The sequence below is a fragment of the Curtobacterium sp. MCLR17_042 genome (assembly GCF_003234695.1).
GTDB classification, from domain to species: domain Bacteria; phylum Actinomycetota; class Actinomycetes; order Actinomycetales; family Microbacteriaceae; genus Curtobacterium; species Curtobacterium flaccumfaciens.
On record NZ_QKTD01000002.1, the window covers coordinates 1 to 57,278 of the forward strand.

Sequence of the window (57,278 nt, forward strand, 5' to 3'; positions counted from 1 at the left end):
TCAAACTCTCCGTAAAAAAATACAGACCCAACACCCGAAGGCATCAGACCGAGTTGATTCTGACTGTTGACTGTCTACTGACAATCTTCAATCCAAAAGGAATTGCTTCATAACCCAGTCAGCAAGCCGACCAGGCACGAGGTCAATCAATAAATTGGCATTGACAATGTGCACGCTGTTGAGTTCTCAAGGACCAGACGCACTCCCCGCTCGACCCATCACAGGTTCCGCCAGAGAGGCATTCGTCTTGTACAACATCCTGGGCGCACGACCAGAGGTCATGTTTCCGAGGAGTTGGTTGCCTGAGCGGGACCCCGTCCGGACTGCATCTCCAGGTGTTCAACCCGGTGATCGTCTCGGCCGTTCCGTTCTCCGCCTCAGCGGCAACGAGTGATTACTTTACGCAGAGGTGAACGGCAGCGCCAAGCCGGCCCACATCCCGGGCGTGTCGCCCTCTGCGCCGCGGTTGGGCACTCCCCAGGCAACGACGAACGGCCCGCTCCCCACCTGGGGGAACGGGCCGTTCGGGAGCGCTGTCAGTGCCGCGCGATGACCGGGTTCTTGAGCGAACCGATGCCGGAGATGGTGACCTCGACGATCTCGCCGTCGCGGATCTGCCCGACACCGGCCGGAGTCCCGGTCAGGATGACGTCACCGGGCAGGAGGGTCCAGATCGAGGACACGAACTCGACGAGCGACGGGATGTCGTGCACCATCTCGTTCGTCGAGGCCGCCTGCCGGAGGTCACCGTCGACGCGGGTCTCGATACGGATGTCCGACGGGTCGATCTCGGTCTCGATCACCGGGCCGAGCGGGCAGAAGGTGTCGAAGCCCTTTGCCCGGGTCCACTGACCGTCGCGAGCCTGCAGGTCGCGGGCGGTCACGTCGTTGGCGATCGTGTAGCCGAGGATCACGCTCGCGAAGTCCTCGCGCCGGACGTTCTTCGCGAGCGAGCCGATCACGATGGCGAGTTCGCCCTCGTGGTCGACGCGTCCGATGTCGGCCGGGAGGCGGATGGGTTCGTCCGGACCGATCACCGAGGTGTTCGGCTTGAGGAACACCACCGGGTCGTCGCCGGCACGCTCGTCCATCTCGGAGGCGTGCTCCGAGTAGTTGAGCCCGACGCCGATGACCTTCGACCGCGGGATGACGGGGGCGAGGAGCTTGGCGTCGGCGAGTGCCACGCGCTCCCCCGTGGTCTCGAACCCCTGGTACATCGGGTCTCCCGCGAGCACCACCAGAGCGCGCTCGTCGAGGATGCCGTACCGGGGGTCTTCACCCTTGCTGCTGAACCGTGCGATCTTCACCGTTCGACCCTACCCACGCCCGCCGGTCGATCAGGACGCGTCGGTCAGCTTGGTCATCCACCCGTGCGGGTCGGGACGACGGCCGTACTGGATGTCGGTGAGTTCATCGCGCAGGGACATCGTGAGTTCCCCGGCCCCCACGGTCGGCGAACCGATCGTGAAGCCGTCACCCCGGAGTTCGGCGATCGGGGTCACGACGGCGGCGGTCCCGCACGCGAACGCCTCGGTGATCGAACCGTCGGCGACGCCGTCGCGCCACTCGTCGAGTGTGACGCGGCGCTTCTCGACGGTCAGGCCGCGGTCCTCGGCCAACTGCAGGATCGAGTCACGCGTGATCCCCTCGAGGATGGACTCGGAGTCGGGCGTGACGAGGGTGCCGTCGGACTTGACCAGGACGACGTTCATCCCACCGAGCTCTTCGAGGTACTTGCCCTCCACCGAGTCGAGGAACATCACCTGCTGGCAGCCGTGCTCGTAGGCCTCTTGCTGGGGCAGCAGCGACGAGGCGTAGTTGCCGCCGGTCTTCGCCGCACCGGTCCCGCCCTTGCCGGCGCGCGCGTACTGCGTCGACAGCCAGATCGACACCGGCTTCGGGCCCGAGGTGAAGTACGCACCGGCCGGGCTCGCGATGCAGTGGTACGCGACGGCCTGTGCCGCGCGCACCCCGAGGAACGACTCCGTCGCGATCATGAACGGCCGCAGGTACAGGCTCGTCTCGGGCGCCGAGGGCACCCAGTCGACGTCGGTCTGCACGAGCTGCCGGATCGACTCGACGAAGGCCTCGACCGGGAGCTCCGGCAGCGCCAGGCGTCGGGCGGACCGCTGGAAGCGTCGGGCGTTGGCGTCCGGCCGGAACGACCACACCGAGCCGTCCGCGTGCCGGTAGGCCTTGAGCCCCTCGAAGATCTCCTGGGCGTAGTGCAGGACGCTCGCGCTCGGGTCGAGGGACAGCGGCCCGTACGGGTGGATCGACGCACTGTGCCAGCCGTCGTCGAGCGTCCACTCGACCGTCGCCATGTGGTCGGTGAAGTGCTTGCCGAAGCCCGGGTCGGCGAGGATCTGCTCACGCTCGGCGGCCGCGCGGCGGTCGGCGGACGGGATGCTGGCGAACTCGAGTCCGAAGGCGGTGTCGGTGCTCATTGGGAGGACTCCTTCTCAGGCGGTGGTGGTGCGTGCCGTGGCCGCGGCGGCGATCGCGTCGCCGATCTCGGCCGTGCGACGCGGCGTGGTGCCCCGGTCGGCGAGGTCGGACTCCACCGCAGCCGTCACCGCGGCCGCCAGGTCACCGCGACCGAGGTGGTCGAGCAACAGGGCGACGGAACGGATCGCGGCGGTGGGGTCGGCCAGCTGCTGACCTGCGATGTCCGGCGCGGAACCGTGGACCGGCTCGAACATGCTGGGGAAGGTGCCGTCCGGGTTGATGTTGCCCGAGGCCGCCAGACCGATGCCGCCGCTGATCGCGCCGGCCAGGTCGGTGATGATGTCGCCGAACAGGTTGTCGGTGACGATGACGTCGAACCGTGCGGGGTCGCGGACCATGTGGATGGTGACCGCGTCCACGTGCTGGTAGTCGACCGTGACGTCCGGGTACTCGGCGCCGACGGCCGCGACGGTGCGCTGCCAGAGGGCTCCGGCGTGCACCAGGACGTTGCTCTTGTGCACGAGGGTCAGGTGCCGACGCGGGCGTCGGTCCGCCAGCGCGAAGGCGTACCGCACGACCCGTTCGACACCGAAGGCGGTGTTCAACGAGACCTCGGTCGCGATCTCGTGCGGGGTACCGGTCCGGATGGCGCCGCCGTTGCCGACGTAGGGCCCCTCGGTCCCTTCGCGCACGACCACGAAGTCGACCTCGCCGGGGTCGGCGAGCGGCGTCGGGACGGCCGGGTGCACCGTCGTCGGCCGGAGGTTCACGTAGTGGTCGAACGCGAAGCGGAGCTTGAGGAGCAGCCCACGCTCGATGATGCCCCCGGCGAGCCGCGGGTCACGCGGGTCACCGCCGACCGCTCCGAGCAGGATCGCGTCGTGCTGCGCGATCGCTGCCATGTCGTCGTCGGTCAGGATGTCGCCGGTCTCCAGGTACCGTGCGGCGCCGAGGGAGAACGGGGTCTCCTGCACCACGAGGTCGTCCGGCAGGACCGCGTGCAGGACCTTCAGGGCCTCGTCGACGACCTCGGGGCCGATGCCGTCACCACGGATGACCGCGAGTCGGATCGTCTGCGCGCTGCTCATGTCCGCCACTCCCCTAGAGCGTGATGTCGATCTCGCGGAGCGAGGACGCGTCGATCGCCGAGCGGACGTGCTCGAGGATCTCGGCCGGCACGGGCGAGTCGACCGTCAGGACGCTCAGCGCCTGGCCACCGGCGGCTTCGCGCGAGATCTGCATCGCGGCGATGTTGATGCCGGCCTGGCCGAACTCCTTGCCGTAGACCGCGACGATGCCCGGACGGTCGGTGTACTCCATGACGACGTGGTGCCGGTCGAGCGGCACCTCGACGTCGTGCCCGTTGATCTCGACGAGCTTCTCGACCTGCTTCGGGCCGGTGAGCGTGCCGGAGACGCTGATCGCCGGGCCATCGGACTGGGCGCCGCGGATCGTCAGCACGTTGCGGTACTCGGGGCTGTCGGTCTCGGTGATGAGGCGGACGGTGACCCCGCGCTGCTCGGCGATGAGCGGAGCGTTGACGTAGGAGACCTGGTCGCTGACGACGTCGGTGAAGACGCCCTTGAGCGCCGCGAGCTTCAGCACGCTGACGTCGTACTCGGCGAGTTCGCCGTGCACCTCGACGTCGATGCTCGTGACCGGCGAGGTCGCGAGGGCGGTGAAGACCTGGCCGAGCTTCTCGACGAGCGGGATGCCGGGGCGCACGTACGGGTCGATGACCCCGCCGGCGACGTTGACCGCGTCGGGCACGAGCTCGCCGCCGAGGGCGAGACGGACCGACTTGGCGACCGAGACGCCTGCTTTCTCCTGCGCTTCGTCGGTGGAGGCGCCGAGGTGCGGCGTCACGACGACGTTCGGGAGCGCCAGGAGCGGCGAGTCCTTCGGGGGCTCGGCGACGAAGACGTCGAGGCCGGCGCCGGCGATGGTGTTCGACGTGAGGGCCCGGTGCAGGGCGTCCTCGTCGATCAGGCCTCCGCGGGCCACGTTCACGACGAACGCGGTCGGCTTCATCAGGGCGAACTGGGCGTCCGAGATCATGCCGAGGGTCTCCGGCGTCCTGGGCATGTGGATCGTGGTGAAGTCCGCCCGGCGCAGCAGGTCGTCGAGGGAGACGAGCTCGACCCCGAGCTGCTGCGCACGTGCCGTGGTGACGTACGGGTCGTACGCGATGACCGTCACGCCGAAGGCCTGCAGCCGCTGGGTGATGAGCGCGCCGATGCGGCCGAGGCCGATGATGCCGACGGTCTTCTCGTAGAGCTCGACACCGGTGTACGACGAGCGCTTCCACGCACCGGCGGCCAGCGAGGCGTGGGCGGCCGGGATGTGCCGCGCGAGCGACAGGATGTGCCCGACCGTGAGCTCCGCCGCCGAGATGATGTTCGAGGTCGGGGCGTTCACCACCATCACGCCGGCGGTCGTCGCGGCCTTGATGTCGACGTTGTCGAGGCCGACGCCGGCACGGGCGACGACCTTGAGGACCGGTGCCGCGGCGATCGCCTCGGCGTCGATCTTGGTGGCGGACCGCACGAGGACGGCGTGCGCGTCGGACAGCGCCGCCAGGAGCGCCGGACGGTCGGTGCCGTCCACGTTCCGGATCTCGAAGTCGGGCCCGAGGGCGTCGACCGTTGCGGGCGAGAGTTCTTCGGCGATCAGGACGACCGGCTTCGACACAGCAGCTGTTTCCTCACTCGAGACGGTTGGTATCCCACCATGCTATCGACGCGGGCCGGTGGTTACGACCGCGGGAGCGGTCCTGTGGAGAACCACACGACGACCAGGAGGGGCGGGGCGGGGCCGCACCGCGCCTCCTGGCCGTCGGCGGGTCGCGTCAGAAGTCCAGCAGCGTCGGGACGAACAGCTGGAGGTCGAGCCAGAGGGCGCCGGCACCCGCGAAGGCGACCACGAACACCGCGATCGTGACGGGCAGGCTCGAACGCCGGGTGATGACGATCGCCGCGACGAACGCGACCGGCGCGATGAGGATGTCGAGCACGAGCCACAGCCACGGGGTGCTGGTCTGCAGCGAGTCGCCGCCCGAGGTCGTCTGGAGGAACGCGTTGAAGGCGTCCACCCGCTGGTTGATCTGCGTCAGGTTGCCGACGGCCTGCACCGTCATGTACGCGAACAGCGCCGCGAACACGACCCAGACCACGATCTTCGCGACCACGGGGGCACTGTTCCGGCGGGTCGTCGCCGGCACTGCCCCGGTCACCCGAAGCTCCGCGTCAGGAGGAACGGCCAGGGGAAGAGCACGACGGCGCCGAGGAGCATCCAGAACAGGCGGGTCCGCGTGCGGCTGCTGCGCGCTGCCCAGAGCACCACCGTGAACCAGAGTGCCGGCGCGAGGATCGCGAGGAAGCGGAGCACCTCGACGAAGAGCGTGAGGACCGTGTCGACGCCGGAGACGTACGCGGTCGACGCGGTGAGGAGCCAGGCCACCGTGTAGAGGAGGTAGAGGCCCCCGAAGACGCCGAACCCGACGAGCGCGCCGGAGGTCTCGGGCGCCTCGGGGTCCCGCTCGCCGCGCTCGCGCACCGCCACCGGGTTGTGCGCCGCGTCGACGTGGGTGGCGTCGTCGGCGTCACCCCAGCTGAGGGCGGCGTCGTCGGTGTCGACGGCGTTCGGCACGTCCGGGTCGATCGACCCGTCTGGTGGGGATGCTGCCGTGGTCATGCCCCGATTCTACGAGGGACACGACACCGGGAGGACCAGCGACGGCCGGGAGGCCGACGTCAGACGTCGGCCGGCTGCGTCGCGAGGACCTCGGCGACGACGTCGCGGACGGCAGGGAAGAGCGGGTGGCTCTCCATCAGGCCCGTGAGGATCTCGGTCAGCGCGTGCGCGGTCGCCCCGGAACGCAGGAGTGCGTGCAGCTCGATCGACTCCGGGTCGTTCTCGTCGTCGAACGCGAGCGCCACGCGGACGGCACCCAGCAGGTGCTCGACGGGCAGGCCGCGCTCGGCGAGCTGCGACGCCGGGCCGACGAAGCGTTCACGACGGCCGAGCTTGCGGAGCGGGTTGCGGCCGACGCGCGCGGTGGAGTCCGGCAGGTGCGGGTTCGCGATGCGGGAGAGGTTCGCGGCGACGTAGCGCGCGTGGTCCTCGGGGTCGAAGCCGTGCTTCGCGATCAGCAGTGCGGTGGTCTCGGCGAGCACCCCGTCGACCTCGGCGCGGACGGCGTCGTCCTCGAGTGCTTCGCGGATGAGCCGGATGCCCCGCACGTAGCCGTGGTAGGCGGCGGTGGCGTGCGCCGTGTTGACCGTGTAGAGCTTGCGCTCGACGAACGGCTGCAGGTCGTCGACCCAGGTGACGCCCTCGATCGTCGGCGGTTCGGCGTCGGAGCCCAGGAACGGGGTGCGCTCGATGACCCACTCGTAGAACGGTTCGAGCACGACGTCGAGGCCGCCGGACTGACCGAGCACCCCGGACTGGTCCGGGACGATGCGGTCGATCGCGCAGTTCGCGAAGACGGCGGCGATGTCGCGGTCTTCGAGGATCGGGGCGCGGCGGATGCTGGCGTGCAGCGAGTCGGTCGCGTTGAACGCGTTCTCGCAGGCGACGATCGTGACGTCGCCGCGCTCGAGCGGGCGTGCCGCGAGGCCCTCGGCGATGAGCGGCGCGACGAGCGGGAGTGTGCGTGCGCCCACGGCGGTGGTCACCACGTCGGCCTCGGCGATGGCCTGCACCACACGCTCGCGGTCGGTCTTGCTGCTGAGCGCCCGGAACCCGTAGACGAGGTGCTCGACCGGCATCTCGCCGACCTCGTGCACCACGAACCGGCCGGCTTCGTTCAGGGCCGAGACCACGCGTTCGTCGACGTCGACGAAGGTGAGCTCGTAGCCGCTCGCCACGAGGAACTGGCCCACGAACCCGCGCCCGATCTTGCCGGCGCCGATGTGGACCGCTCGCTTCGTCACCGCCATCCGACGATCATCCCATGCTGGTCGGAGCGGTCCTGACCGCGGGTGCGCACCACGGCCGACGGGTGTCGGGAATCGTGCGCGCGCACGGCGGAGGGACGCCGGTCCGCGGCGTCGGGGCTGGAGAAGAGCTGCTGCATAACGTTCGGGTCACATCGCGAGGCGGCGGTGCAGGTGCACCGCCGCCTCGACGTCGAGTGGTTCTCGGAAGACTACCGCGCGGCCGAGCCGTCCACGTAGTCGCCGTCGTTCTGCTTCCACGCGAAGAGCGCGCGGAGCTCACGGCCGGTGGCCTCGATCGGGTGGCCCTCGCCCTTGGCACGGAGCGCCTTGAACTCCGGAGCGCCGGCGTCCTGGTCCTCGATGAAGCGCTTCGCGAAGGCACCGTTCTGGATGTCCGCGAGCACCGCCTTCATGTTCTCCTTGACGTCCGGCGAGATCACGCGCGGGCCGGAGACGTAGTCACCGAACTCGGCCGTGTCGGAGATCGACCAGCGCTGCTTGGTGAGGCCGCCCTCCCAGATCAGGTCGACGATGAGCTTGAGCTCGTGCAGGACCTCGAAGTAGGCGATCTGCGGCTGGTAGCCCGCCTCGACCAGGGTCTCGAAGCCGTACTGGATGAGCTGCGAGGTGCCACCGCAGAGGACGGCCTGCTCGCCGAACAGGTCGGTCTCGGTCTCCTCGGTGAAGGTCGTCTTGATGCCACCGGAGCGGAGGCCACCGATCGCCTTGGAGTACGACCACGCGAGGTCCCAGGCGGAACCGGACGCGTCGACCTCGACGGCGACGATCACGGGGACGCCACGGCCGGCCTCGTACTCGCGACGGACGGTGTGGCCCGGGCCCTTCGGCGCGACGAGCGACACGTCGACACCCTCGGGCGCCTCGATGTAGCCGAAGCGGATGTTGAAGCCGTGGCCGAAGACGAGCGTCGCGCCCGGCTTGAGGTTCGGGCGGATGTCCTCGGCGTAGACGATGCGCTGGACCTGGTCCGGCGCGAGGATGACGACGACGTCGGCCCAGGCGGTGGCGTCGCCCGGGGTGTGGACCTCGAAGCCCGCCTCTTCGGCCTTCTGCCGGCTCTTCGAGCCCTCCTGCAGGCCGATCTTCACCTCGACACCCGAGTCACGGAGGTTGAGGGCGTGGGCGTGGCCCTGCGAGCCGTAGCCGATGACGGCGACCTTCTTGCCCTGGATGAGCGTCAGGTCGGCGTCGGCGTCGTACACGATGTCAGTCACGAGGGTGTGTCTCCTTGGTTCTGTGGTCGGTGCCGGGCACCATCGGCGCCCGGGAAGGGTGTGACGGGCGCTCAGCGCACCCGGTCGGTGATGCTCTTCGGTCCGCGGCCCATGCCGAGGAGGCCCGCGCGGGCGAGCTCCTTGACGCCGTAGGGCTCGAGCACGCGGAGGATCGCCTGGATCTTGCCGGGGTCGCCGGTCACCTCGACGATCAGGGAGTCGGTCGCCACGTCGACGACCTGGGCACGGAACAGGTTCACTGCTTCGAGCACCGCCGAGCGCGTCTGGTTGTCGACGCGCACCTTCACGAGCATGTGCTCGCGCTGGACCGACTGCGAGAAGTCCAGTTCGACGATCTTGATGACGTTCACCAGCTTGTTGAGCTGCTTCGTCACCTGTTCCAGCGGGAGGTCCTCGACGTCGACGACGACCGTGATCCGGCTGAGGCCGTCCACCTCGGTGTTGCCGACGGCGAGCGACTCGATGTTGAAGCCGCGACGGGCGAAGAGTCCGGCGACACGGGTCAGCAGACCGGGCTTGTCCTCCACGAGGAGGGAGAGGACGTGGCTCATGCGGTTTCTCCCGTCATGTCGGCGTCCTCGTCGTCCCAGGTGGGCGCGAGTGCCTGGGCGTACTCGATGGACGAGTTGCTGACGCCCTGCGGGACCATCGGCCAGACCATCGAGTCACGGCTCACGACGAAGTCGATCACCACCGGGCGGTCGTTGGTCGCGAGGGCGAGCTCGATCGCGGCGTCGACCTCGTCGGCCTTCTCGACCCGGATGCCGAGGGCACCGTAGGCGTCGGCCAGCTTCACGAAGTCCGGGACGCGGCGCGAGGCGTGCCCCGTCTCGAGGTCGGTGAAGGAGTGCCGGCCGTCGTAGAACAGCGTCTGCCACTGCCGGACCATGCCTAGCGACGAGTTGTTGATGATCGCGACCTTGATCGGGATGTCGTTGATGACGCAGGTCGCGAGTTCCTGGTTCGTCATCTGGAAGCAGCCGTCGCCGTCGATCGCCCAGACCACACGGTCCGGCTGGGCGACCTTCGCGCCCATCGCCGCGGGGACCGAGTAGCCCATGGTGCCGGCGCCACCGGAGTTGAGCCAGGCGTTGGGCCGCTCGTACTTGATGAACTGCGCGGACCACATCTGGTGCTGCCCGACACCGGAGGCGTAGACGGCCTCGGGACCGGAGAGCTCACCGATGCGCTTGATGATGCCCTGCGGCGCGAGGAGCCCGTCGGTCGGCTCGGCGTACCCGAGCGGGAAGTCGGTCTTGAGCTGGTGGAGCTTCGCCCACCACTCGTCGGTCGACGCGCGGTCCTCGACGGCGATGCCGCCCCAGGCGTCGAGCAGGTCGACCAGGACCTCGCGGGCGTCACCGACGATCGGGACGTCGGCGAAGCGGATCTTCGAGATCTCTGCAGGGTCGATGTCGACGTGCACGACCTTGGCGTCCGGGGCGAACTCGTCCGCCTTGCCGGTCACGCGGTCGTCGAAGCGGGCACCGAGGGCGACGATGAGGTCGCTGTCCTGCAGGCCGAGCACCGCGGGCACCGTGCCGTGCATGCCGGGCATGCCGAGGTGCTGCGGGTGCGAGTCCGGGAACGCGCCGCGCGCCATCAGGGTCGTGACGACCGGCGCACCGGTCGCCTCGGCGAAGCGGAGCAGCTCGGCGGTCGCGCGGGAGCGGATGACGCCGCCGCCGACGTAGAGCACCGGACGCTTCGCCTCGGACAGCAGCTGCGCCGCCGCGGTGATCTGCTTGCCGTGCGCCTTGGTCACCGGGCGGTAGCCGGGCAGGTCGATCTTGGGCGGCCACATGTAGGGCGCCGACTTCTGCTGGGCGTCCTTCGTGATGTCGACCAGCACGGGGCCGGGCCGACCGGTCGTCGCGATGAGGTGCGCCGCGGCGAGGGTCGCCGGCACGTCGGCCGGGTCGGTGACCAGGAACGAGTGCTTCGTGATGGGCATCGTGATGCCGACGATGTCGGCTTCCTGGAACGCGTCGGTGCCCATCAGCGTCGAGAACACCTGGCCGGTGATCGCGATGAACGGCACCGAGTCCATGTAGGCGTCGGCGATGGCCGTGACGAGGTTCGTCGCGCCGGGGCCGGACGTCGCGATGGCGACGCCGACCTTGCCCGACGACGAGGCGTAGCCCTCGGCGGCGTGGCCGGCGCCCTGCTCGTGACGGACGAGGATGTGGCGGATCGTGGTCGACGCCATCAGCTCGTCGTAGAACGGGATGATCGCGCCGCCGGGCAGGCCGAAGACGTCGGTGATCCCGAGGTGCTCGAGCGTCCGGAGGACGGCTCCCGAGCCGGTCAGGATCTCCGGCGACCGGCGTGCACCGGCGGCCGCGGACAACGGAGTTGCTTCCGTGGGCATGAGTGGTCCTTGCCTGAGTGGTGGCGGTGGTGCGGGTGTCGGACGCTAGCCCGTGACCGCGCCCTGGGCGGCGGACTTCACGAGCTTGGCGTACTTCGCGAGGACTCCGCGGGTGTAGCGCGGGGGCAGCGGGGCCCAGCCGTCACGGCGGGCCTCCAGCTCGGCCGGGTCGACCAGTAGGTCGAGCGAGCGAGCCGCGATGTCGACACGGATGCGGTCGCCATCACGAACGAAAGCGACTGGACCTGCGTCCACTGCTTCCGGTGCGATGTGGCCGATGCACAGGCCGGTTGTGCCGCCTGAGAATCGACCGTCGGTCAAGAGTAGTACATCCTTGCCGAGGCCCGCGCCCTTGATGGCCGCGGTGATGGCGAGCATCTCGCGCATGCCCGGGCCGCCCTTGGGGCCCTCGTAGCGGATGACGACGACGTCGCCCTTCTCGATCCCGCCCTCGGTCAGGGCGTCCATCGCCGCGCGTTCGCGGTCGAACACGCGGGCGGGGCCCTCGAAGACGGAGGCGTCGAAGCCCGCGGTCTTCACCACGGCACCCTCGGGAGCGAAGGAGCCCTGCAGGACGGTGAGGCCACCGGTCTCGTGGATCGGGTTGTCGAGCGTGCGGAAGACCTCGCCGTCGAGTGCCGGCGGGTCGATCTCGGCCAGGTTCTCGGCGACGGTCTTGCCCGTCACCGTCATGCACTCGCCGTGCAGCAGGCCCGCGTCGAGCAGCGCCTTCATGATCACGGGGATGCCGCCGTTGCGGTCGACGTCGACCATGACGTACTTGCCGAACGGCTTCATGTCGGCCAGGTGCGGGACCTTCGAACCGATGCGGTTGAAGTCATCCAGCGACAGCTCGACCTCGGCCTCGTAGGCGATCGCGAGCAGGTGCAGGATGACGTTGGTCGAGCCGCCGAGGGCCATCGCGACGGCGATCGCGTTCTCGAAGGCTTCCTTGGTGAGGATCTGGCGGGCGGTGATGCCGTGCTCGAGCATGTTCACCACGGCCTCGCCGGAGCGGTGCGCGTAGTAGTCACGGCGACGGTCGGCGCTCGGCGGGGCGGCGGAGCCCGGCAGCGACATGCCGAGGGCCTCGGCGACCGAGGCCATCGTGTTCGCCGTGTACATGCCACCGCAGGCGCCCTCGCCCGGGACGATGGCGCACTCGATCTTCTTGAGCTCTTCCTCGCTCATGGTGCCGGCCTTGCAGGCACCGACGCCCTCGAAGGAGTCGATGATCGTGACTTCCTTCATCGTGCCGTCGGCCTGCTTCACGTAGCCCGGCATGACCGAACCGGCGTAGAGGAACACGCTCGCCAGGTCGAGGCGCGCGGCGGCCATCAGCATGCCGGGGAGCGACTTGTCGCAGCCGGCGAGCAGGACGGTGCCGTCGAGGCGTTCGGCGTTGACGACGGTCTCGACGCTGTCCGCGATGACCTCACGCGAGACGAGGGAGAAGTGCATGCCCTCGTGGCCCATCGAGATGCCGTCCGAGACGGAGATGGTGCCGAACTGCAGCGGGTACCCGCCACCAGAGTGCACGCCCTCCTTCGCACCCTGTGCGAGGCGGTCGAGCGACAGGTTGCACGGCGTGATCTCGTTCCACGAGGACGCGATGCCGATCTGCGGCTTGCTCCAGTCCTCGTCTCCCATACCGACGGCCCGCAGCATGCCACGCGAGGTGGTTGCTTCGATCCCGTCGGTGACGACCCGGCTGCGCGGCTTGACGTCGATATCAGGCATGGGATGAGTCTAGGACGCTTTGGGATACCAGCCGTGCACCCCCGTGCATTCTCATGCTCCGGGGCCGCGATCAGCGGGTGGCTCGGAGCCTCGCCAGCTGCTTCAGGACCCCGGTCAGGGCCGCCGGGTCGGCGATGCGGTACCCGGCCCGGGTCTCCCCCGGCCCCACCTTCACCCCGACGTCGCCGTCGCCGAGCACGCGGAAGGCGTCCTCGTCGGTGACGTCGTCGCCGGCGAAGAACACCGCGTCGGCACCGTGCAGCTCGCGGAGCCGGGCGATCGCGTCGCCCTTCGTGACGTGGCGCACCGCGAACTCGACGATGTCCTTGCCACCGCGCTCGAGCACCTCGGGGTCGGCCTCGTGTGCCGCGCGGCTCGCCGCCGCGTTCGCCTCGGCCGCGACCTCGGCGGAGACACGGCGCGTGTGCACCCCGTGCCCGGCGGGCTTGTGCTCGATGACGACACCCGGGAACCGTTCGCCGACCGCGTCGAGCGCCGCACCGATCCGTGCCACACGCTCGACCTCGTCGTCACTGAGCGCGGCCTCGTCGTGGCCGTCCACGCGCCACTCGACGCCGTGCGAGCCGACGAGCGCCATGTCCTCGGGTGCGTGGGTCACCGCGGCCAGGCTGCCGAGGGGGCGCCCGGACACGAGCACCACCTCGGTGTCCTTCGCACGGTGCAGGGTCAGGACCGCGGCCCACGACCCGGGCAGCGCCCCGACCTGCGAGGGGTCGTCGGCGAAGGGGGCCAGCGTGCCGTCGAAGTCGAGGGCGACGATCAGTCGCGGCGCAGCCGCGAGCGTCTCGAGGGCCGCGTCGATGGCGGACTGGTCGGTGGTGGTCTCAGTCATCACGTGCCTCCCGGGTGTCCTCGGCAGCCCTCGCGGACTGGGCGTCCTGGTCGAAGATCGACATGTTGTCGGTCTGCGCCTCGCGGTGCTGCTCGCGCGGGTCGGCGGCGGACGGATCGATCTGGGCGTTCCGCGGCGCGTGCCGGTCGAGCGCCTCGAGGAACGAGCGCGACCAGCGCGCCACGTCGTTGTCGCGGACGCGCTTGCGGAGCGCGCGCATGCGCGTCGACCGCTCGCGACGCGGCATCTGGATCGCGCGTTCGATCGAGTCCTTCAGCGCCCCGATGTCGTGCGGGTTGACGATCACGGCCTGCTTCAGCTCGTCGGCGGCACCGGCGAACTCGGACAGGATGAGCACCCCGTCGTTGTCGAAGCGGGCGGCGACGTACTCCTTCGCGACGAGGTTCATGCCGTCGCGCAGTGCGGTGACGAGCATGATGTCGGCGGCCAGGTAGAGCGCCACCATCTCCTCGCGCGGGTAGCCGTGGTGCAGGTACGAGATCGGCTGGTGGCCGATGACGCCGAGGTCGCCGTTGATGCGGCCGACGCTCAGCTCGATCTCGTCACGGAGCGCAGCGTACGAGTCGACACGCTCGCGGCTCGGGCTCGCGACCTGGATCAGGGTGGCGTCCTCGACCGCGATGCGGCCGTCCTCCACCAGCTCGCCGAACGCCTTGATGCGGTGGCGGATGCCCTTGGTGTAGTCGAGCCGGTCGACGCCGAGCAGCACCGTCTTCGGGTTGCCGAGGCTCTCGCGGATCTCGCGCGCACGCTCCTGCACCTCGGGCTTGCGGGCGATCGCCTCGAAGCTCTCGGCGTCGATGGAGATCGGGAAGTGCCTGGCCTCGACGTGGCGGACCGTGATGCCCTTGCGGCTGCGCGGGGCTGCCGGGTCGTCCACCGGGACGTCGATCGTGGTGCCCTTGGTCGTGTAGCCCTTGATGTGCCGGACCGCTCGGAGGAAGTCGCTGGCGTCGTCGTGACGCTGGAAGCCGATGACGTCGGCGCCGAGCAGCCCGTCGAGGATCTGCGCACGCCACGGCAGCTGCGCGTAGATGCCGACGGGCGGGAACGGGATGTGGTTGAAGAAGCCGATCGTCAGGTCGGGGCGCTTGGCGCGGAGCAGGGCCGGCACGAGCTGCAGCTGGTAGTCCTGCACCCAGACGATGCCGTCCTGCTCGACGATCTCGGCGATCTGCGCGGCGAAGCGCTCGTTCACGCGCTTGTACGCGTTCCACCAGTCGCGGTGGTAGCTCGGGTGCTCGATGACGTCGTGGTACAGCGGCCAGAGCGTGTCGTTGCTGAAGCCCTCGTAGTACTCCTCGACGTCGTCGTCGGAGAGCGGGACGGGGACGATGTGGATGCCCTCGTTGTCGAACGGTGCGACCTCGACCTCGGCCTGCCCCACCCAGCCGACCCAGGCTCCGTCGTTCGCGCGCATCACGGGTTCGAGGGCGGTGACGAGGCCACCCGGCGAGTGCCGCCAGCCCTCGTTGCCGTCCTGGTCGACGACGCGGTCCACCGGGAGTCGGTTGGAGGCGACGACGAACGAGTAGCGGGTCTGTTCGGTGCGGTCTGCAGGCATGGGGTGGTGTGATCTCCGTTCCGCCCGGCCGGGGCCGGGTGCGTCGGGTGCGTCGGGTGCGACGGCCGGCGTGGTGCGCCGGGTGGTCCGGCGTGCTGCGCCGGGTGCGCAGCCGAAGTTACCAGCGTGGGGACAGCGTATTCACGGCGGATCGGCGGGTCCGCTACGCTGCAGGCACGTGTCGGGGGGACACGGGTGCTGGAGTGCGGCGCCGGCCTCCCGGTCGGAGAGGACCCCCAGCCGTGAGCGAGAACCCGCCCAACCAGCCCGTCCCGCCGTCGCAGCCCGGTCCGGGCCAGCCCGGTACCGGCCAGGCCGGATCGGGCCAGCCCGCTTCCGGCCAGCCCGCCTGGAACGGCCAGCCCGCCTGGCAGCAGCAGCCTGGAGGCCCGCAGCAGTGGTCGGGTCAGCCCGCCCCCGCCGCGCAGCCGTCCGATGCGTTCGGTCGCTTCCTGCGGTCCGTGTCCGGTCGCGACTGGCTGGCGGCCGTGCTCGCCGCCGTCGGCGGCTGGGTCGCGGCGTACGTCGTCGCCGGGCTCTCGCTGCTCATCACCGTCGGACTGCTCGCGTCGGGCGGCAGCGGGTCGGCCGCTCCGTCCACCGGGTCCGGCACCGACCTCGGCGCGGGCTCGGCCCCCGACGTGGAGTCCCTGCTCTCCGGCGTGAGCGTCCTGCTCGGCGCGCCGGCGCAGCTCGTGGCCCTCGCCGACCTCGGCCGACTGCACCTGTCCGGGTCGATCGGGTTCCTCGGTTCCGGCTCGGGCTCGCTCGCCGTGGTGCCCGCGCTGGTGCTCGCCGCGCAGGTCGTCCTGGCCGTCGTGCTCACCCGCCGGATCCGCACGCGTGACCTCGGCCGCACGCAGGTGCTCGTCACCGCGGTGGTCTCCGGCCTCGTCACCACCGTGCTCACGAACGTCGCCGCCGGCCTCTTCGCGATCCGGTTCCCGTCGGTGTCCGGCGCGGTCATCGAGCCGGTGCACGCCGTCGGTCTCGGCAGCATCATCGGTGCGTTCGTCATCGGGGCCCTGGCGGCACTCCTCGCCCGGCCCTCCGTCCTCGCCGGGCGCAACGTCTTCACCGCCCGCCTGCTCGGCACGCTCCGGGTCGCCGCGTCGCAGCTCACGGTCCTCGTGGTGCTGGTCGCCCTCGTCGTCATCGTCGTCGCCCTGATCGCCCAGCCGTCCTACGGCTCCGCGTTGCCGCTCCTGCTCGGCAACGTCGCGATCGGACTGGTCGCGCTCGGGTTCTTCGGTGGTGTGGGGACGTCCGGCTTCGGGTCCGCCAGCGACACCGCCTCGGTGTTCGGCGGAGCCGGCGGCTGGACCTGGCTCGTCGTGCTGTTCGTCGTCGTCACCTCGGTCGCGGCCGGGCTCGCCCTCGCCGTCCGCCGCAACGACCGGATCCGCACCACGCTCGACTGCGTCGTCACGCCGCTGGTGTGGTTCGCACTCGGTCTGCTCTGCTTCGTCCTCGGCACCGGCGTCGTCTCGTACCAGGTGAGCAGCACGAGCTCCGTGGACGGCTCGGGGTCGATCGGCATCGCGCCGTGGACGCCGATCGTCTTCGCCCTGTGGGGCGGCGCGATCGAGGTCGTCGCCCGGTACCTCGCCCCGGTGCTCCTGCCCCGCCTCGGCGGAGCCGTGGTGCTCCGGACGTCCCGCCTGGTCGGAGCGGACCCCCGCCCCGTCGTGCCGCCGGCGTTCCCGGCAGGGCCCGCAGCCGGCCAAGCCGGGCCCGCCGCGGCCCAGGGTGCGCCCGTCGCGCCCACCGCGACCGTCGACCCGGCCGCGCCCGGTGCGCCCGGTGCGCCCGGTGCGCCCAGCGCTCCCGTTGCACCCGGCGCGCCTGTCGCCGCGGACGCGCCGGCCGCCGCCGCGTGGAACACTCCCCCGGCCGCTGACCAGCACGTGCCGTACCCGCCGGCCGGGCCTGCCCAGGAACCCGCGTACGGCGTGCAGTCGATCTCCGGCGCGCAGCCGGCGGCCGGGTCGCAGCCGCCCTACGGCACGCAGCCCCCGTACGGCGCACCACCGGCCGACGGGTCGCAGCCGTTCATCGGCGGTGGTGCCCCCGCTCCGGCACCGATGTCCCCGCGGGCCAAGAAGATCCTGGTCCGTTCGCTCATCGCCGGTGGCGCCGTGATCGTCGTCGTCATCGCCGGTGCGGTCACGACGAGCGTCCTCCGCACCAACGTCTGGGGTCCGGCGCCGACCGTGAAGTCCTACGTGCAGGCCATCGCCAGCGGTGACGCCGACACCGCCGCCGACCTGAGCGAGATCCCCGACGACGCGGCGATGCTCGACTCGAAGGTGCTCGGGAGCGCGAAGGACCGCCCGTCGGACATCCGCGTCGGCCGGGTCGCCCGGACCGGTGACACCGCCATCGCCACCCTGAGCTACACCCAGGACGGCAAGAACCGCTCCGGCCAGGTGTCGCTGCGGCGCACGGGCACCTCGTTCCTGGTGAAGGACGAGTGGCGTGTCACGCAGCCGCTGGCCCAGCAGGTGACCCTGACGGCCTCCGACGTCCTCGAAGGCGCTCCGGTGACCGTCGGCGGCAAGGAGATCGGGGAGATCAGCGACGGCAAGTTCACGTCCCTCGCCTACCCCGGCACCTACCAGGTCTCGGTCGGCGGGACGAAGTACTTCACCGGCGGCACCGAGAAGGTCGCCGTGGGCGCGGTCACGTCCGGCTACGTCGACTTCGCGCCGAAGGCGACCAAGGCGCTCGAACAGGACGCCGAGCAGTACGTGACCGACCTCATCGACGACTGCGCCGAGAAGACCGAGCTCCGGGCCCTGAGCGGCTGCCCCTGGTACGGGCCCTACGACGCCGACGGCGGCGTGCAGTACGACGTCACGTCGATGCCCGAGCTGGAGGTCGAGGCGTCCCGCGCCGGCACCGTGATGGTGACGAGCACGAAGGACGGGAGCGTCTCGTACGGCTACACCTCGTACCTGGGCGACAAGAAGCGCGGCGAGGACTCATTCGATGTGAACCAGTACCTGAAGGTGGAGGACGGCAAGCTCGTCTCCGCCTACTGAGCAGGAGCCGGCTGAGCAGGAGCCGGCTGACGGCGCCGCAGCACCACGACGGCCGACCCGGGAGATCCCGGGTCGGCCGTCTCAGTAGGCTGACGAGCATGGTCAGGACACGGGCGTGGTGCAAGGGCGACACGGTCGAACGGGACTTCCCCGTCGACCGGATCTCCGACCTCGTCGCCGATCCGGACACCTTCGTCTGGATCGACTACACCGACCCGACGGCGGCCGACCTCGAGCAGATCGAGGAGGAGCTCGGCATCCACGCGCTCGCGGTCGAGGACGCCGTCGAGCACGGACAGCGGCCGAAGCTCGACCGGTACCGGGACAGTCTGTTCCTGGTCGTCTACGACGTGGGCGGCACGGACGACGAGGGTGACCTGATCACGCACGAGGTCAAGGCCTTCGTGACCGAACGGGCGCTCGTCACCATCCACGGGTCCGACGTCGACACCACCCCGATGGAACACCGGCTCACGGCGAACTCCGACATCGCCGAACACGGCGTGCCCTGGCTCGTCTGGGCGCTGCTCGACGCGGTCGTCGACCGGGCCACCGACACCGTCGAGGACCTCGAGCGGCAGATCGATGCGCTCGAGGACGACCTGTTCGAACCGGGCGACCCCCGCGAGCAGCAGATCCAGCGGCGGTCGTTCCGGCTCCGCAAGACCCTCGGGGTGCTCCGGCGGCTGGTCGTCCCGACGCGGGACAGCGTCGCCTCGTTGCTGCATGGTGACGCGGAGACGATCTCGAACGGCATCCGGCCGTACTTCCGCGACGTCGAGGACCACCTGGTCTCGATCGCCGACTCCGTCGAACAGCTCCGTGACGCCGTGTCGAGCGTGCTCGACACGACCCTGAACCTGGCGTCGAACCGGCAGAACACCGTCATGAAGAAGGTCACGAGCTGGGCGGCGATCATCGCGATCCCCACCGGTGTGACGAGTTTCTTCGGGCAGAACGTGAAGTTCCCGGGCGAGGGCGCCTGGAGTGGTCTCTGGGCCTCGCTCGCGATCATCACCGCGTCGTCGCTCGTGCTCTACCGCGTCTTCAAGACCCGCGACTGGCTCTGACCGCGCACGGCACCGGCACCGGCACCGCCTCGGCACCGGGCTCCGCCGGCGTCAGAGCGCGAGCGCCAGGACCCCGGCGACGACGGTGAGCGGCGCGACGACGCACCCGAGCGCCATGTACCGGCCCCAGGACAGGTGCACGCCCTCGGCCGACAGCCGTGCGTGCCACAGCAGCGTCGCGAGCGACGCCCACGGCGTGATGAGGCAGCCGGCGTTGACGCCGATGAGCAGCGCCGCGTACCGGACGGCCTCGTGCCCGGCGGCCGGTTCGAGCACCAGGTACGCCGGCAGGTTGTCGATGCCGTTCGCGGCGACCGCGCCCGCACCGCCGAGCAGCAGCAGCGGACCGGTCCCGGTGCCGCCCTGCAGCGCGTGCACGATCGGGTCGGTGATGCCCGTCGTGTGCAGCGCCTCGACCACCACGAAGAGCCCGGCGGCGAACAGCAGGGTCGACCACGGCACGCGGGACACCCGGAGTTCGGACGGTGACCGGAACGCCGCGACCACGACGAGCACCACGGCGGCCAGGACCGCGGCGATCCACACGGTCACCCCGGCCGTCAGCGCGACGACGAGCGCGACGAGCACCGCGGAGGCCGCCCAGAAGAAGACCGGGTCCTTCGGCGTGCGGACGGACACCGGCGAGTAGCGGCCGAACAGCTTGCCGCGGAACACCACGAGCAGGACGACGCACGGCACGACCACCCCGGCGACCGCGGGCCAGGCCATCAGCCCGGCGAACGGCAGCGGGCCGCCGAGCCCCATCCGGTCGACGGCGAGCAGGTTCGTCAGGTTCGACACCGGCAGCAGCATCGAGGCCGTGTTCGCGAGCCAGACCGTGGTCAGGGCGAACGGCATCGGGGGCAGTCCCACGCGCCGTGCGAGCGAGATCACGATGGGGGTGAGGAGCACCGCGGTGGTGTCGATCGACAGGAAGACGGTGCAGAGCACGGCGAGCACGACGACCGCGCCCCAGAGGCCGATGGTGCGCCCGCCACCGACCCGGGCGGCGACGTCGGCGAGGCGGTCGAACACCCCGGCGTCCGCGGCGAGCTCGGCGACGACGGTCAGCCCGAGCACGAACCCGAGGACCGGCAGGACCCGGTCGGCGAGCACGGCGAGGTCGTCGAGGGGCAGCAGCCCGAACACGACGCAGACCGCGCCGACCACGAGCAGGGCTGCTCCGATGACCGCTTGACGCACGAACACTCCTCCGGCAGACACCGCGGCAGGGTGACCGGCGGCGCTCCAATGTACGGGCCGGTAGCGTTGTCAGCACGACGACAGGAGGCCTCTGTGCGCAAGTTCATGTTCAACGGTGCGGTGTGGAGTTCGCTCATCAGCGGCTACAGCGTGCTGCAGACCACCCGCCAGGGACCGCGTGACTGGCGGCTCGCGCTGACCTGGGTCGCGTGGCTCGCCACGACGATCGTGGCGATCGGCACGGTCGTCGAGGACGACCGCGCGGTCAAGGCGCGCCAGTAGCTCGAGACGCGGCAGGGGTCGCGGACGCGACCCGGCTGACGGACGGGAGGCCCGGTGCCAGCTGGCACCGGGCCTCCCGTCCGTCTTCCGTCCCGTGCACGGCACGCGGTCACGTCACCGGGTCAGCGCTCGGACTCCGGGATGCCGGAGGTCTGGATCGGTCCGGTGAAGAGCGCGCCGCGCTCGTCGTCACCGAACAGCTGCGAGTCCCCCTCTGCCGGGCGTCCGCGGCGGCGCGGTGCCGCCGCACCCGGCTCGGTGAGCTGCACCCGCTGGACCGGCAGGGCGTCCGGGTGGGTGCGCTGGATCCACTCGACCATCTCCTCGCGGACGTAGCAGCGGAGGTCGAACAGGCCGCCGGCGTCGGGTGCCGTCACGAGGATGCGGACCCGGACCAGTCCCCCGACGGCGTCCGTGACCTGGAGCACCTTGACCCGGCGGTCCCAGATCGTCGAGGTGTCGAGGATCCGGTCGAGCTCCGCCCGCATGTCCGCCGGGCTCACCCGCCAGTCGAGGTCGAACTCGACGGCACCGAGCAGTTCGCTGCCGGTCCGGGTCCAGTTCTCGAACGGCGTGCTCGTGAAGTACGTCGACGGCAGCACGAACCGACGGTCGTCCCACAGGTGCACGACGACGTAGGTCAGGGTGATCTCCTCGATCCGTCCCCACTGCTGCTCGACCACGACGACGTCGTCGACGCGGATCGACCCGGAGAACGCCAGCTGCATGCCGGCGAACACGTTGCCGAGCGTGGACTGCGCGGCGAGGCCCGCGACCACGGAGATGAGGCCGGCGCTGGCGAGCACGCTCGCGCCCGCGGCCTCAACCCCGTCGAAGGTCAGCAGGATCGCGCCGACCGCGATGATGACGAGCACGGCGACGGTGAGCCGCCGGATGATGAGCACCTGGGTGCGGATGCGACGCGCCTGCCGGTTGTCGGGCACGTCGATGCGGAAGCGGTGGAGCCCGAGGTCCTCGAGGAAGATCGCGACCTGGCACGCGAGCCAGCAACCGGTCGCGATCGTGACGATCAGGAAGGCGTGCGCGACCTCGTCGCGCCACGGGTAGGCGTCGGGGTTCCGCGGGATGCTCGACGTGAACGCGATCCAGAGCAGGACGACCAGCAGCACGGTGCGGAAGGGGTGCTTCGTCCGTCGCGAGAGCACGCCGGCCCATCGTTCACGGCGCGCGATCGCCCGGAGGACCAGGTGCAGGACGAGGGCGACGACGGCGATGACGAGCAGGGCGAACCCGATCGCGACGAGGAGTCGGAGGAGGATGTCCATCCCTCCATGCAAGCAACGGACGACGGTCGTCGTTCAGGTTCGGGCCGCCGTCGGCTGTGCGGACGTTCAGTCGCCGCGGTTCGACCGAACCGGGTTTTGCGTGACGCCCCGGTCCGGTGCGCATGTAGGTTCTCTCGCATGACAGCGCAGAACGACACGGGTGGCAACCGAGCGCCGGCGAACGACTTCTCGCACGAGCAGGAGGGCTACCAGCACGGTCTGAAGCCCCGGCAACTGCAGATGATCGCGATCGGCGGCGCGATCGGCACCGGCCTCTTCCTCGGTGCCGGTGGACGCCTGCACACCGCGGGCCCCGCGCTCGCGCTGACCTACCTGGTCGCCGGGATCTTCGCCTTCTTCATCCTGCGGGCCCTGGGCGAGCTGGTGCTGCACCGCCCGTCCTCGGGGTCGTTCATCTCGTACGCCCGCGAGTTCTACGGCGAGAAGTTCGCGTACGCCGCCGGCTGGATGTACTTCCTGAACTGGGCGATGACATCGATCGTCGACACCACCGCGGTCGCGATCTACCTGCAGTACTGGTCGGCCTTCACCGCGGCGCCGCAGTGGCTGCTGGCGCTGATCGCCCTGATCGTCGTCCTCGCGGCGAACATGGTCGCCGTGAAGGTGTTCGGCGAGCTCGAGTTCTGGTTCGCCCTGATCAAGGTCGCCGCACTGGTGGCGTTCCTCGTCGTCGCGATCATCTGGCTCGTCTTCGCGTTCCCGGTCGAGGCCGGTGGCGAGGCCGTGCGCACCGGCTTCTCGATCTGGGGCGACAACGGCGGGCTGTTCCCGAACGGGCTGCTCCCCGCGGTCATCGTGATCCAGGGTGTCGTCTTCGCCTACGCCGCGATCGAGCTCGTCGGCACCGCATCGGGTGAGACACAGAACGCCGAGAAGGTCATCCCGCGTGCGATCAACTCCGTCGTCTTCCGCATCGCGGTCTTCTACGTCGGGTCGATCGTCCTGCTCTCCCTGCTGCTGCCGTACACGGCCTACAAGGAGGGCGAGAGCCCCTTCGTGACGTTCTTCTCGTCGCTCGGCAACCCGCACGTCGGCGCGATCGTCGGCGGCATCATGAACTTCGTCGTGCTCACCGCCGCGTTGTCGTCGCTGAACGCCGGACTGTACTCCACCGGACGCGCGCTCCACTCGATGGGCATGAACGGTTCGGCGCCGAAGTGGACCACGAAGATGTCGAAGGGCGGCGTCCCCTACGCCGGCATCCTGCTCACCGCGGCGTTCACCGTCGCGGGCGTCGTGCTGAACTACTTCGTCCCGAAGCAGGCGTTCGAGATCGCGCTGAACATCGCCAGCCTCGGCATCATCACCGCGTGGGGCACGATCATCCTGTGCCAGATGCGGCTGCGCCAGTGGGCCAAGCAGGGGCTCGCGAAGGAACCCTCGTTCAAGCTGCCCGGTGCTCCGGTCACCGCCTGGCTGACCCTGGCGTTCCTCGCCTCGGTCATCGTCCTGATGGCGATCGACTACCCCGTCGGCACGTACACGATCGCGTCGCTCGTCATCATCATCCCGCTGCTCGTCGTCGGCTGGTTCCTGCAGCGTGACCGCATCCTGCGCATCGCCGCCCTGCGCGAGGGCGTCACCGGCCCCTACCCGATCGGCGTCCGCGACCCCGCCGCCTCGGTGCGACGCGACGGCGACGGGAGCTAGCGCTCCGCTTGTCCCCGGAACGCAAGGCCCCAGTGCCGAACACGAGCGGTCCGGCACCCGTCGCTACCATCAGCGGGTGCCGGACCGCTCTCCTTCTCCCACCCTCGACCTGCAGCTCAGCTGGCGAGGTGCCTACGGACGCCTCCGGGTGTTCGCGGATCGTCTCGAGGCCGAGACCGACTACCAGCGCGAGACGCGCACCGTGGTGCCGATGGACGCGGTGCAGGGGTGGCGCCTCGGACCGTGCGACGAGGACGCCGTCTGCGTCGAGTTCATCGCCGGGCAGGACACCTACCGGGTGCTGCTCGACACCCCGGACGAGCAGCTCGCTGCGCTGGCGATCCGGAAGGTGCTCGGCCCGCCGCTGGAGTCCTGAGGACGCCGGTGCCGGGGCCCGGGGCCCGCAGCCCCGTTGCCCGGGGCCCCGTTGCCCGGGTGCCCGGCTCAGTCGTCGGTGTCGACGCGGTCGGTGACGACGTCACCGGAGCCGGCGTCGATGCGCACGCTGTGCTTGGTGCCGGACGAGTCGAGCACGTCGCCCTCCCAGACGACCGTGCCGACGTGGTCGTCGAGGCCGAGCTCGGTCACGGTCCCCGCGTGCAGGTCCTGGAAGGCGTCGACGGCCTGCTTGACGCTCAGGTCGGCGGCGGCGACGAAGCGCTCGTGCTCGGCCTTGTCGTCCGCGTCGGCGGCCTCGGTCTGCGGGGTGCCGGCGACCGAGGTGCCGTCGGCGTTCGTGTGCACCTCGTGCTCGGTGCCGTCCTTGGTCACGACGAGGACCTCGTAGGCGGAGGCGCCCTGCTCCTGCTCGACCGAGATGACGGTGCCCGAGCCGACCTCACCGCGTGCGGTGGCGACGGCGGCGAGCAGGGCCTTGTTCGAGCCGGAGGACGTCGAGCCGGACGATGACGAGCCGGTGCCGGTGCCGGCCGGGTCCGTCGCCGACGAACCGACCGAGCCGGAGCCGGCCGAGCCGGTGTCGTCGTCGGAGTCGTCGCTGGCGCACCCGGTGAGTGCGAGCGCCGCGACGATCGGCAGGGCGGCGAACGCGGCGATGCGGCGGGCGGAGGGCTTCTGGTGCTGGGTACGGAAGTTCATGTGGACGAGCATCGCGTCGGGGTGCTGAAGCAGCCCTGAAGCCGCCTGTTCAGCCGCCGAGTGCGATGTGGACGACGAACCGTGCGCCGCCGAGCGGGGACGTGACCACGGTCGTGTCCCCGCCGTGCGCCCGTACGGCGTCGCGGACGATGGCGAGGCCGAGCCCCGCGCCGCCGGCGTCCCGGCTGCGGGCCTCGTCGAGACGGACGAACCGCTCGAAGACGCGCTCGCGCTCGTCCTCGGGGACGCCGGTGCCGTCGTCGTCGACCGTGAGCACCGCGGACCCGTCGTGCTCGGTGAGCGACACGGCGACGCGTGTGCTCGCGTGCCGGACGGCGTTGTCGACGAGGTTCCGGACCACCCCAGCCAACACGCGCTCGTCGCCGAGGACCCGCGCTGCCGAGATCGCCGAGCCGTCCACCCGCACCACCGGGGCGTCGCCGTGCCGCTCGGGCGCGACACCCGCCGTCGACCGTGCCCGCGCGCGGGCCACCGCGTCGAGCGCGAGGTCGTCGAGGTCGACGGGGCGCCGCGTGCGGATCCCGCCCTCGTCGAGGCGGGAGAGCTCGAGCAGCCCGGTGACCAGGTCCTGCAGGCGCACCGCCTCGGACCGCACGACGTCGGCGAGGTCCGCCACCTCGGTCCGCTCCGGGTGCGCGACGGCGACCTCGGCGTGCTGCCGGATCGACGCGATCGGCGACCGGAGTTCGTGGGAGGCATCGGACACGAACCGTCGCTGGCTCTCGGCGGACCGTTCGAGGCGGTCGAGCATGGCGTTCATGGTGCTCGCGAGCCGGGCGACCTCGTCGCCGGTGTCCGGGACCTCGACCCGGGCGTCCGGACGGGCCGCCCGGATCGTCTCGACCTCGGTGCGCATCCGTTCCACCGGCCGCAGCGAGCGTCCGGTGACGGCCCAGGTGACCGCGACCAGCAGGAGCACCAGCACGGGCACCCCGACGGCGAGGAGCACGACGGCGGTGCGGACCGCGGTGTCGGCCTGGTCGAGCGTGGCGCCGTAGACGAGCGTCGCCTCGCCGCCGCCGGGCAGGTCCACGTCGTCCGCCACGAGCAGCCAGCGTTCGCCGTCGTGGGTCCACCGGGACTCGTCGGCGGTCGGGAGGGCGTCCCCGTCGGCGTCCTCGCCGTGCGCCAGGACCACTCCGCCGTCGCCGATCACCTGGACCAGGACGTCCTCGTAGCCGGTCACCGCGGCCGCACCGTCCGCCTCGACCCGGGAGGACACCTGCTCGAGACCGGCCTCGGCCGAGGTCCGCACGCCGTCGAGCAGCACGAGCCGCAGCACGACGACGAACGCGACGGCTCCGATCACCAGCGCCGCGAGGACGACGACCCCGGCGCCGAGCGTGGTGCGGGCCCGGACCGACCGGGCGCGCCGGGGCCTGCTTCGTGCGGCTCCGCTCGCACCGGGCTTCGGCCGCTCAGCCACCGTCCGCCGCCAAGCGGTACCCGGCGCCCCGGACCGTCTCGATCGCGGCACGCCCGAACGGTCGGTCGAGCTTCCGGCGGAGGTGCCCGACGTACACCTCGACGATGTTCGGGTCGCCCTCGAAGTCGACGTCCCAGACGTTCTCGATGACGTCGCGCTTCGACCGGACCTGTCCCGGGTGCCGTGCGAGGTACTCGAGCACGGCGAATTCTCGGCTGGTCAGCTCGACGGGGATCTCACCGCGGGCCACGGTGCGCGCCGCGGGGTCGACCACGAGGTCGCCGAGCGTCAGCACGGTGGGGCGCTCACGGGCGCCGCGTCGGACGAGCGCCCGCAACCGTGCGACGAGCACCGGGTGCGAGAACGGCTTGGTGACGTAGTCGTCGGCCCCCGCGTCGAGCGCCTCGACCTGGTCCCACTCGCCGTCCTTGGCCGTCAGCATGAGCACGGGGGTCCAGTCGCCATCGGCGCGGAGCTGCGCGCACACGGCCCAGCCGCTCAGGCCGGGCATCATCAGGTCGAGCACGATCGCGTCGTAGCGGAACTCACGCGCGTGCCACAGGCCGTCCACGCCGTCGTTCGCGACGTCGACCGCCCACCCCTCGGCCTCGAGGCCGCGGCGCACGCCGTCGGCGAGCCGGACCTCGTCGTCGACCACCAGCACACGCATGGGGTCGATCCTGCCGTGCCCCGCTGAAGCAGGGCTGAAGCGGCCCGCCAGCGCGGCTCGCGACGGTGACCGGGGCGGACGGGAGGCCCGTGGCGGCGCCGCCACGGGCCTCCCGTCCGGCGGTGGTCCGGACCAGGGCCGCCGACCCGGCGTGCTCAGACCAGCAGCAGGATCCCGGCGATCACGGACGCGACGGCGATCGCGAGCGCGATGAGCAGGAGCACGAGGTGCACCGTGTAGAACGTCGTCGGCTTGCCGGCGGCGTCGCGGGCACGCGAGTCCTTCGCGACGCGCTGGAAGAAGCGCGGCCAGGTGACGACGTTGAAGACGGCGCCGATGAACAGGACGACTGCGGCGAAGACGAGCACGGGACGATCCTAGTGAACGTTCGCGGCGACGATGCCGGTACGTCGACGCCGGGCGGGTGGTGCTCGGCCGCCCCCAACGCGGCCGAGTCCCGACCCGGCAGGCCACAGGATCTGTAGCACTTGCTACAGACTGTACACGGCCTCTTCGGCAGCGTCGAGGGACTACGCCGTCTCGAGCGCGGCCTCGGCGTCGGCGAGGGCGGCACGCTCGGCGTCGGTCAGGGACGCCCGTGCTCCCCGGACGCCGTCGTTGATCTCGACGATGCGGCGGCTGAGCCGGGTCGCGGGGTCGTCGGTCGGCGGGTAGGCGTTGTCCACGCCGATCCGTTCGTGCAGCGGCGCCAGGCGGCGGAGCGCATCGTCCACACGGCGGGCACGGCGGCGGCGGGAGATCCGGTGCCCGACGACGAGCAGGAGCATGCCGGACGCCACGCACAGCACGGCTCCCGGCGTGGTGACGTCGTAGGGCAGCGAGAGCGCGTGCGTGACGTCCAGGTCGCCGACGACGTGGGCGACGTCCATCACGACGACCACGACCATGCGGACGACCCCGAGCACCCCGCCGAGGACCAGGACCCACAGCCCCACCAGGTCGGTGGTCGTCCGGGCCTCGCGCAGCCGGAGCACGCAGATGAACCCCGTCGCGCCGAGGGCCACTCCGAGGTAGACGGTCTGCGCGATCGAGTAGACGGTGGCAGCCGGATGCGAGCCGGCGTCGAGCATGAAGGTCGTCGTGGTCGCGGGCTTGTCGAGCACGGTGAACGCGACGACGACCACCACGACGACCGCGGCGAACGACACCACGACCGCGTTCCGGAGCCAGGGCCGCGCCGCGCCGACCGCCTTCGCCACGCCCCACAGCAGCGTGCTCGTGCCGGCCACCATGAGGCAGTCGCTGATGACGGTGACGACGTTGAACCCGCCGAGCAGCGGGTCGAGCCACCGGTACAGCGGGTCGACGTTCGTCACGATGGTGGCGGCGAAGAGCAGGAACGTGAACGCCAGGGTACGGTCCTGCCCGCGTTGCAGGACCAACAGCACGATCGTCCCGACGATGAGCAGCACCGCCTGGACGACGGCGACGATCACCCGAAGACCCCGCGGAAGGCGCTCGGGCGGCCGCGGTGCTGGCGGATCACGGTGGCCAGGCGGTCGGCGAAGACCTCGGCCTCGTGCTCGTAGGTGTTCGAGAACAGCCCCCGGGCCAGCGCACGCTCGACCTTGTACTCGGGCAGGTCGGGGATGACGTCACGGATGTAGGCGCTCTGCGGGGCGTGCTCCTGGTGCCGGTGCAGGACGTGCCCGAGCTCGTGCCCGATCACGAACGAGCGGAACGTCGGCGAGGTCGTCGGCGAGATCATCACCAGGTGCGCGTGCTCGAGGGTGGCCACGAAGCCGCACACGGGTTCGGCGGCCAGGAACGACTCCTCGCGCACCACGATCGGCTTGCCGACGACGTCAGCGGCGGCGGCGACGGCCTGGTCGACGTCCGACCACCCCTCGGCGGCACCACGAGCCCAGAACGCCTCGACGAGGGCGTCGGTCATGCGACGCTCCCCCGCTGCGATTCCTCCTCGAGCACCTCGGCGATGCGCCGCAGCGCGTCGGGTGAGAGCTCACCGGGGAAGGTCCGGGCCGCGAAGCCGCTCACGCGGGCGGACCGCAGGGACCGGACGAGGGCGAGCTGGGCACCGATCCGTTCCGGTACCTCGCTGTCCTCGAGCAGGAAGCGTTCGTCGACCTCGAAGTACCCGGCCAGCAGGCGCAGGAGCTCGGTGTCGCGGTTGCGGCGGCCGTCGCCGGAGAGCATGTAGGTCCACTTCGCCCGCGACAGCGACCCGCCGTGCGCCGCGACGTACTCCTCGATCGAGGAGAACGGCACCGGAGCACCACGCTGCGACTCCTCGAAGTCGAGGAGCAGGTTGAGGCGGCGCGCGAGCTCGGCGGCGTCGAGCGCCCCGCCCTTCAGATCACCCGTGTCCATCTCGGACTCCTCCCCAGCCGTGTCCGCGCGACCTGTGGGTCCGGCGCGTGGACGCCATGCTAGCGCGGGTGCCCGGCACGCGCGCCGCTACCCTCGTGGGCATGCCCCGCCGCTTCCCCGCCACCGTCGCGGCACCGGTCGAGCACGAGATCGTCATCACGAAGTCGCGGTTCATCACGACCGTCGCGCCGGTGTCCGGGGTCGAGGACGCCGACCGCGTGATCGCCGAGGTCCGCCGGCGGTACTGGGACGCCCGGCACAACTGCACGGCGATGGTCACCGGCGTGCTCGGCGACCAGGCCCGTTCCTCGGACGACGGCGAGCCCTCCGGCACCGCGGGCGTCCCGATGCTCGAGGTCCTGCGACGCCGCGGGCTGACCGACGTCGTCGCGGTCGTCACGCGGTACTTCGGCGGGGTGAAGCTCGGTGCCGGCGGACTGGTCCGGGCCTACTCGACCTCGGTGTCCGAGGCGCTCGACACGGCGGTCCTCGTCCGTCGCGAGGCCCTGACGCAGGTGCGCTTCGACGTCGACCACGCCGACGCCGGGCGGCTCGACAACGTGCTGCGCGACTGGGTCCGGCACCACCACGCGACGCTCGGCCCGACCGAGTACGGGCAGGCGGCGACCTTCGAGGTGTGGGTCCCCCACGAGGCGCTCGGAGCCCTGACCGCCGACCTCGCCGCCGCGTCGGCCGGTTCGCTCGAACCCGTCATCGGCGAGGAGCGGATCGTCGACGTCCGCGCCGGCTGACGTCCCCGCGGACGCAATTCGCGGTTCCTGCACACCTCGGGCGTGTCTCGGCATCGGCGTGGAAACCTGCCCGGAACGCACGAACGCCCCGACTCGATGAGCCGGGGCGTTCGTCCTGCGGTGCACCCCCTCGGACTTGAACCGAGAACCCACTGATTAAGAGTCAGTTGCTCTGCCAATTGAGCTAGAGGTGCATGTTCCGGCTTCCGTGCCGCAACGGGAATCAACAATAGCATGGGTTTTGCGCGCCCACGACCACTCGCGGGCGCACGACGCGAACAGGAGCACCATGACCGACCGTCTCGTCCCCGGCGACACCGCCCCCGACTTCACGCTGCCCGACCAGGACGGCGTCGAGCACTCCCTCGCTGCCCTCCGTGGCAAGAAGGTCATCGTGTACTTCTACCCGGCGGCGTCCACCCCGGGCTGCACCACCGAGGCCTGCGACTTCCGCGACAACATGTCCTCGCTGCAGGCCGCCGGCTACGAGGTCCTCGGCGTCTCGAAGGACGAGCAGGCGAAGCTCAAGACGTTCCAGCACGAGCAGGCGCTGACCTTCCCGCTGCTGAGCGACCCCGACCTCGCCGTGCACAAGGCCTACACGGCCTGGGGCGAGAAGAACAACTACGGCAAGATCGTCACCGGCACGATCCGGTCCACGATCGTGGTCGACGAGGACGGCACCGTCCAGCTGCCGCTCTACAACGTCAAGGCCACCGGACACGTGGCGAGCCTGCGGAAGAAGCTCGGCCTGGTCTGAAGGCCGGCCACGCACTGGAGGCCCGGTGCCGGTTCCGAGAACCGGCACCGGGCCTCCAGTGCGTGCCGGACCAGACCGTCTACTCGGCCGGACGCGCGAGCGCGGCCGTCACCGACCGCGACAGCACCAGCGTGATGCCGAGCAGGGCCGGGACGAGCAGCACCCAGCCGACCGCGGCGACGCGGAAGACGCCCTGGAACGCCCCGATCGCGATGGCACCCTGCAGGACCTGCCAGACGATGATGCCGGAGCGCACCCACGCCCGGCCCTGCCACAGGCCGTTCAGCAGCGCGCCGAGCCAGAGCGCAGCGATGGCGACGAGGACCGTGAGGGCGATGCCGGAGGCGATGCTCGTGGCCGGGGCGACGACCAGTTCGACGACCAGGACGACGGTCACGACCACCAGCGCGAGGAACTCGAGGCCGACCACGGCGAGCAGCCCCAGCATCGCCGGCGACCGGCGCGCGACGGGTGCGGAGGGTTCGGTGTCGTTCGGGGTGTCGTCGTGCACAGTGATCCTCCAGCATCGGAACCCTTGATTTGGCCCTACCAGTATGGAACGATATTGGAGGTCGTTTGGACGGCACGATGTGGTGTGCGTCTCCCGTGGTTCATCGCTCCTCCCCCGAGCGTCTCGCGGGCGTCAGACACGCTTCCTGCGGACTCCTCCCCACAGTTGTCCCCTCCATGCCGCATGCATGGTCAGCGGTCCGATCCCCCGAACCACGGCCCCGGCCTGCCGTTCGAGCATCGACATCAAGGAGCACCACACATGGACTGGCGTGACAAGGCTGCCTGCCTCACCGCAGACCCCGAGCTCTTCTTCCCCGTCGGGAACACCGGGCCCGCCGTCGACCAGATCGAGAAGGCCAAGTCGGTCTGTGCGCGTTGCACGGTCACCGAGATGTGCCTGCAGTACGCACTCGAGAACAACCAGGACTCGGGTGTCTGGGGTGGTCTCAGCGAGGACGAGCGTCGTGCGCTGAAGCGTCGCGCCGCCCGCGCTCGCCGCGCGTCCTGACCCCGGTCGTCTGACACCACGACGCCCGTCGTCCCCTCGGGGGCGGCGGGCGTCGTCGTGCGCGCGGGGCGGGTTCTGCAGAACACCGGTGTTCACGCTTTGAACACCGGAACGCGGGTGTTCGACCGGTGAACACCGGTGTCTCGCGGCGCCCGGACTAGGCGGCGGGGGCGGTCAACCAGCGGAACGGGATGGTGATCGTCACCTCGGTGCCGCTGCCGGTCAGGGTGTGCCAGTCGATGGTGCCGCCGAGCTCGCCCTGGATGAGCGTGCGGACGATCTGCGTGCCGAGGCCCGAGCCGACCTTGCCCTCGGGGAGCCCCACGCCGTTGTCGCGGACCTCGATCTCCAGGTGGTCGTCGAAGCGGCGGGCGACGATCTCGACCTCGCCGTCCCGGCCGTCCAGCCCGTGCTCGACAGCGTTCGTCACGAGCTCGGTGAGGCCGAGGGCGAGCGGCGTCGCGGCCTCGGAGGGCAGCACCCCGAACTCGCCGGTCTTCTTCGGGTGCACGGTGGTGTTGTGCGACGCGGCGACCTCGGTCACGAGCTTGAGCACCGAGTCGAACACCTCGTCGAAGTCCACCGTCTGGCTGAGCCCGCTCGACAGGGTGTCGTGCACGACGGCGATGGCGGCGACGCGGCGCATGGCGTTCTGCAGCGAGGTCCGCGCTTCGTCCGAGTGCGTGCGACGCGCCTGGATCCGCAGCAGGGACGCCACGGTCTGCAGGTTGTTCTTCACGCGGTGGTGGATCTCGCGGATCGTGGCGTCCTTGGTGATGAGCTCGCGCTCCTGGTGCCGCAGCTCGGACACGTCGCGGCAGAGCACGATGGCACCGATGCGCTCACCGTGGTCGCGGAGCGGGATCGAGCGGAGCGACACCGTGACGCCCTTCGACTCGATGTCCGCCCGCCACGGTGCGCGGCCGGTGACGACGAGCGGCAGGGACTCGTCGACGTCGAGCTGGGCGCCGATGAGCTCGGTGGTGACCTCGGCGAGGGACTTCCGCTCGAGCTCGCCCTCGAAGCCCATGCGGTTGAACGCGCTCAGGCCGTTCGGGCTCGCGAACGTGACGATGCCGGCGGTGTCGAGGCGCAGCAGGCCGTCGCTGGCACGGGGCGCACCACGACGGGGGCCCGCCGGTGCGCCGAGGTCGGGGAAGTCACCGGTGGCGATCATGCCGAACAGGTCGTTCGCGCTCGCGGTGAAGTTGAGCTCCTGGCGGCTCGGGGTCCGCATCTCGTCCTGGTTGGAGTGCCGGGTGACGACGGCGATCGGTCGCTCGGTCGTCTCGGCGCTCTTCGCGCTCAGGCGGCGGAGCACCGGGATCGCGCGGACGCGGGTCGGGGTGTCCTCGTACCAGTCCGGCTCGGCGGAGTCGACGACCCGGGACCCGGCGAAGCTCTCGGTCACCTGGCCGCGCCACTCCTCGCGGATCTCCTGCCCCACGATGTCGCGGTAGAACAGCGTCGCCGCGGAGCTCGGCCGGGCGTGGGCGACGGCCACGAACGAGCCGTCCTCGGCGGTCGGGACCCAGAGCACCATGTCGGCGAAGGACAGGTCGGCGAGGAGCTGCCAGTCCCCCACGAGCAGGTGGAGCCACTCCACGTCTGCTTCCGAGGAACGGCCTTGCGCGAGGACGAGGTCACTGAGGGTCGACACCCAGCCAGTCTAGGTCCGCTGCCTTGTGGAGAACGTCGCCCTGTCCACAGGACAGACCGGCGTGTATTTCGCATGTCGCACGCCCCATACGCTCGCTCCAACGACGGAAGGGGCAGGGGTGGCAGAGCAGGCACGCCGCATCGATCACGAGACGACGACGGCGCACCCACCGCCGCTGCGGATCGTCGAACCGGCGCCGGAGCCCGCCGTGGCGACCGGTCCCCCGGACCCGGCGACGACCGCACGGGCGCTCGGGCTCTGCGTCGCCGAGGTGCTCACCGGCGCGCGGGAGGTCGACAGCATCGCCCGCTGGATCAGCGACGACGTGCAGCGCCACCTGCAGCAGCGCGCCGCGGTCGCCGCGCACGCCCGGGGCTCCGGGCGGCGCCCACGCGGGCGCCCGGTGCTCCGGGTCGGCAGCGTGCTCGTCTGCCGCCCCGCGGCGGGCGTCGCCGAGGCGACGGTGGTCGTGCACGCGCGCAGTCACGCTCGGGCGGTCGCCATGCGGCTCGAAGAGCGACACGGACGGTGGCAGGCGACCGCGATCGGGGTCCTGTAGCCGGGCCGCGGACGGACGGGAGGCCCGGTGCCAGCTGGCACCGGGCCTCCCGTCCGTCGTCGGTCACGCTCGGTGAGCAGGAATGGTCGGGTCCCGATGTGGGACCCGACCATTCCTGCTCACGATGCGCTGGCGCGCGGACGCTAGTTCTTCTTGGCCGCCTGGCGACGCTCGGCGCGGTTGCTCGCCGCGGCCTGACCGGAGGCGGTGGCCGCGTTGCCGAACGCGGAGCCCTGCTCCGGCTCGGCGGCCGCTTCGGCCTCGGCCTGGGCGCGCTGCGCACGAGCGGTCGCGGCCTGCTCGAGGCGACCCTTCTCGTCGCGGACCTCGACCTCGCCGTCGATCGACGGTGCCGAGTACTCGAGGCCGGAGACCTCGTCCTCGCCGAGACCCTTGGCCTCGATCACCGCGTTCTCGCCGTCGGACTGCACCTGGACCTCGAGGTTGAAGAGGTAGCCCACGGACTCCTCGCGGATCTGCCCCATCATCGTCTGGAACAGGGCGTAGCCCTCGCGCTGGTACTCGACCAGCGGGTCGCGCTGCGCCATCGCGCGGAGGCCGATGCCGTCCTTGAGGTAGTCCATCTCGTACAGGTGGTCGCGCCAGCGGCGGTCGATCACCGAGAGCACCACGCGACGCTCGAGCTCACGCATCGCCTCGTCGCCGAGGAGCTCCTCGCGCTGCTGGTAGGCCAGCTTGGCGTCGGAGAGGATCTCGCGGGCCAGGAAGTCACGCGACGCCTTGCCCTTCGAGCCGGCCTCGGTGATCACCTCGTCGATGGAGATCGAGATCGGGTAGAGCGTGCCGAGCTCGGTCCACATGGCGTCGAGGTCCCAGTCGTCCGGGGAGCCTTCGCCGGTGTGGCTGTCGATCACGTCGTCGATGACGGCCTTGAGGAACGACTGCGCGCGGTCGTGCAGGTCGTCGCCCTCGAGGATGTGGCGGCGGTCGCTGTAGATCGCCTCGCGCTGGCGGTTCAGGACGTCGTCGTACTTCAGGACGTTCTTGCGGATCTCGGCGTTGCGGCCCTCGACCTGCGCCTGGGCGGACCGGATCGCACGGCCGACGAGCTTGTTCTCGATCGCCAGGTCGTCCGGCACGTTCGAGCGGCCCATCAGGCTCTCGGCGGCACCGGAGTTGAACAGGCGCATCAGGTCGTCGGTCAGCGACAGGTAGAAGCGGCTCTCGCCCGGGTCACCCTGGCGGCCGGAACGACCACGCAGCTGGTTGTCGATGCGGCGCGACTCGTGGCGCTCGGTGCCGAGCACGTACAGGCCGCCGACGGCGCGGACCTTGTCGCCCTCTTCCTCGACCTCGGCCTTGACGCGGGCGAACACGTCGTCCCACTCGGCCTCGTACTCGTCGGGGGTCTCGGTCGGCGACAGGCCCTTGGCGTGCATCTCCTGCACGGCGAGGAACTCCGCGTTGCCGCCGAGCATGATGTCGGTACCACGACCGGCCATGTTCGTCGCGACGGTCACGGCGCCGAAGCGACCGGCCTGGGCGACGATCGCGGCTTCACGTGCGTGGTTCTTCGCGTTGAGGACCTCGTGCTTGACACCCTGCTTGGCGAGGAGCTTCGACAGGTACTCGGACTTCTCGACGCTCGTGGTGCCGACGAGGACGGGCTGGCCCTTCTCGTGGCGCTCCGCGATGTCCTCGGCGACCTGCTCGAACTTCGCCTTCTCGTTCTTGTAGACGAGGTCGGTCTGGTCGATGCGCTGCATCGGCTTGTTCGTCGGGATGGGCACGACGCCGAGCTTGTAGGTCGACATGAACTCGGCCGCCTCGGTCTCGGCGGTACCGGTCATGCCGGAGAGCTTCTGGTAGAGGCGGAAGTAGTTCTGCAGCGTGACGGTGGCGAGGGTCTGGTTCTCGGCCTTGACCTCGACACCTTCCTTCGCCTCGATCGCCTGGTGGATGCCCTCGTTGTAGCGGCGGCCCATCAGGATGCGGCCGGTGTGCTCGTCGACGATGAGCACCTCGCCGTTCATCACGACGTAGTCCTTGTCCTTCTTGAACAGGGCGACGGCCTTGATGGAGTTGTTGAGGAACGAGATGAGCGGGGTGTTCGCCGACTCGTACAGGTTCTCGATGCCGAGGTAGTCCTCGACCTTCTCGATGCCGGGCTCGAGGACACCGACGGTGCGCTTCTTCTCGTCGACCTCGTAGTCCTCGCCCGGGGTGAGGCGCTTGGCGATCGAGGCGAACTCGGTGAACCAGCGGTTGGCCTCGCCCGAGGACGGACCGGAGATGATGAGCGGCGTGCGGGCCTCGTCGATGAGGATCGAGTCGACCTCGTCCACGACGGCGAAGAAGTGACCACGCTGCACCATGTCGGATGCCTGCCACGCCATGTTGTCGCGCAGGTAGTCGAAGCCGAACTCGTTGTTCGTGCCGTACGTGATGTCGGCGGCGTACTGCTCGCGGCGCTCGGCCGGGGTCTGGTTCGCGATGATGCAGCCGGTGGTCATGCCCAGCGCGCGGAAGACGCGGCCCATGATCTCGGACTGGTACGACGCCAGGTAGTCGTTGACCGTGATGACGTGCACACCGCGCGACGGGATCGCGTTGAGGTAGGCGGCGGTCGTCGCGACGAGGGTCTTGCCCTCACCGGTCTTCATCTCGGCGATGTTGCCGAGGTGCAGCGCCGCGCCACCCATGAGCTGCACGTCGAAGTGCCGCATGCCCAGGGTCCGCTTCGCGGCTTCACGCACGGCGGCGAACGCCTCGGGCAGGAGGTCGTCGAGGGTCTCGCCGTTGGCGTACCGCTCGCGCAGCTCCTTGGTCTCGTCGTGGAGTTCCTCGTCGGTGAGGCTCGAGAAGTCGTCCTCGAGGTCGTTGATGGCCGAGGCGTACGCCTTCAGCCGGCGGAGGGTTCGTCCTTCGCCGATGCGGAGGACCTTCTCCAGCACGTTTGCCACGTGAACTCCTTACGAGGTCGTCGCGCGCGACCTGCACGCCCGATCGACCAGTCATGCTAGCAACCCGCGAACGCACGGCGCTGTGAGCGGCGCGGCTGTCGCGGACACGGGTGTGCGCGGCCCGCGAACGGACCGCGCACACGGTGCGGGACCGGGGGTCCCGAGTCGGATCAGGCGATCGCGGCTGCGCGCTCCGCTTCGGTGTCCGCGTCGACCGCGGCCGGCGCCCGGCCTGCAGGCACCTCGTCGATGCCGATCACGCCGTAGTCCCAGCCCTTGCGTCGGTACACGACACTCGGACGGCGGGTCTCGGCGTCGACGAACAGGTAGAAGTCGTGCCCGACGAGTTCCATGTAGTACAGGGCGTCGTCGACCGTCATCGGAGCGGCCTCGAAGACCTTGTGCCGGATGACGACCGGGCTGTAGACCTCGTTCTCGTCCTCGGCGGCCTCTTGGTCGACGACCGGGACGGCGCCGGTCGCGACGTCCTCGATGAGCTTGCCGTCGGCCGGGACGACGCCCATCCCGTCGAAGCCGCTGCCGGCCGCCTCGGCGACCGAGGTGGGGCGGTGCCGGCCGTGGTGCACCTTGCGGCGGTCACGCGCCCGACGGAGGCGTTCCATGATCCGCGCGAAGGCGAGGTCGAAGGCGGCGTACTTGTCCGACGCCGCGGACTCGGCCCGTACGAGCGGCCCCGGTCCGATCAGCGTGAGCTCCACGCGGTCCTCGCCCTGGCTGCCGCTCGACTTCTCGTGGTGGCGGCTGATGCGCACCTCGAAGGCGAGGGCGCGGTCGGCGAGCACGTCGATCTTCTCGGACTTCTGTTCGACGTAGGTGCGGAAACGGTCGGTGACCCCGACGTTCCGGCCCGTGATCGTCACGTCCATGTGGCGGCTCCCATCCAGTGTCGGCGCGTCGCCTCCGTCCGGCGACCCGAACGCCTTGTCGCGAGGCTAGACCCGGCGCACCCTCGGCGTCACGGGGAGGCGGCGAGTCCGCCGGACACTCACCGGACACACAGCGGCCACCGGGTGTTCACCGATCATCAGTCGTCGACGCTCGCCACGGCGACGCAGCGCACCACCCGACCGCCCGCCGCCCGCACCGCTCGGACGCCCTCGGCCATCGTGACGCCCGTCGTCACGACGTCGTCGACGAGCACGACGTCGCGGCCGTCGACACCGGTCGCCCGCAGGGTCCCGACGGTCGCGGTGACGCGTTCCACCGCCGACCGCTCCTTCTGCCCCGGTCCGGATCGCCGTCGTCCGGCAGGGGTCCGGCCGAGGCGCCCCGTGTGCCGGACACCACCACGGGTGAGCAGCAGCACCACCGGGTCGAACCCACGGCGTCGGGCACCCGCGCGGGACGGCGGCACCCGGAGCACCACGGTGCCGTCCGGGGCCGCGGCGAGCGCCGCACGGACGAGGGCACCGAAGCGGACGCCGAGCGGACGGGCGACGTCGACCCGGCCCCGGAGCTTGAGTTCGAGCACCAGGGTGCGGACCAGCCCCTCGTACTCGAAGGCCGCGTCGAGGCGGACGCCGGCGACCAGCCGGACCCGCCGGGGCCGTGCGTCGAGCGCCGCGCGGCAGGGCCGGCAGAGCGCGCGGTCCGGGCGACCGCAGCCCAGGCAGGCGACGGGCAGGACGAGCCCGAGCACGGTGAGCACGGCGTCACGCCACGGGGTGGGGGCGTCGTCAGGGGGCATGCCACGACTGTGGTGGTGATCGGACGACGGCGGTGGGCCGGTGTGCCGGACTGTGGACGGGCCTCCAGGCCGGGTGGGGTGTGGAGGACGGTGGCGTCAGCGCTGGACGCCGAGCACGTCGGCGGTGACGCCCGTCGAGTCCCAGCCGCCCCCGGTGGACTGCAGGACGTCGCCGCTCGACATCCGGAGCAGCAGGGCGCCGCCGCTGCCGCCGCTGATCGCGGTGGCGCGCCCGTCGGGCTTCGGCAGGGTGCTCGACTTGCCGCCGATGGTGGTGCGGACGATGTTCGGACCGGTCGGCGTCTGCCCGACCGAGGCGACGTCGGTGTCGTTCACCCACGTGGCGTCGACCGCGGTGCCGCTGGCGGCCTGCACGCGGACCGGGGCGCCGAACGAGGTCGGTGACCGGTCGGACCCGCGGATGATCGCCATCACGTACAGGCCGGGGCCGTCCGCGGTCTCGATGAGCGCGAGGGCCCTGGTCGAGTCGCGGGACACCTGGAACGACACGAGGTCGCCGCGCGGCAGGGTGGTTCGCACCTGGTGGGGGTCGCCGCCGAGGCCGTAGGCGGTGATGTGACGGGTGTCGGACTGCTGCCCCACCCAGACGAAGCCGAGGTCGTCGACGGCGGGGGCGACGAGGTCCTCGCGGGCGTCGACGCGCAGGCGGTCCTTGCCGCGCACGACGACGACGCCGTCCCGGTTGCCGACGGCGGCGGTGGTGCCGGACGCCGACAGGGCGATCGAGGTCGGGTCGAGGCCGGCGATCGCGGCCCCGACGCCGCTGCCGAGTTCGGCGACCTTGCCGGTGCCCGAGGCGGCGTAGCCGACGACGCCGTCCTCGTCGACCAGGGGTCGGGGGTCGACGTCGGGGTTCTGCTGGGCGTCCGCTCCCCCGGAGTCCGGCACCGACAGCGTCGCGCCCTCGATCGTCATCGACACCGACGAGATGGTGGCGACCGAGGCGAGGGACTTGCTGAGCTGTTCGCGCATCCGGACCTTGTCGACGGTGCTCGCACGCAGGGCGTCGCTCGACAGGTCGACCAGGGCGGTGCCGCTGTCGATCGTCACCGCGTTGAGGGACAGCTGGGTGCCCTCCGGGAACGACGAGACGACGGCGCCCTTCAGCCAGTCGGCGGGGCCGGCGAGCAGGGCGCTGGCGATGCGGGTGCTGGTGGAGGACCGAGCGAGGAACCAGCGCTGGTCGGGCACCAGGAAGCGGTAGGTCGGGTCGTAGAAGTACAGGGCGTGCGCCTGGAACACCGACTCGAAGCTGACCGGCGACAGGATGATGCCGTCCGGGGCGTAGGCGATGCGCCACTCGCCGTCTTCGCGGACGAACTGGAACGTCAGCGTCGACGAGGTCGGGCGGACCGCCTGGGTGTACTCCCCGTCGGAGTCGACCGTGGCACTGGCCGTCATTGTGTAGGTGAGCTCGCGGTCGTCGGCGCGCTCGACGGTGCCGCTGCCGTCCCGGATCGTGACGCCCTGCCGGGGGTTCCACCGCTGGGCGAAGTCGGCTGCCAGGAACTGCCGGGCGATCGCGTAGTTGTCCTGGGCACCGGTGGCGGCGGCGATGAACCCGCGGAGGATCGCGGTCTGGTCGGACCCGGTGATCGGCTTGTCCGGCCGGAAGTCGACGCCCGAGAGCGACTCGTCCTTGATGGTCTGCCCGGTGCGCACGGCACCGTCGGTCGGGATGGCCGCACAGGCGGTGACCGCGAGCAGGCTGACCGCGGCGAGCGCGACGGCGAGGACGTGGCGGATCCGGTGGCGCATCAGGACTCCTCTCGCACGGCGCGGGGGCCGTCGTACGACTCGTCGAGCTCGGGCAGCGGGATGGCCGAGGTGGCGGTGGTGCCCTGCTCGTTGCGGGGCAGGGTGAGCACGAACGTCGATCCCGCGCCAGGTCGGGACCACACGTCGATGCGTCCGCCGTGGAGCTTCGCGTCGCCGAGGCTGATCGCGAGGCCGAGGCCGGTGCCGCCGATGGTGCGCTTGCGGCTCGGGTCGGCCCGCCAGAAGCGGTCGAACACCCGTGCGGCGTCCTCCGGCGGCATCCCGACGCCCTGGTCGCGGACGGCGATGGCGACGGTGCGTGCGTCGCTGTCGACGACGACCTGCACGGGCTTCGCGTCACCGTGCTCGACGGCGTTGCCGACGAGGTTGCGCAGGATCCGGCGGACCCGCTTGGCGTCGAGCCGCATCGTGGTGTGGCCGCCGGGGGTCGCGAGCTGCAGGTCGATGCCGGCGCGCTCGGCCAGCGGGCGGAACTCCTCGACGATGTCCGCGGCGAGGGAAGCCGGCACGACGGGTGCGGTGTCGAGCTGCACCGCCTGGGCGTCGTACCGGGAGATCTCGAGCAGGTCGGCGAGGAGCATCTCGAAGCGCTCCACCTGGGCGTGCAGGAGCTCGGCGGACCGGCCGACCGACGGCTCGAACGCGTGCCGGGAGTCGTAGAGCATGTCGCCGGCGAGCCGGATCGTGGTGAGCGGGGTGCGGAGCTCGTGCGACACGTCGGACACGAACCGCTGCTGCACGCGGGAGAGCTCGGCGAGCTGGGTGATCTGGCGGCTGACCGCCTCGGCCATCCCGTTGAAGCTCCGTGCCAGGGTCGCCAGGTCGTCCTGGCCGCGCACCGGGATGCGCTCGTCGAGGCGCCCCGCGGCGATCTTCCGGCTCGTCTCGGCGGCACCGCGGATCGGCACGACGACGAGCCGGACGACGAGCGAGGTGACCAGGGCGATGAGCACCATGAGCGCCACACCGCCGATGGAGAGGGTCTGGGAGACGAAGTCCAGGGTCTGCTGCGCGTCGGAGAGGTCGTAGACCAGGTACAGCTCGTACTGGCCGGCGCTCGGGATCTGCAGCGTGGACCCGACGGCGAGGCCCGGCACCCGGCGCCCGTCGTCGTCGAGCTCCACGGGCTGCAGGCTGAGCCGACCGGTGTTCTGCGCGACCTCCTTGCGCAGGGCGTCGGTGATCACCGCGTCCGGGAAGTCCTGGCTGGCGATGGTCTGCAGCGTCTGCGGGGTGGACTGGTCCGGGCTCCGCTCGATGGCGATGCTCGTGCCGCCCGGGCTCGTCGTGTTCGACAGGATCGCCTGCTGGGCCTCGTTCTGCAGGGTCTCGAGCTCGGACTGGTTGTTGTCCTCAGCTGCCGTGGCCGCGTCGAAGATCCCCTGGGCGACGATGGTGGCCCGTGCGGACTCGGACTCGATCTGGTCGCGGCGCTGCGAGTAGACGTTCGTCGAGATGCTCACCATGACCGCGGTGCCGATGATCCCCACCGCGAGCCCGGTCGTCATCACGGTGATGGCGACCGAGCGGAACATGAGCGAGCGCCGCCACAGGTAGGCGATCGGACGCCAGGCGCGTCGGAGCCAGCGCCGCATCCGGCGGCGGCTGCGGTCGACGACGCCGATCGAGACGGTGGTGCTGCCGGCCCCACCGGCACCGCTGGCACCGCCGGACCCACCGGCGCCGGTGGCCCGGCCGGCGCCGCCGGCCCGGCCGGAGCGTGCCGAGCCCGACGGGCGCGTCGAGGGCGGCACGGTGCTCAGGCTCCTCCGGCGCGGTACCCGACGCCGCGGACCGTGGTGACGGTCTTCGGGTTGTCCGGGTCGTGCTCGATCTTCGCGCGGAGCCGCTGCACGTGCACGTTCACCAGGCGGGTGTCCGCCTTGTAGTGGTAGCCCCAGACCTGCTCGAGCAGCATCTCGCGGGTGAACACCTGGTTCGGCTTCTCGGCGAGCGCCCGGAGCAGGTCGAACTCGAGCGGCGTGAGCGCGATCACGGTGTCACCGCGGCGCACCTCGTGCCCGGCGACGTCGACCGTGACGTCGCCGACGTGCAGGACGGTGGCGTCGGACGCGCTCGGCCGCAGGCGGGTCCGGATGCGCGCGACGAGCTCCTTCGGGTTGAAGGGCTTCACGACGTAGTCGTCGGCACCGTTCTCGAGCCCGAGGACCACGTCGGCGGTGTCGCTCTTCGCCGTGAGCATGATGATCGGCGTGCCGCTCTCGGCACGGATGCGCTTGCACACCTCGATGCCGTCGATGCCGGGCAGCATGACGTCGAGCAGGACGAGGTCCGGTTTGGTGGCGTGGAACGCGTCGACGGCGTCGTTGCCGTCGGCGCTGAACTCGGGTTCGTACCCCTCGGAGCGGAGCACGATGCCGATCATCTCGGAGAGGGCCTGGTCGTCGTCGACGACGAGGATGCGCGGTGTCATGTGATCTGGACTCCGGGTGGCGTGCGGGTGCCGTGGTCGGCACGTGTCCCCACACGATAGCCGAGGCCCCGCCGCGCCGGGTTTTCCGCCAGGATGGGGGTGGACCGTGCATCGCTGGCTCGGTCCGACACGACGAGGGGGCTGGAGTCATGTCCGATTGGCACACACCGGGCGGTGGGCAGCAGGGTGCGCCGACGCCGCCGGCGTCCGGACCGGCGCAGGGACCAGGACCCCAGCCTGGAGGCCCGCCCCGCTTCTCCGTGCCGCCGCAGCCCGCCCCGGGGCCGGGTCCGGGGCGACCGGGCGGTCCGTCCGGTGGCTCACGTCCGGTGATCCCGCTGCGCCCGCTCGGTCTCGGGGACATCCTGGCCGGGGCGTTCACGGTCTTCCGCCGGAACGCCCGCGTGCTGCTGCTCTGGAGCGTGCTGCTGAGCGGTGTGCTCGGCCTGCTCTCGACGCTGGCCAGCACCTTCGGGCAGCAGGCGTTGCAGTCGCGGATGTTCTCGGCCCTCGACGGCGGCAGCGGTGCCGACTCGGTGGTCGCTGGCACGCTGACGCTCACGGCACTGCTCTCGGTCGTGCTGCCGTTCCTCGCCTACCTCGGTCGCGGGTTCCTCGTGGCGCCGGTCGCCGCGGACACCGGGCAGCGGGTGCTCGGCCGTCGCGCCACGTTCCGGGGGCTGTGGGCGCTGCTCGCCGGCCGCCGGTGGTCCGTCGTCGCGTGGATGCTCGTGCAGATCGGGGCCGGTGTGGTCCTCGCGCTCCTGGCCGGGCTCGTGTTCTTCGGGGTGTTCGCGGCCATGGGCGCGGCCGACTCCGGCACCGGGTGGTTCGTGCTGGTGCTCGTGCTGTTCGTGCTCGGCATCGGTGTCGTCGTCGTGTGGCTCGCCACGCGCTTCGTCCTCACCGTCCCGACCATCGCGCTCGAGGGCCGGCCGGTCTTCGCCGCAGCCGCACAGTCGTGGCGCCTGACCCGCGGGGCCTTCTGGCGGACCTTCGGCATCCTGCTGCTCGTCCAGCTCATGTTCGGGTTCGCGGCGTCCATCGCGTCGATCCCGCTCACCATCGGCGCCGTGCTCGTCGGGGGCACGTTCGACCCGCTCGGGCAGACGGGTGGCACGTCGGGAGCCGGCACCGGTGCGGTCATCGCCATCGTCGTCGGGAGCCTGCTCGCGATCGCGGTGCAGTGCATCACCGACGTGCTGAGCGCCTCGATCACCACGTTCCTCGCCATCGACCGGCGAATCCGCACCGAGGCGCTCGACCAGCGGATCGCATCGCACCTGGACTCCGGGCAGCCGACCGACCCGTTCGCACCGTCCGAGCCCGTCGCACGCCCGCCGTGGCCGCCGCAGCAGCAGTGGGGTGGCCAGCAGTGGCAGGCGCAGCAGCAGCCGTGGCCGGGGCAGCAGCAGTGGCAGCCCGGTCAGCAGCAGCAACCCTGGCAGCCCGGCCAGCAGCAGCAACCGTGGCAGCCCGGCCAGCAGCAGCAACCCTGGCAGCCCGGCCAGCAGCAGCAACCCTGGCAGCAGGGTCCGGGCCAGGCGCCGCCGAACGGCTCCGCGTGACGGCGGTCGACCCGGACGAGGCGCGTCGCCTGCTCGAGCGCGAGCTCGAACGGTCCGCCTACGACGCTGCCCGGCCGACGTGGTGGGACCGTGCCTCGCGCTCCTTCCTCGACTGGCTCGGGTCGCTCCGCGCCGACGGCATCGACTCCCCCGCGGCAGCCCGCACCGCGCTGGTGATCGCGATCGTGGTGCTCGTCGCGGTCGTCGTGCTCGTCGTCGTCGCCCGCGGACTCCCCCGTCGGCGCGCCCGGGCCGGTGACGGTGACACCGGCGGGGTGTTCGACGCCGACGACCTGCGCTCCGCCCGGGAACTCCTCGAAGCGGCCCAGGCCGCCGTCCGTCGCGCCGACTGGTCGGCAGCGGTGCTCGACGGGTTCCGCGCGATCGCCAGGGGGCTCGGCGAACGCGACCTGGTGCCCGACGTGCCCGGAGCCACCGCGCGGACGATCGCCGCTCGGGGTGCCGTGCCGTTCCCCGCGTCGGCCGGGGCACTCGACGCGGCAGCGACCGCCTTCGACGCGGTCCGGTACCTCGGTGCCGAGGCCGACGAAGCCGCGGCCCTGCGCGTGCTCGACACCGAGCGGACCGTCCGGCAGGCCCGGCCCGCCCGGGCCGAGGGACCGGTGGTGCCGGCATGACGACCGACACCGCCACACGGACGAGCGCCGGACCGACTCCTGCTCGGGTTCCGGCTCCTGCTCCGGCCGAGGGACGCCGGTTCCGCATCGGGTTCTGGGTCGCGATCGTCCTGGTCGGCGTCCTGCTCGCCGCGCTGACCGCCCTCGTGCAGGGCACCGACCCGGACGCACCGCGCGCACTCGACCCGACCTCGACGACGGCCAGTGGTTCGGCCGCGCTCGTCCGGGTGCTCGAGCAGCGGGGCACGGCGGTCTCCGTCACCGACACCGTCGACGGCGTCGGCGGGATCGACGGCGGCACGGTGTTCATCGACGACGCCGACGGGGCGCTCGACCCCGCCGTCGCGGAACGCATCGCCCGCACGGCCCGGCACGTCGTGGTCGTCGGGACGAGCGGCGCAGGCCTCGACGCGCTGCTCGGGTTCCCCCTCGACCCGCCCGCCCAGATCGACGGTGACGCCACCGTCTCGACGGCCTCGTGCGGGATCCCGGCGGCGGCCTCGGCTGCCCGGGTGACGACCGCCGGCTCCGGGTACACCGTGGACGACGACGCCGCCGAACGGTGCGCGCCGACGGGCGAGGGCGGCTCCCGGGTCTGGGGCCTCGTGCGCACCACGACCCCGGGCGGTGACGTCACCCTGCTCGGCACGACCTCGGCGTTCCGGAACGACACGATCGCCACCGCCGGGAACGCCGCGCTCGCCCTCGGGCTGCTCGGCACCGACGAGCGACTCGTCTGGTACACCCCGGCCGTCGGCACCCCCGACGCCGCACCGACCCTCGGCGAGCTCGCACCGCCGTGGGTCCCGAGCGCCCTCGCACTGCTCGCCCTCGTCGCCGTCGCGGCCGGCGTCTGGCGCGGCCGACGGCTCGGCCCGCTCGTCGTCGAGCGGTTGCCCGTCGTCGTCCGTGCTGCGGAGACCACCGAGGGCCGCGCCCGGATGTACGCCCGCACCCGTGACCGCACCCATGCCCTCGACACCCTGCGCGTCGCCGCCGTCCGCCGCATCGGCCGGATGCTCGGACTTCCCCGATCGGCACACGTCGACGAGGTCGTCCGGACCGCGGCCCAGGCCACCGGCATCCCGCACACCCGTGTCGGCGCCGTGCTCGTCGGTGGGACCACCGACGACGACCGTGCGCTCGTCGACGGCACCGCCGCGCTCGACGACCTCGAACGCGCCGTCCGCCGGGCGACCTCCGGTGACCGACCGACCTCCGACCCCGACCGACCAGGAGCACGACCGTGACCGACCTGCCCCCTGCCACCACCGAGCACACCGCACCGGAGCACGACCCGACGATCGCGGCCGGCTCCGACCTGCGCGACGCGTTCGGCCGGGTCCGCACCGAGGTCGCCAAGGCCGTCGTCGGCCAGGAGGGCGCGGTCTCCGGCATGATCGTCGGACTCCTCGCACAGGGGCACGTGCTGCTCGAGGGCGTCCCCGGTGTCGCGAAGACCCTGCTCGTCCGCAGTCTCGCCGCCGCGATGACGCTCGACACGAAGCGCATCCAGTTCACGCCGGACCTGATGCCCGGCGACGTCACCGGGTCGCTCGTCTACGACGCCTCGACCGGCACGTTCCCGTTCCGCGAGGGCCCCGTCTTCACGAACGTCCTGCTCGCCGACGAGGTCAACCGCACGCCGCCGAAGACCCAGTCGGCCCTGCTCGAGGCGATGGAGGAACGCCAGGTGAGCGTCGACGGCGACGCCCGGGCCCTGCCCGACCCCTTCTTCGTCGCCGCGACGATGAACCCGATCGAGTTCGAGGGCACCTACACGCTGCCCGAGGCGCAGCTCGACCGGTTCCTGATGAAGCTGACGCTCGACATCCCGCCGCGCGACGTCGAGTGGCAGGTGCTCCGGCGCCACGCCGACGGGTTCGTCCCGCGCGACGTCCGGTCGGCCGGCATCACCCCGGTGGTCGGCGTCGACGAGGTCGTCCGTGCGCAGCGTGCCGTCCGCGGCGTCGGGGCCCGCGACGACGTGCTCGCGTACATCGTCGACCTCGCCCGGGCCACCCGGCAGGCACCGTCCGTCCGCGTCGGGGTGAGTCCCCGCGGAGCGACGGCACTGCTCGCGGCCGCCAAGGCCTGGGCCTGGCTCACCGGCTACGACGCGATCACCCCGGACCACGTGCAGGCCATGGCCCTGCCGGTCTGGCGGCACCGCCTGCGGGTCGCTGCCGACGCCGAGCTCGAGGGCGTCGGCGCCGACGGCGTGCTCCAGCAGGTGCTCGAGCAGGTGCGGGTGCCGATCTAGTGGCGGTCTCCGGCCGGTTCGTCGCGCTCCTCGCCGTCGCCCTCGTGCCCACCGTGCTGCTCGGCAGCGGGTGGGCCGGTCTGGCGTGGGTCGGGGTGGTGCTGCTCGCCGCGGCACTCGACGTCGTGCTCGCCGCCGACCTGCGACGGGTCCGCGTGGAGCGGCGGATGCCCCGGCTCGCTCGACGCGACAGCACCGCGGACGGCACCCTCGTGCTCGCCAACGACGGCTCCCGGACGGTCCGCGGTGTGGTCCGTGACATGTGGGAGCCGTCGGCCGGCCACCGTCCCCGTCGGATCCGGATGACGGTCCCCACCGGGGAGCGACGGACGGCCCGGATGCGCTTCACACCGTTCCGCCGTGGTCGACGCCGCACCACCGGGGTCGCCGTGCGGTCCTTCGGTCCCCTGGGCCTCGCCGCACGGCAGCGGGTCGTCCCGGCACCGGGCGAACTCGTCGTGACGCCGCCGTTCCGCTCCCGCCGGCACCTGCCGTCACGGCTGGCGCGGCTCCGCGAGCTCGACGGCGAGACCACGCTGCAGCTCCGCGGGCACGGCACCGAGTTCGACTCGCTGCGCGACTACGTGCGCGGCGACGACGTGCGGTCGATCGACTGGCGCGCCACCGCGCGGCGGCAGGACCTCGTCGTCCGCACCTGGCGACCGGAACGCGACCGGCGCGTCGTCGTCGTCGTCGACGCGGGCCGGGCGGGTGCCGGCCGCGTCGCCGACGAACCCCGACTCGACACCTTCATCGAGTCGGCGCTGCTCCTCGGTGCCCTCGCGGCAGCCGCCGGTGACCGCGTCGACCTGGTGGTCCTCGACGACACCGCACACGACCGCGTGCACGGCGCCACCCGCACCGACGTCGTGCAGCGCTTCGGCGAGGCCCTCGCGATGGCCGAGCCCGGGCTCGCCGCGACCGACTGGGCATCCGTCCCCGCACTCGTCGACTCGATCACGACCTCGCGCGCCATGGTCGTCCTCGCCTCGAGCCTCGACTCCGTCGGCGCCTCGGGCGACCTGCTCGCCGTGCTCCCCCGGCTGTCCCGACGGCACGCGGTCGTCGTGACGAGCATCGAGGACCCGGCCGTCCAGCGGATGGCGCGCGGCGGGGTGGACCCGACCACGGCGATCCGCACGGCGCGGGGCGGAAAGGTGCCGGGCCTCCCGACCGGCGCGGAGCGCGACGTCTACCGACGCGCGGCCGCCGAACGCACCCTGCTCGACGCGGACGGTGCGGCCGACGTCGCACGGCGCTCCGGCGCCGAGGTCGTGCGCGGCGCACCGGCGGACGTCCCGCCGCTCGTCGCCGACGCCTACATCCGGGCGAAGGCCACCGGCCGGCTCTGAACCGGGACGGACGTCAGCCGGCCACCAGGGCGGTGGAGCCGCGCTCGAACTCCTCGAGGTCGCCGCGCTCCCCCGCTCGGTACGCGCGGCCGCCGAGCACCCACTGGTAGGCGAGCACCGCGACCAGGGCCACCGTGCCGATGCCGATCTTGATCGGCCACGGCCAGTCCTGCCGCGTCACCACGCCCTCGACGATGCCGGACAGCAGCAGGGTCAGGGTCAGGCCGATCGCGATGGTGATGAGTGCGCGGCCGTCCTCGGCGAGGGCCTGGGCACGCGTGCGTCCGGGCCCCGGTGCCACCCACGACCAGAAGATCATCAGCCCCGCACCGCCCGCGAGGAACACCGAGTAGAGCTCGAGCTGCCCGTGCGGGGAGATGTAGAGGAAGAAGTCGGCCAGGCGGCCCTGGGAGTGCATGATCGCGGCGGAGACCCCGAGGCTGACGGCGTTCTGCATGATCGAGAACGGCACGAAGACCCCGGTGATGCCGAACGCCACCATCGTCGCGGCGATGTAGGCGTTGTTCGTCCAGACCTGCGCGGTGAAGGCCCCGAGGCCACGGTCGGAGTAGTAGTCGACGAAGTCCTGCGTGGCGTAGCGGCGCAGGGCCTCGTCGCTACCGAACGTCGCCGTCGCACCGGGGGTGGTCGTGATCCAGACGGCGACGATCGCCCCGATCGCCACCGTGGCGAGCGCGACCCAGATCGTCACCCAGCGGATCCGGTAGAGCGCCGCGGGCAGCTGCCGCGTGAAGAACAGGGCGACGGCGGTCAACGGGTCGACGGGGGTGCCGGTGAAGCGCAGGCGGGCGCGGAACAGCGTGAGCGAGAGCCGGTCGCCGGTCACGGTGCGCGGTGCGGCGCCCCGGATGCGGGCGAGGTCGGTCGCGGCCTCCTGGTAGCCGGCGACGAGCCGGTCGACGTCCGCGCCGGACCGGTGCCGGGCACGCGCCAGACGGTCGAGCTCCTGCCACCGGTCACGGTGCACCTCGGTGTAGGCATCCAGGTCCACGTGTTCCCCCTCAGGTCGCGCGATCTCCGACAGAATGATCCCATGCCGAAGCCCCGCACGCCGCGTGACCTCGCCGACGCCCGGTTCTCGCGCGACCTCGACGAGACCGCCGACGAGCTGGTGGTGGGCGAGGGCGTCGCGCTCGACGTCCAGCCCGCCGGGCTCGTGCTGCGGCTCGCGGCCGCGCTGCTGGACGGCCTGTGCGCCCTCGTCCTGTTCGTGCTGGCGCTGTTCGGCGTCTGGCGGCTCTGGCCGAGGGGACTCGAGCCGGCCTGGGGTGCTGCGCTCAACATCGTGCTGCTCGTCGTCGTGCTCGTGCTGGTGCCCGCGGCGGTCGAGACCGTGACGAAGGGGCGGAGCGTCGGACGGTTCGCCACCGGCACCCGGGTCGTCCGGCTCGACGGCGGCGCGATCGGGTTCCGGCACGCCTTCACCCGGTCGCTCGTCGGCCTCTTCGAGCTCTGGATGACGTTCGGCTCGGTCGCCCTGCTCGTCGCGCTGTTCGGCAGTCGGCCTCGGCGCCTCGGGGACCTGCTGGCGGGCACGATCGTGCAGCACGAGCGGCTGCCGAAGCAGCGGGACCCCGAGGTGCTGCTGCCCCCGGAGCTGACGGCGTGGGCCGGTGTCGCGGACGTCTCGGCGCTGCCGCAGCGGTTGGAGAACCGCCTGGGGGCGTTCTTCCGCGGGGCTGCTCTGATGCGCCCCGAACTGCGCGAGGCCGCGGCGCAGACCCTGGCGGCCGAGGTGTCCGCGTTCGCACACCCGGTGCCGCCCGTCCCGCCGGAGGTCTTCCTGGCCGGGGTCGTCGTGCTGCGGCGTCGTCGGGACGTCCGGGCGCTGGGTGCCCGCGCGGAGCTGCTGACCGCCGCGGGGGTGACCGCGGCGGCGCCCCCGCCCGGCTTCCCGCGCTGACGCGCGGAGCCGCGCTGACTGCCCCCGCGCAACACCGCGGAACGGACACAGCACCGCGGAGATCCACGGTGCTGTGTCCGGAACCAGGTTCCGCCGGCCCAGGCAGCCCCGCCGCGCTCAGTAGCGGTAGTGGTCCGGCTTGAAGGGACCCTCGACCGGCACACCGATGTACGCCGCCTGCTCCGGACGCAGCGACGTCAGCTGCACCCCGAGGGCGTCGAGGTGCAGCCGCGCGACCTTCTCGTCCAGGTGCTTCGGCAGCACGTACACGCCGGTCGGGTACTCCTCGCGCCGGGTGTGCAGCTCGATCTGTGCGAGCACCTGGTTCGTGAACGAGTTGCTCATCACGAACGACGGGTGCCCGGTCGCGTTGCCGAGGTTCATGAGCCGTCCCTCGGACAGCACCAGGATCGACCGGCCGGTCGGCAGCCGCCACTCGTGCACCTGCGGCTTGATCTCGACCTTCGAGACGCCGGGCAGCGCTTCGAGCCCCGCCATGTCGATCTCGTTGTCGAAGTGCCCCACGTTCGCCACGATCGCCAGGTGCTTCAGCCCGAGCATCTCGTCGACCCCGACGACGCCCAGGTTGCCGGTGCACGTGATGACCATGTCGACGGTGTCGACGACGTCCGCCAGGCGCGCGACCTGGTAGCCGTCCATCGCGGCCTGCAGCGCGCAGATCGGGTCGACCTCGCTGACGATGACGCGGGCGCCCTGCCCGCGGAGCGCCTCGGCCGCACCCTTGCCGACGTCGCCGTAGCCGACGACGAAGGCGACCTTGCCGCCGATGAGCACGTCGGTGGCCCGGTTCAGGCCGTCGGGCAGCGAGTGCCGGATGCCGTACTTGTTGTCGAACTTCGACTTCGTCACGGAGTCGTTGACGTTGATCGCCGGGAACTTGAGCTCGCCGTTCCGGAACAGCTCGTACAGACGGTGGACGCCCGTGGTGGTCTCCTCGGTGACGCCCTGGATGTCGGCCGCGATGCGGGTCCAGCGGTCCGACGACGTCTCGAGCGACCGCGCGACGGTGTCGAGCACGATCTTCCACTCGGTGCTCGCGTCCGGCTCGGCGACCGGAGCGGCACCGGCCGCCTCGGCGTCGGCGCCGGTGTGCACGAGCATCGTGGCGTCGCCGCCGTCGTCGAGGATCAGGTTCGGCCCGGTCCAGTCGGCACCCGCCGCGGCGGCCTCGTCGCTCCAGTCGAAGATGCGGCTGGTGCACCACCAGTACTCCTCGAGCGTCTCGCCCTTCCACGCGAACACCGGGACGCCGGCCGGGGCGTCCGGGCTGCCGGTGGGTCCGACGGCGACGGCGGCCGCTGCCTCGTCCTGGGTGGAGAAGATGTTGCAGCTGGCCCAGCGCACCTGCGCGCCGAGGGCGACGAGCGTCTCGATGAGCACCGCGGTCTGCACCGTCATGTGCAGGGACCCGGCGATGCGCGCGCCCGCGAGCGGCTGCGCCGCGGCGAACTCGTCACGCAGGGACATCAGGCCCGGCATCTCGTTCTCGGCGAGGCGGATCTGGTGCCGACCGGCCTCGGCGAGGGACAGGTCGGCGACGCGGAACGCAGCAGCGGTGCGGGTTTCGGTGGGCATGCCCACCACTCTTCCATGCCGGGAGGCGCGGATCACCAGCCGATCCCGGTCACGTTCCCCGGGCCTCCAGGTCGACCCCCGCACCCACGTCGCGGACGCGAGCCGTCAGTCGACGTCGCGCGGCAGCGGCTCGCGCCGCACCACCTGCCAGCCGCGCGGGACGCGCAGGGAGGCAGCGTGCCGGGCGCAGAGGTCGTAGCCGTGCGGCTCGACCCGGGTCGACAGCGGACCGACGACCACCATGGAGTCGCCGTAGTCGTACGTCAGGGTCGACGAAGCGCTGTTGGCACACGCCACCTTGCTGCAGATCCGCACGTCCATCTCGACAGGGAGCCTAGCGGAGCGTCCGGCGCGCACCCGTCCCCGCGTACGATGTGGGGATGCGTCGGAAGCCTCGCCTCGTCACCCCGGTCGACCGCGGTCGAGGGCGCTCCCGGCACGGCCGCGGTGGGCGCTCGAGCGTCACCGGCCCCGAGCTCGCGCCGATCATCACCCGCGCCGAGGCGTTCGACCGGATCGTCGGGGACAGCGCGCACTACCTGCTCGGTCTCTGGCCCGAGGAGCTCTCCGGCGTCGTGTTCCAGGTGGCGGACATGCCGAGCGACACGACCCTGCCGGACGAGATGCCGCGCTGGCGGATCGACCGCGACACCCGCCGCGTGACCGTCTTCCGGATCCCCGTCGAGCGGGTGAACCGGAGCCCCGAGAAGGACGACTCGGACCGCCGCATCATCATCGAGACCGCGGTGTTCCGCGCGGTCGGCGAGCTGATCGGCAAGGACCCCTGGGACCTGGCACCGGACCGCTACCGACACTGGTGAGCCGGGCGGACCGCGCCGGGCGTCAGGGGTAGACGCGGACCGGGGTGGAGACGTCGGTCGCCGGACGCACCGGGAACCCGGCGATGCCGTCGGCCCCGCGGTAGGTCACGCCCGCGACGATGCCCTCCGTGCCGGTGAGCGTGAGCTGCTTGGCGGTCTGCACCGGGAGCGTCACGGTCGCGCCGGACAGGATCTTCAGCGTGCGCCGCTCGTCGCCCGACCGCACCGTGACGGAGCGGTCCTGGCGGGTGGGGTTCACGAAGTTCAGCCGCACGCCCTCGCCCGGGGCGATGGCGGTGATCGTCCGGTCCCCCAGCGGCTCGGCCGAGGCGAACCAGCCGAGGTCGGTGCCGCTGCTGGCACCGTCGGTCGGCGTCGTGGTGCGTGCACCGGTGACGACCGGCTCGGTCGAGGTGACGGTGAACGAGTACCGGCCGTCCGGGAAGTCGTCGAGCGGGACGTCGGTGACGACCCCGGGCTCGGCGGTGGCGTTGACGGTCGTGCCGCCGCCGTCGGCCGTGCTGATGCCGAGGGTGACGCGGGCCGACTTCGTGCCGGGGACGAACAGCCGGACGATCGGCGCCGCGTCGGCCGTGTCGTCGCCGCGCTGGGCGGCCTGCGCGTCGGCGAGGGCGACGGCGGGGATCACCTGCGAGCGGGACGGGGCCGCTCCACCGGAGACGATGTCGTAGCCGCCCGGGGTGAGGGTGCGGACGACGGACTCCTGCATGTGCGCGACGATCTGGCCGCCGGACGACGTGACGTGCACGACCGTCGAGGCGGCGTCGGACACGAAGCCCGACAGCGGGACGACCTTCTGCGTGTTCGGCGCGACGACGATGCCGGTGGTCCCGGGCGCGCTGACCGTCCCCGAGCCGTCGAAGATCGTCAGGTCGACCGTGGCGTTCACGTCGGTCGGGTTCGAGAGCGTGACGAGGCTCGTGCGACCGGTCTCCGTCGAGCCGCCGACGAGCCACGTGGACTGGGTCGGGTCGTCGCACGAGGCAGCGCCCGCCCCCACCAGGTCGCCGCTCGAGACGCTCTGGAAGCTGCTGCCCGCGACCTGCGGCGTCGTCTCACCAGCGGGGGCCGTCAGGAGCCGGGGGTCGCTGCCGCCGGTGGTCGAGGGGTCGAGCGAGGACCGCTCGACCGTCGAACCGGTCGTCGCGGTCGCGACGGTCGCGGTGCCGACGGTGCTCGCCTGCGTCGCGTCGTTGCCGGCGTCGTCGGACAGGCGCAGCGCACTGCCGGCGCAGACACGCTCGGCGGCCGCGGGGACCGGCGTGACGGTGCGTCCGGCCGGTCGACCGGGTTCGGACTCGGTGCCGATGGCGTGGGCCGCGGTGACGGCACCCGCGGCGACGACGACGGCGACGGCCGTGGCGGTGCCGCGGACGATCCAGCGCCGGACCGAGGAGGGGTTGGTGCTCATTCGTCGCGCTCCTCGTCGAAGGTGGTGGCGGGTTCCTCGGCCTCGATGACGTTCGAGGTGGCACGGCGGCGGCGCGGGGCCGTCGGGACCGCGAGGAGTGCTGCGGCGCCGAAGACCACGCCGAGCACGACGAGGTACAGCACGTGGGTGGCCTGGGTCGCCGCGGAGCCGGAGCGGGTGCGGTCGACCTCGCCCTCGTAGTGGAACAGCTGGCCGTTCGTGGTCTCGCCGATGCTCGTGAAGAGCGCGTTCTGACCGATCGCGCCGGCGGCCCGGTCGTGCACGGTCTGCGCCTCGGGGTCGTCACCGGCGTCGTCGATGAGCACGAAGCTCACGCCGAGCTCGCGGAGCGCCGGCCGGGGGTCGTACCCGCTGCGGCTCGCCAGGTTGCCGGCGAGCGTCGTCAGCCGTGCGCCGGACTCGCTCAGCCGGAGCGCGGTGGCGTCGAGCGTCGACTGGTCGTCGAGGGTGGAACCCTGCCCGCGCTCGAGCGTGACGGCGAGCGAACCGTCGTCCTGCGGGACGACCACGAGCGTGCCGACGTCCGGGTTCGCCTGGGCCTCGGCGTTCACGTACGCGCTGAGCACCCGGCCGGTGGTCGGCTCGATCGTGGCGGTGCCGAGGTAGAACGCCGCGAAGGCCGGAGCCACGGCCACACCGGCGAGCACGGTCGCGACGAGCCCGGTGACCGGGGCGGCCTTCGGCAGCACGTCGATGCCGATGCAGGCCGCGACCACGAGGGCGAGCCAGTACACGGACAGACCGCTGCCGGGCCAGACGATGGTGGTGGTCGACCCGACACCGGTGACCGTGACGTGGGTGGCGGCGAAGGCCGTGGCGAAGCCGAGGAGCGCGATGACGAGCGCCGAGCCCGCGACCGCCCAGCGGTGGCCGAGCATCGCCCCGATCGCGGCGGCGGCCACGGGGAGCGCGAGGACGGCCATCACGATCGGCAGGACCGTGGCGACCAGTGCGAGTCCGGACGTCGCGGGGAGCCAGCCGCTCCAGTCGGGCAGGGGCTGTCCGATGGCCAGCTGGAGTGCGGACGGCGCCCGGGTCGCGGACGGCGCACCCGGGTCCGCGAACACCGCGAGCAGGTTGCCGCGTGCCGCCTGCGCCAGGATCAGCGGCAGGAAGAGCACCGCGGTCGGCACCGGGATGAACAGACGACGGTGGGCCCGGCGCCAGCCGACCAGGAGCGCCACGAGCCAGCCGACCAGCAGGACCGGCAGCAGCGACGGCGCCGAGGCGGCGACGACGGCGAACAGGAGCGACGCTCCCGAGGCCCAGGCCCACGAGCGGTGTGCCTCGAGCACGGCGACGAACAGCCACGGCAGCACCAGGTGCGCGATCACGGCGCCGAGGTGACCGGTCGTCACGGCTCCGACGAGCGACGGGGCGATCGCGTAGAGCGACGCACCGATGACCGGCACCCAGGTGCGGGTCGTGACCTTGCGGACCGCGAACCAGGCGCCGAGTGCGGACAGCGGGAACGCGACGAGCATGACGAGCACGACCGCGGTGGACGGCGACCAGAACACGATCGAGCCGAGCACGGCGAGCACCGCGGCGAAGGGGTCCGACGGGCCGGTGAAGCCCGTACCGAGCGAGTGGAAGCCGTACCCGACGTTCTGCCAGAGCTGTCCCGGCGTCGCGGAGAGCGGCAGGAGTCCCCCGCCGGTCAGGGCCGGCGACCCGAGCAGCGGGTAGAGCGTCACGACGCTGAGGACCGCCGCGGCCAGGACCACCCAGATGCCGCCGTCGCTGAGGAACGACGCCCGGGCGATCGGGGCGTCCTCGGCCCGGGCGAGTTCGACGTCCCGCGAGGTGGTGCGGTGCTCGTGCACCCGACGCCAGCTCACACGGAGCGGTTCGACGGCGGCCCAGCCGAGCTTCTTCGTGCGGGCGAGGTTCTTGCGCGCACGTCCCGTGCCGCCGCCGAACGCGACGGCGAACGCGGCGGAGAGCTCGGGGACCACGGCGGCGGGGTGCTTCGCGACCAGGTGACCGAGCGCGCGGCCGATCGCGAACGGCACGAGCGTGAGCCAGTGCAGCCAGACCAGCGCGGCGGGCGCGTAGGTCATCCGGCGGTGCAGCTGCGCCTGCCGGTGCATCCGGACGCGCCGCGCCTCGGACACGCGCTTGCGGCCGAACTCCTCGATCGGTCCGGCGCTGGTGACCTTGGCCTCCGGCACGAGGGCGACACGGTGTCCGGCGAGGCGGACCCGCACCGAGAAGTCGAGGGCCGCGTCGACGTCCGGCAGCGCCGGGTCGAAGCCGCCGAGTTCGTTCCAGACCGAGCGGCGCACGAGCATGCCGCCCGCGGCGACACCGAGCACGTCGGTGTTGCGGTCGTGCTGGCCCTGGTCGAGCTCTTCCTGCACCAGCACGATCGACCGGCCGAAGCGGGTCATGCTCTCGCCGAAGGCGCGGATGAGCGAGGGGTCGTCGTCGGCGACGAGCTTCGGACCGGCGACGACGACCGAGGGCGCGATCTCGACGGCGGACAGCAGGTCGGCGAGCGCGGTCGGTGCCGGCGCGTTGTCGTGGCCGAGGACCCACAGCCACTCGTCGACCGGCTCGTCGGTCGCCACGGGCGGCGCGCTGCGCTCGCCCTGGCGGACGGCGTCACCGAACGCGGTGCCGGCTGGCAGCCGGACGAGCTGCGCGGACCCGCCGAAGGACAGTTCGGCGGTCGATCCGTCGGTCGTGCCGACGTCGACGACCACCAGGTTCTCGGGGTGGCG

Annotated in this window: 51 protein-coding genes and 1 tRNA gene (1 of these 52 running past the window's edge); 16 read left to right on the plus strand and 36 right to left on the minus strand. The window is 71.6% G+C overall.

All coding sequences use genetic code 11. The features are described 5' to 3' along the window. Window positions 1–536: 536 nt before the first annotated feature. From DEJ02_RS02265 to otsA, 13 genes are all read right to left on the minus strand, one after another. Window positions 537–1,307 carry a fumarylacetoacetate hydrolase family protein gene (locus DEJ02_RS02265; protein WP_027466538.1) on the minus strand — a complete coding sequence of 257 codons (771 nt, stop codon included), beginning with the start codon at window positions 1,305–1,307 and terminating at the stop codon, window positions 537–539. A 30-nt stretch (window positions 1,308–1,337) separates the two neighbouring features. Beyond that, complete coding sequence (locus DEJ02_RS02270; protein ID WP_111031870.1) at window positions 1,338–2,447, minus strand: branched-chain amino acid aminotransferase; 1,110 nt, start codon at window positions 2,445–2,447, stop codon at window positions 1,338–1,340. Window positions 2,448–2,462: 15 nt separating this feature from the next. Then, window positions 2,463–3,536 carry a 3-isopropylmalate dehydrogenase gene (locus DEJ02_RS02275; RefSeq protein WP_071405821.1) on the minus strand — a complete coding sequence of 358 codons (1,074 nt, stop codon included), beginning with the start codon at window positions 3,534–3,536 and terminating at the stop codon, window positions 2,463–2,465. Between the two features lie 13 nt (window positions 3,537–3,549). Next, window positions 3,550–5,139, minus strand: a complete 1,590-nt coding sequence (gene serA / locus DEJ02_RS02280) for a phosphoglycerate dehydrogenase (RefSeq protein ID WP_056070972.1) — start codon at window positions 5,137–5,139, stop codon at window positions 3,550–3,552. 157 nt (window positions 5,140–5,296) lie between these two features. Then, entirely contained in the window at window positions 5,297–5,680 is a 384-nt protein-coding gene (locus DEJ02_RS02285; protein WP_111055293.1) for a hypothetical protein, read from the minus strand. Then, complete coding sequence (locus tag DEJ02_RS02290) at window positions 5,677–6,141, minus strand: hypothetical protein (protein WP_146249205.1); 465 nt, start codon at window positions 6,139–6,141, stop codon at window positions 5,677–5,679. Before DEJ02_RS02290 ends, DEJ02_RS02285 begins: the two co-directional genes overlap by 4 nt. 59 nt (window positions 6,142–6,200) lie before the next feature. Further along, a complete protein-coding gene (locus tag DEJ02_RS02295; protein WP_071405813.1) occupies window positions 6,201–7,391 on the minus strand; it encodes a mannitol-1-phosphate 5-dehydrogenase in 1,191 nt (396 codons plus the stop codon). 209 nt (window positions 7,392–7,600) lie between these two features. After that, a complete protein-coding gene (ilvC, locus tag DEJ02_RS02305) occupies window positions 7,601–8,626 on the minus strand; it encodes a ketol-acid reductoisomerase (RefSeq protein ID WP_027466530.1) in 1,026 nt (341 codons plus the stop codon). A 71-nt stretch (window positions 8,627–8,697) separates the two neighbouring features. Continuing rightward, window positions 8,698–9,198: an acetolactate synthase small subunit gene (ilvN, locus tag DEJ02_RS02310; protein ID WP_017888842.1), complete on the minus strand. Its 501-nt coding sequence runs from the start codon at window positions 9,196–9,198 to the stop codon at window positions 8,698–8,700. Then, on the minus strand, window positions 9,195–11,018 hold the full coding sequence (locus DEJ02_RS02315) for an acetolactate synthase large subunit (protein WP_111031873.1): 1,824 nt from the start codon (window positions 11,016–11,018) through the stop codon (window positions 9,195–9,197). Before DEJ02_RS02315 ends, ilvN begins: the two co-directional genes overlap by 4 nt. A 45-nt stretch (window positions 11,019–11,063) precedes the next feature. Beyond that, window positions 11,064–12,758: a dihydroxy-acid dehydratase gene (ilvD, locus tag DEJ02_RS02320; protein ID WP_111031874.1), complete on the minus strand. Its 1,695-nt coding sequence runs from the start codon at window positions 12,756–12,758 to the stop codon at window positions 11,064–11,066. Between the two features lie 70 nt (window positions 12,759–12,828). Continuing rightward, on the minus strand, window positions 12,829–13,611 hold the full coding sequence (gene otsB / locus DEJ02_RS02325) for a trehalose-phosphatase (RefSeq protein ID WP_111031875.1): 783 nt from the start codon (window positions 13,609–13,611) through the stop codon (window positions 12,829–12,831). Then, window positions 13,604–15,196 (minus strand): alpha,alpha-trehalose-phosphate synthase (UDP-forming), encoded by a 1,593-nt coding sequence (gene otsA / locus DEJ02_RS02330; RefSeq protein WP_071405817.1) that lies wholly within the window; start codon window positions 15,194–15,196, stop codon window positions 13,604–13,606. The genes otsB and otsA overlap by 8 nt, the downstream gene beginning before the upstream one ends. Window positions 15,197–15,438: 242 nt before the next feature. Between otsA and DEJ02_RS02335 the strand changes: the two genes are divergently transcribed. Both DEJ02_RS02335 and DEJ02_RS02340 read left to right on the plus strand, forming a co-directional pair. Beyond that, the gene (locus DEJ02_RS02335; protein WP_111031876.1) at window positions 15,439–18,240 is read left to right on the plus strand and encodes a hypothetical protein; all 2,802 of its coding nucleotides are present in this window, start codon (window positions 15,439–15,441) and stop codon (window positions 18,238–18,240) included. A 98-nt stretch (window positions 18,241–18,338) separates the two neighbouring features. Then, window positions 18,339–19,310, plus strand: coding sequence for a magnesium transporter CorA family protein (locus tag DEJ02_RS02340; RefSeq protein WP_111024374.1), 972 nt, complete (start codon window positions 18,339–18,341; stop codon window positions 19,308–19,310). A 51-nt stretch (window positions 19,311–19,361) separates the two neighbouring features. Here DEJ02_RS02340 and DEJ02_RS02345 read toward each other — a convergent pair whose 3' ends face one another. Continuing rightward, complete coding sequence (locus DEJ02_RS02345; protein ID WP_110865404.1) at window positions 19,362–20,513, minus strand: SLC13 family permease; 1,152 nt, start codon at window positions 20,511–20,513, stop codon at window positions 19,362–19,364. 93 nt (window positions 20,514–20,606) lie between these two features. Between DEJ02_RS02345 and DEJ02_RS02350 the strand changes: the two genes are divergently transcribed. Then, complete coding sequence (locus tag DEJ02_RS02350; RefSeq protein ID WP_027466522.1) at window positions 20,607–20,795, plus strand: hypothetical protein; 189 nt, start codon at window positions 20,607–20,609, stop codon at window positions 20,793–20,795. 122 nt (window positions 20,796–20,917) lie between these two features. Here DEJ02_RS02350 and DEJ02_RS02355 read toward each other — a convergent pair whose 3' ends face one another. Further along, a complete protein-coding gene (locus tag DEJ02_RS02355; protein ID WP_111031877.1) occupies window positions 20,918–22,081 on the minus strand; it encodes a mechanosensitive ion channel family protein in 1,164 nt (387 codons plus the stop codon). A 138-nt stretch (window positions 22,082–22,219) separates the two neighbouring features. Here DEJ02_RS02355 and DEJ02_RS02360 point away from each other — a divergent pair, with 138 nt between their 5' ends. Both DEJ02_RS02360 and DEJ02_RS02365 read left to right on the plus strand, forming a co-directional pair. Next, on the plus strand, window positions 22,220–23,752 hold the full coding sequence (locus DEJ02_RS02360; protein WP_111031878.1) for an amino acid permease: 1,533 nt from the start codon (window positions 22,220–22,222) through the stop codon (window positions 23,750–23,752). Between the two features lie 76 nt (window positions 23,753–23,828). Beyond that, the gene (locus tag DEJ02_RS02365; protein ID WP_128780676.1) at window positions 23,829–24,128 is read left to right on the plus strand and encodes a hypothetical protein; all 300 of its coding nucleotides are present in this window, start codon (window positions 23,829–23,831) and stop codon (window positions 24,126–24,128) included. A gap of 68 nt (window positions 24,129–24,196) precedes the next feature. Here DEJ02_RS02365 and DEJ02_RS02370 read toward each other — a convergent pair whose 3' ends face one another. From DEJ02_RS02370 to DEJ02_RS02400, 7 genes are all read right to left on the minus strand, one after another. Beyond that, a complete protein-coding gene (locus tag DEJ02_RS02370) occupies window positions 24,197–24,850 on the minus strand; it encodes a PepSY domain-containing protein (protein WP_146249206.1) in 654 nt (217 codons plus the stop codon). A gap of 49 nt (window positions 24,851–24,899) precedes the next feature. Further along, window positions 24,900–26,297, minus strand: a complete 1,398-nt coding sequence (locus DEJ02_RS02375) for a cell wall metabolism sensor histidine kinase WalK (protein WP_111031880.1) — start codon at window positions 26,295–26,297, stop codon at window positions 24,900–24,902. Then, window positions 26,290–26,967, minus strand: a complete 678-nt coding sequence (locus DEJ02_RS02380; RefSeq protein ID WP_111031881.1) for a response regulator transcription factor — start codon at window positions 26,965–26,967, stop codon at window positions 26,290–26,292. The genes DEJ02_RS02375 and DEJ02_RS02380 overlap by 8 nt, the downstream gene beginning before the upstream one ends. Before the next feature lie 155 nt (window positions 26,968–27,122). Then, entirely contained in the window at window positions 27,123–27,335 is a 213-nt protein-coding gene (locus DEJ02_RS02385) for an SCO4848 family membrane protein (protein ID WP_027466517.1), read from the minus strand. Window positions 27,336–27,497: 162 nt separating this feature from the next. Continuing rightward, window positions 27,498–28,424, minus strand: a complete 927-nt coding sequence (locus DEJ02_RS02390) for a hypothetical protein (protein ID WP_111031882.1) — start codon at window positions 28,422–28,424, stop codon at window positions 27,498–27,500. Then, window positions 28,421–28,882 (minus strand): ImmA/IrrE family metallo-endopeptidase, encoded by a 462-nt coding sequence (locus tag DEJ02_RS02395; protein ID WP_111024367.1) that lies wholly within the window; start codon window positions 28,880–28,882, stop codon window positions 28,421–28,423. The genes DEJ02_RS02390 and DEJ02_RS02395 overlap by 4 nt, the downstream gene beginning before the upstream one ends. Beyond that, window positions 28,879–29,319 (minus strand): hypothetical protein, encoded by a 441-nt coding sequence (locus DEJ02_RS02400; RefSeq protein ID WP_051596928.1) that lies wholly within the window; start codon window positions 29,317–29,319, stop codon window positions 28,879–28,881. The genes DEJ02_RS02395 and DEJ02_RS02400 overlap by 4 nt, the downstream gene beginning before the upstream one ends. A gap of 101 nt (window positions 29,320–29,420) precedes the next feature. On the opposite strand from DEJ02_RS02400, the gene DEJ02_RS02405 reads away from it, so the two are divergent. Further along, on the plus strand, window positions 29,421–30,071 hold the full coding sequence (locus DEJ02_RS02405) for a YigZ family protein (RefSeq protein WP_071405779.1): 651 nt from the start codon (window positions 29,421–29,423) through the stop codon (window positions 30,069–30,071). A 121-nt stretch (window positions 30,072–30,192) separates the two neighbouring features. Here the strand turns inward: DEJ02_RS02405 and DEJ02_RS02410 are convergent. Beyond that, window positions 30,193–30,265 (minus strand) — tRNA-Lys (locus DEJ02_RS02410). Window positions 30,266–30,360: 95 nt separating this feature from the next. Between DEJ02_RS02410 and bcp the strand changes: the two genes are divergently transcribed. Continuing rightward, window positions 30,361–30,831, plus strand: a complete 471-nt coding sequence (gene bcp / locus DEJ02_RS02415; protein ID WP_111031883.1) for a thioredoxin-dependent thiol peroxidase — start codon at window positions 30,361–30,363, stop codon at window positions 30,829–30,831. Between the two features lie 79 nt (window positions 30,832–30,910). Here the strand turns inward: bcp and DEJ02_RS02420 are convergent, their stop codons facing one another. After that, the gene (locus tag DEJ02_RS02420) at window positions 30,911–31,342 is read right to left on the minus strand and encodes a hypothetical protein (protein ID WP_084741237.1); all 432 of its coding nucleotides are present in this window, start codon (window positions 31,340–31,342) and stop codon (window positions 30,911–30,913) included. A 261-nt stretch (window positions 31,343–31,603) separates the two neighbouring features. On the opposite strand from DEJ02_RS02420, the gene DEJ02_RS02425 reads away from it, so the two are divergent. Further along, window positions 31,604–31,852, plus strand: coding sequence for a WhiB family transcriptional regulator (locus DEJ02_RS02425; RefSeq protein WP_017888820.1), 249 nt, complete (start codon window positions 31,604–31,606; stop codon window positions 31,850–31,852). A 157-nt stretch (window positions 31,853–32,009) separates the two neighbouring features. Here the strand turns inward: DEJ02_RS02425 and DEJ02_RS02430 are convergent, their stop codons facing one another. Further along, window positions 32,010–33,512, minus strand: a complete 1,503-nt coding sequence (locus DEJ02_RS02430; RefSeq protein WP_110865382.1) for a sensor histidine kinase — start codon at window positions 33,510–33,512, stop codon at window positions 32,010–32,012. Window positions 33,513–33,630: 118 nt separating this feature from the next. Between DEJ02_RS02430 and DEJ02_RS02435 the strand changes: the two genes are divergently transcribed. Beyond that, complete coding sequence (locus tag DEJ02_RS02435; RefSeq protein WP_111031884.1) at window positions 33,631–34,071, plus strand: Rv3235 family protein; 441 nt, start codon at window positions 33,631–33,633, stop codon at window positions 34,069–34,071. Between the two features lie 143 nt (window positions 34,072–34,214). Here DEJ02_RS02435 and secA read toward each other — a convergent pair whose 3' ends face one another. The 6 genes from secA to mtrA all read right to left on the minus strand — a co-directional run bounded on the left by secA (window position 34,215) and on the right by mtrA (window position 42,937). Then, complete coding sequence (gene secA / locus DEJ02_RS02440; protein WP_111024364.1) at window positions 34,215–36,995, minus strand: preprotein translocase subunit SecA; 2,781 nt, start codon at window positions 36,993–36,995, stop codon at window positions 34,215–34,217. 170 nt (window positions 36,996–37,165) lie between these two features. After that, window positions 37,166–37,882 carry a ribosome hibernation-promoting factor, HPF/YfiA family gene (hpf, locus tag DEJ02_RS02445; RefSeq protein ID WP_111031885.1) on the minus strand — a complete coding sequence of 239 codons (717 nt, stop codon included), beginning with the start codon at window positions 37,880–37,882 and terminating at the stop codon, window positions 37,166–37,168. A gap of 158 nt (window positions 37,883–38,040) precedes the next feature. Further along, on the minus strand, window positions 38,041–38,703 hold the full coding sequence (locus DEJ02_RS02450; protein WP_111031886.1) for a ComF family protein: 663 nt from the start codon (window positions 38,701–38,703) through the stop codon (window positions 38,041–38,043). Between the two features lie 96 nt (window positions 38,704–38,799). Then, the gene (locus DEJ02_RS02455) at window positions 38,800–40,482 is read right to left on the minus strand and encodes a GerMN domain-containing protein (RefSeq protein ID WP_111031887.1); all 1,683 of its coding nucleotides are present in this window, start codon (window positions 40,480–40,482) and stop codon (window positions 38,800–38,802) included. Then, complete coding sequence (mtrB, locus tag DEJ02_RS02460; protein WP_258378648.1) at window positions 40,482–42,257, minus strand: MtrAB system histidine kinase MtrB; 1,776 nt, start codon at window positions 42,255–42,257, stop codon at window positions 40,482–40,484. Before mtrB ends, DEJ02_RS02455 begins: the two co-directional genes overlap by 1 nt. A gap of 5 nt (window positions 42,258–42,262) precedes the next feature. Then, window positions 42,263–42,937: an MtrAB system response regulator MtrA gene (gene mtrA / locus DEJ02_RS02465; protein ID WP_017888813.1), complete on the minus strand. Its 675-nt coding sequence runs from the start codon at window positions 42,935–42,937 to the stop codon at window positions 42,263–42,265. 329 nt (window positions 42,938–43,266) lie between these two features. Between mtrA and DEJ02_RS18730 the strand changes: the two genes are divergently transcribed. The 5 genes from DEJ02_RS18730 to DEJ02_RS02490 are packed head-to-tail and all read left to right on the plus strand — an operon-like array spanning window position 43,267 to window position 48,758. Then, window positions 43,267–44,505 carry a glycerophosphoryl diester phosphodiesterase membrane domain-containing protein gene (locus tag DEJ02_RS18730; protein ID WP_181439053.1) on the plus strand — a complete coding sequence of 413 codons (1,239 nt, stop codon included), beginning with the start codon at window positions 43,267–43,269 and terminating at the stop codon, window positions 44,503–44,505. Continuing rightward, window positions 44,502–45,143 carry a DUF4129 domain-containing protein gene (locus DEJ02_RS02475; protein ID WP_111031889.1) on the plus strand — a complete coding sequence of 214 codons (642 nt, stop codon included), beginning with the start codon at window positions 44,502–44,504 and terminating at the stop codon, window positions 45,141–45,143. The genes DEJ02_RS18730 and DEJ02_RS02475 overlap by 4 nt, the downstream gene beginning before the upstream one ends. After that, entirely contained in the window at window positions 45,140–46,393 is a 1,254-nt protein-coding gene (locus DEJ02_RS02480) for a DUF4350 domain-containing protein (RefSeq protein ID WP_111031890.1), read from the plus strand. The genes DEJ02_RS02475 and DEJ02_RS02480 overlap by 4 nt, the downstream gene beginning before the upstream one ends. A 53-nt stretch (window positions 46,394–46,446) precedes the next feature. Beyond that, window positions 46,447–47,406 carry a MoxR family ATPase gene (locus DEJ02_RS02485; RefSeq protein WP_111032111.1) on the plus strand — a complete coding sequence of 320 codons (960 nt, stop codon included), beginning with the start codon at window positions 46,447–46,449 and terminating at the stop codon, window positions 47,404–47,406. Then, window positions 47,406–48,758: a DUF58 domain-containing protein gene (locus tag DEJ02_RS02490; RefSeq protein WP_111031891.1), complete on the plus strand. Its 1,353-nt coding sequence runs from the start codon at window positions 47,406–47,408 to the stop codon at window positions 48,756–48,758. Before DEJ02_RS02485 ends, DEJ02_RS02490 begins: the two co-directional genes overlap by 1 nt. Before the next feature lie 13 nt (window positions 48,759–48,771). Here the strand turns inward: DEJ02_RS02490 and DEJ02_RS02495 are convergent, their stop codons facing one another. Continuing rightward, window positions 48,772–49,770, minus strand: a complete 999-nt coding sequence (locus tag DEJ02_RS02495) for a stage II sporulation protein M (RefSeq protein ID WP_111031892.1) — start codon at window positions 49,768–49,770, stop codon at window positions 48,772–48,774. Window positions 49,771–49,812: 42 nt separating this feature from the next. Here DEJ02_RS02495 and DEJ02_RS02500 point away from each other — a divergent pair, with 42 nt between their 5' ends. Further along, complete coding sequence (locus DEJ02_RS02500) at window positions 49,813–50,682, plus strand: RDD family protein (protein ID WP_111031893.1); 870 nt, start codon at window positions 49,813–49,815, stop codon at window positions 50,680–50,682. A 117-nt stretch (window positions 50,683–50,799) separates the two neighbouring features. On the opposite strand, the gene ahcY is transcribed toward DEJ02_RS02500, so the two are convergent. Together ahcY and DEJ02_RS02510 are read right to left on the minus strand one after the other, a co-directional pair. Next, a complete protein-coding gene (ahcY, locus tag DEJ02_RS02505) occupies window positions 50,800–52,278 on the minus strand; it encodes an adenosylhomocysteinase (protein ID WP_111032112.1) in 1,479 nt (492 codons plus the stop codon). A 105-nt stretch (window positions 52,279–52,383) separates the two neighbouring features. Beyond that, a complete protein-coding gene (locus DEJ02_RS02510) occupies window positions 52,384–52,599 on the minus strand; it encodes a DUF3499 family protein (protein ID WP_111029483.1) in 216 nt (71 codons plus the stop codon). Window positions 52,600–52,658: 59 nt separating this feature from the next. Here DEJ02_RS02510 and DEJ02_RS02515 point away from each other — a divergent pair, with 59 nt between their 5' ends. Continuing rightward, window positions 52,659–53,099: a metallopeptidase family protein gene (locus DEJ02_RS02515; protein WP_071405768.1), complete on the plus strand. Its 441-nt coding sequence runs from the start codon at window positions 52,659–52,661 to the stop codon at window positions 53,097–53,099. Window positions 53,100–53,121: 22 nt separating this feature from the next. Here the strand turns inward: DEJ02_RS02515 and DEJ02_RS02520 are convergent, their stop codons facing one another. Both DEJ02_RS02520 and DEJ02_RS02525 read right to left on the minus strand, forming a co-directional pair. Then, the gene (locus DEJ02_RS02520; protein ID WP_111031894.1) at window positions 53,122–54,531 is read right to left on the minus strand and encodes a DUF5719 family protein; all 1,410 of its coding nucleotides are present in this window, start codon (window positions 54,529–54,531) and stop codon (window positions 53,122–53,124) included. After that, a protein-coding gene (locus tag DEJ02_RS02525) for a glycosyltransferase (RefSeq protein WP_146249207.1) crosses the window boundary here: on the minus strand, window positions 54,528–57,278 show its 3' portion. 87 nt of this gene lie beyond the right edge of the window; 2,751 of the gene's 2,838 nt are visible here — the last part of the coding sequence; the start codon falls outside the window, past its right edge — the gene reads right to left on this strand; it ends in the stop codon at window positions 54,528–54,530. Before DEJ02_RS02525 ends, DEJ02_RS02520 begins: the two co-directional genes overlap by 4 nt.

What these genes read in the sequence shown, in the direction of transcription:
- ilvD (WP_111031874.1), bottom strand. Translation starts at nt 12,758, where the DNA reads ATGCCTGATATCGACGTCAAGCCGCGCAGCCGGGTCGTCACCGACGGG.
- mtrA (WP_017888813.1), bottom strand. Translation starts at nt 42,937, where the DNA reads ATGACACCGCGCATCCTCGTCGTCGACGACGACCAGGCCCTCTCCGAG.
- ilvN (WP_017888842.1), bottom strand. Translation starts at nt 9,198, where the DNA reads ATGAGCCACGTCCTCTCCCTCCTCGTGGAGGACAAGCCCGGTCTGCTG.
- DEJ02_RS02275 (WP_071405821.1), bottom strand. Translation starts at nt 3,536, where the DNA reads ATGAGCAGCGCGCAGACGATCCGACTCGCGGTCATCCGTGGTGACGGC.
- hpf (WP_111031885.1), bottom strand. Translation starts at nt 37,882, where the DNA reads ATGGACGTGACGATCACGGGCCGGAACGTCGGGGTCACCGACCGTTTC.
- DEJ02_RS02315 (WP_111031873.1), bottom strand. Translation starts at nt 11,018, where the DNA reads ATGCCCACGGAAGCAACTCCGTTGTCCGCGGCCGCCGGTGCACGCCGG.
- DEJ02_RS02500 (WP_111031893.1), top strand. Translation starts at nt 49,813, where the DNA reads ATGCCGAAGCCCCGCACGCCGCGTGACCTCGCCGACGCCCGGTTCTCG.
- DEJ02_RS02340 (WP_111024374.1), top strand. Translation starts at nt 18,339, where the DNA reads ATGGTCAGGACACGGGCGTGGTGCAAGGGCGACACGGTCGAACGGGAC.
- ahcY (WP_111032112.1), bottom strand. Translation starts at nt 52,278, where the DNA reads ATGCCCACCGAAACCCGCACCGCTGCTGCGTTCCGCGTCGCCGACCTG.
- DEJ02_RS02425 (WP_017888820.1), top strand. Translation starts at nt 31,604, where the DNA reads ATGGACTGGCGTGACAAGGCTGCCTGCCTCACCGCAGACCCCGAGCTC.
- DEJ02_RS02400 (WP_051596928.1), bottom strand. Translation starts at nt 29,319, where the DNA reads ATGGACACGGGTGATCTGAAGGGCGGGGCGCTCGACGCCGCCGAGCTC.
- DEJ02_RS02455 (WP_111031887.1), bottom strand. Translation starts at nt 40,482, where the DNA reads ATGCGCCACCGGATCCGCCACGTCCTCGCCGTCGCGCTCGCCGCGGTC.
- DEJ02_RS02510 (WP_111029483.1), bottom strand. Translation starts at nt 52,599, where the DNA reads ATGGACGTGCGGATCTGCAGCAAGGTGGCGTGTGCCAACAGCGCTTCG.
- DEJ02_RS02360 (WP_111031878.1), top strand. Translation starts at nt 22,220, where the DNA reads ATGACAGCGCAGAACGACACGGGTGGCAACCGAGCGCCGGCGAACGAC.
- DEJ02_RS02515 (WP_071405768.1), top strand. Translation starts at nt 52,659, where the DNA reads ATGCGTCGGAAGCCTCGCCTCGTCACCCCGGTCGACCGCGGTCGAGGG.
- otsA (WP_071405817.1), bottom strand. Translation starts at nt 15,196, where the DNA reads ATGCCTGCAGACCGCACCGAACAGACCCGCTACTCGTTCGTCGTCGCC.
- DEJ02_RS02380 (WP_111031881.1), bottom strand. Translation starts at nt 26,967, where the DNA reads ATGCGTGTGCTGGTGGTCGACGACGAGGTCCGGCTCGCCGACGGCGTG.
- DEJ02_RS02355 (WP_111031877.1), bottom strand. Translation starts at nt 22,081, where the DNA reads ATGGACATCCTCCTCCGACTCCTCGTCGCGATCGGGTTCGCCCTGCTC.
- bcp (WP_111031883.1), top strand. Translation starts at nt 30,361, where the DNA reads ATGACCGACCGTCTCGTCCCCGGCGACACCGCCCCCGACTTCACGCTG.
- DEJ02_RS02395 (WP_111024367.1), bottom strand. Translation starts at nt 28,882, where the DNA reads ATGACCGACGCCCTCGTCGAGGCGTTCTGGGCTCGTGGTGCCGCCGAG.
- DEJ02_RS02480 (WP_111031890.1), top strand. Translation starts at nt 45,140, where the DNA reads ATGACGACCGACACCGCCACACGGACGAGCGCCGGACCGACTCCTGCT.
- DEJ02_RS02290 (WP_146249205.1), bottom strand. Translation starts at nt 6,141, where the DNA reads ATGACCACGGCAGCATCCCCACCAGACGGGTCGATCGACCCGGACGTG.
- DEJ02_RS02295 (WP_071405813.1), bottom strand. Translation starts at nt 7,391, where the DNA reads ATGGCGGTGACGAAGCGAGCGGTCCACATCGGCGCCGGCAAGATCGGG.
- DEJ02_RS02270 (WP_111031870.1), bottom strand. Translation starts at nt 2,447, where the DNA reads ATGAGCACCGACACCGCCTTCGGACTCGAGTTCGCCAGCATCCCGTCC.
- DEJ02_RS02405 (WP_071405779.1), top strand. Translation starts at nt 29,421, where the DNA reads ATGCCCCGCCGCTTCCCCGCCACCGTCGCGGCACCGGTCGAGCACGAG.
- DEJ02_RS02450 (WP_111031886.1), bottom strand. Translation starts at nt 38,703, where the DNA reads ATGCCCCCTGACGACGCCCCCACCCCGTGGCGTGACGCCGTGCTCACC.
- DEJ02_RS02370 (WP_146249206.1), bottom strand. Translation starts at nt 24,850, where the DNA reads ATGAACTTCCGTACCCAGCACCAGAAGCCCTCCGCCCGCCGCATCGCC.
- DEJ02_RS02520 (WP_111031894.1), bottom strand. Translation starts at nt 54,531, where the DNA reads ATGAGCACCAACCCCTCCTCGGTCCGGCGCTGGATCGTCCGCGGCACC.
- otsB (WP_111031875.1), bottom strand. Translation starts at nt 13,611, where the DNA reads ATGACTGAGACCACCACCGACCAGTCCGCCATCGACGCGGCCCTCGAG.